Here is a 47,672-nt window from a genome sequence, read left to right as displayed (position 1 = left end):
CGGGGCCGTCACGCCCTCCAGTCCGGCCCGGGCCCTGACCCCGGCCAGGAACGCCTCGCGCATCCGGGTGTCCAGCAGCGGCCCGGGGGCGGCCTCGCCCAGGGCCGCGGTCAGGGCCTCCACCAGCCGGTCGCCCCCCTCCCCGGCGGGGACGAGGACCAGGCCGGGCTTGGTGCAGAACTGTCCGCGGCCCAGCGTCATCGACCCCGCCAGGCCGCTGCCGATCTGCTCGGCGCGTTCCCCGGCCGCCGCCTCGGTGACGACCACCGGGTTGAGGCTGCCCAGCTCGCCGTGGAAGGGAATCGGGGTGGGACGGGCCGCGGCGGCGTCGAACAGGGCGCGCCCGCCCCGTACCGAGCCGGTGAAACCGGCCGCGGCGACCAGCGGGTGCTTCACCAGTTCCACGCCCGCGTCGAAGCCGTGCACCACGGAGACGACGTCCTCGGGCAGTCCCGTCCGGGCGGCGGCGCGGCGCAGCACGGCGGCGCACAGCTCGGAGGTGGCCGGGTGGTCCGGGTGCGCCTTGACGACCACCGGGCAGCCCGCGGCGAGCGCGCTGGCGGTGTCGCCGCCGGGGACGGAGAAGGCGAGGGGGAAGTTGGAGGCGGCGTAGACGGCCACCACGCCCAGCGGGATCTTGTAGCGGCGCAGGTCGGGCCGGGGCGGGGTGAGCGAGGCGTCGGCGTGGTCGATGACGACGCCCAGGTAGGCGCCGTCGGCGACCTCGTCGGCGAAGGCCCGCAGTTGGTGGGCGGTGCGGTCCAGCTCGCCGTTCAGCCGGGCCGCGCCGAGGGCGGTCTCGGCGTCCGCCGTCGCGACGACCTGCTCGCGCGCGGCCTCCAGTTCCCCGGCGGCCGCGCGCAGCAGGGCGATGCGGACGTCGCGGTCGGCCAGCGCGCCACGGGTTCCGTGGGCGGCGCGCACGGCCGCGTCGACGTCGGCCGCCGCGGCCTCGACCGCGACCTGCTCGCGCTGCTTCCCGGTCCTGGGGTCGACGCTCCACACTGGTACTGCCACCGCGCACTCCTCCTGCCGTCTGGCTGACTGACCGCTGCCGGCCGACCGCCCGCCGAAGGCCGTGTCCGGCGTTCCGCGGACCGAAGGCTGTCCTCCCGGGAGGCCCGTTCGATATACTGAACGCCGTCCCGATGCGTGAATGACTGTCCGGGACTCTATGGCCGCTCAAGCGAAAGGGTCAAGGTCGATGCCGTCAGCGCGTGGGGGCGCCCCCGGTCGGAAGCCGGAGGCGGGCGGACAGGTCAAGTCGGCGGTGCGCACGGTGGAGTTGCTGGAGTTCTTCGCCGGACAGCCCGGCATGCACTCCCTGGCCGCCGTGCAGGAGGCCGTCGGCTACCCCAAGTCCAGCCTCTACATGCTGCTGCGCACGCTGGTGGACCTGGGCTGGATCGAGACCGACGCCACCGGCACCCGCTACGGCATCGGCGTGCGCGCCCTGCTGGTGGGCACCTCCTACATCGACGGCGACGAGGTCGTGGCCGCCGCCCGGCCCACCCTGGACCGGCTCTCCGACGACACCACCGAGACCATCCACCTCGCCCGGCTGGACGGCACCAACGTCGTCTACCTCGCCACCCGCCAGTCGCAGCACTACCTGCGCCCCTTCACCCGGGTGGGGCGGCGGCTGCCCGCGCACTCCACCTCGCTGGGCAAGGCGCTGCTGGCGACGTACGACGACGACCAGATCCGCGCGATGCTCCCGGAGACCCTGACTCCGCTGACCGAGCACACCATCACCGACCGCGAGAAGCTCATCGAGGAGCTGCACCAGGTCCGCGAGCAGGGCTACGCCGTGGACCGCGAGGAGAACACCCTGGGGCTGCGCTGCTTCGGCGTCGCCATCCCCTACCGCACCCCCGCGCGGGACGCCATCAGCTGCTCGGTGCCGGTGGCACGGCTGACCCCCGCCCACGAGCAGACGATCAAGGAGGCCCTGTTCCACGCGCGGGACCGGCTGACGCTGGCCACCCGGCAGTTGTAGGCCGGCGGCCGCAGGGGCTTTCCGCCTCCCCCGTGGCGGGGGAGGCGGTTCCCCGCCGGCAGGACGCCGGGGCCGCGCGCGGGGCGGTCGTCCGCGCCTACGGGAGCGGGTCCGGCACGTCCGGCCCCGACTGGGCCGCCGGCCGGGCGGGCGGGAGCGGCGGCACCTCGCAGCGGTCCGAGAACCCCTGCCCGACCAGGCCGAAGGCGCTGTTGATCCGCGACCGCAGGTTCTCCACGGCCACCATCGCGGTCAGCTCCACGAACGCCTTCTCGCCCAGCCGTCCGACCAGTTCCCGGGCCAGCCCGTCGGTGACCGACGGCTCGGTGGCGGTCATCGCCTCGGCGTACTCCATGACCTTCAGCTCCAGGTCGGTGAAGAGGTCGCGGTGCTCGCGCCAGACGGGCACGTACCGGACCTTCTCCATCGGCAGCCCGAGCTCCTGCGCCTCCCAGTGGCCGAAGTCCATGCACCACGAGCAGCCGATGCGGGCCGAGGAGACCATCACGGCGAGGTGCTTGAGGGCGGGGTCGAGTTCCTTCCAGCCGGCGACGCCCCGCTCGAAGCGGAAGTAGTCGGCCAGCACCTTCGGGTGGTGCCCGAGCGCCCTGCCGGGGTCGAGGACCTTGCCGAACCTGCGCCGCGAGTACCACTCGCCGAGGCGCAGGACGAGGGTGCGGGGCGGATCGAGGGAGATGCGGGCCATGGCGGTGCCCCCTTCGGGTCGTACGGGTTCCCTGCGGTTCCTTCACCGGTGGGACGGATCCGGGTCCGTGTTCCGTGACATCCCCGCCCGCGTCCCGCGCCGAAAGGGGTCAGCGCACCCCCAGGAACTGCTCGACCGGGTCGATGGCGAAGTAGACGACGAACAGCCCGGCCACCGCCCACAGCAGCCGGGGCACCTCGCGGGCCCTGCCCAGGACGGTCCGGAGGACGGCGTACGCGATGAAGCCCGCGCCGATCCCGTTGGTGATGGAGTACGTGAAGGGCATCACGGCGATCGTGAGGAAGGCCGGGACGGCGATGTCGAAGCGCGTCCAGTCGATGTACCGCACCTGGGCCATCAGCAGGAAGCCCACCGCGATCAGGGCGGGGGCGGCGGCCTGGGCGGGGACGATCGTGGCGAGCGGGGCGAGGAAGAGGGCGAGGGCGAACAGGGCACCGGTGACGAGGTTGGCCAGGCCCGTGCGGGCGCCCTCGCCGACCCCGGCCGCGGACTCGATGTAGCTGGTGTTGGAGGAGGCGGACGCCGCGCCGCCCGCGACCGCGGCGAGGCCGTCGACGAACAGCAGCCGTCCCAGGCGCGGCACCCGGCCCTCCTCGTCCAGCAGCCCGGCCTCGCTGCTGACGCCGACCGCCGTCCCCATGGTGTCGAAGAAGTCGGTGAGGAAGAGCGTGAAGACCAGCAGCACCACGGTGAGGACGCCGACCTGCTCGACCGCCCCGAACAGGCTGAACGCGCCGACCAGCCCGAAGTCGGGGAGCGCGACCAGGTCGTCGGGGACGGACGGCGCGGTCAGGCCCCACGCCCCGGGGGGCAGGCCGGCGATCCCGTCGATGACGACGGCGACCGCGGTCATCACCACGATGCCGATGAGGATGGCGCCGTTCACCCCGCGGACCAGCAGGGCCACGGTCAGCAGCACCCCCAGGCAGAAGACGAGCACCGGCCAGCCCGACAGGGTGCCGTCGTCGCCGAGCTGGACGGGGACCGAGCCGGTCTCGCCGGGGACGCGGGTGGCGAAGCCGGCGTCGACGAAGCCGACGAAGGCGATGAACAGGCCGATGCCGACGCTGATGGCCTGCTTCAACTGCTGCGGGACGGCGTGCATGATCGCCTCCCGCACACCGGTGACGACCAGCAGGCAGACCACGACGCCGGAGAGGACCACGAGCCCCATCGCGTCGGGCCAGCTCATGGTGGGGGCGATCTGGTAGGCGACCAGGGCGTTGATGCCCAGCCCGGCGGCGAGCGCCAGCGGCAGGTTGGCGGTGAGGCCCATCAGCACGGTCATCACGGCGGCCACCAGCGCGGTGACGGTGACGAGCTGGGCCTCCGGGAGCCGGTTGCCGAACCCGTCCTCGGCGCCGCCCAGGATGATCGGGTTCAGCACCAGGATGTAGGCCATGGTGAAGAACGTGGCGATGCCGCCCCGCACCTCCCGGCCGACGGTGGAGCCTCGCTCGCCGATCCGGAAGAAACGGTCGAGGGCGTGGGGGACGGGGGGTGCGGACATGGCGCTCCTCGGTGGTGCGAACGGTGCTGCCGGGGCGATTGTCCCCACCGTGCGGGCCGCCCGGCCCGAACCGCGGCAACGGGCCGCGCGGCGCGCGCGGAGTTCCCCCGTCTCCCGCGCCGGACGGGCGGCGGTCACCCGGTGGTCACCCGCGGCCCTTCCCGTCCCGCACCGTGAGCCGTCCCGCCCCGGCGTGCCGGTCCACCAGGTACGGGACGGCCAGCGGATGGTGGACGCGGGTGCGCAGCACGGGGGTCCAGCCCGCGTCGTCGCCCAGGACGCGGTCGGGGTTGGCGGCGTTGTGGGCGGCCAGCAGGTCCACGCGCCGGCCGTTGACCCAGTTGTCGTTCTCGGTCATGGAGGTGCCGGGGGTCCACTGGCGGATGGTGTCCGCCGGGGTGATGCCCCCGTGCAGGGTGAAGGCGTTGTGCTCGGCGACGAGCGCGGCCTCCTTGCCGATGCCCCAGGTGTAGCCGTACGCGGCGCCGGCGTTCTGCCTGACGTGGTTGTTGTAGGCGTCCACCCTGCCGAAGCGCACGCGCGGAGCGCGTTCCTTGACGTCCTCGAAGAGGTTGTGGTGGAAGGTGGTGCGCAGCTTGCCGCGGTCGTCGGCGGCGGCGCCGTCGCTGTTGCCGAGCAGGATGGTCTTGTCGTGCTCGGTGAAGACGTTCCAGCTCACGGTCACCAGGTCGGCGCCGCGCACGATGTCGAGCAGGCCGTCGTGCTGCTGGAAGAGCTGCCCGAAGTGGCGCGGCTGGGCGCTGTCGGGGCGGCGGCCGTCGGTGAAGGTGTTGCGGTCGAGCCAGACGTGGGTGGAGCCGTGGACGACGACGTTGTCGTACTCGGAGTTCCAGGCGCCGTTCTCCCCGTCGGTGGGGTCCCACTGCGGGAAGCAGTCGTAGGTGTCCTCGAAGGTGAGGTTGCGGACGATGACGTTGTCCGCGTGCCGGATCTGGAGGCTGACGCCGAGCAGGGTGGCGTCGTCGCCCACGCCGAGCAGGGTGGTGTTGGAGCCGACGGTGAGCTTGACGCGTTCGGCCTGCTCGGCGGCCGAGGCGGCGCGGGCGTCCTCCACCGGGCCGGAGGGCTGGGCGTCGCCCCAGGTGGCGGGGTCGTACGCCTGGAGGTACTTCTCCAGGGTGTAGCCGTCGCGCTGGTAGTCCTCGCAGGACAGGGGGTTGCCCCGGTCGTCGGCGTTGCCGTGGACGGTGCCCCTGACCTTGATGATCTTCGGCGTGTCGTCGCCGCCGTTCAGCGCCGCGGCCAGTTCGGCGCGGTCGGTGACGGTGAAGACGTGGTCGGCGTCGGCCGCCGCGCCGCCGGTGGTGCCGCCCTCGGCCGAGGCCCAGCCGTCCCCCTCGGGCAGGACGGCGCGGGTGGCGTCGCCGCCGGGGCGCGGGGCGGCCTGGGCGGGGACGGCGAGGGCGGCCAGGACGAGCGAGGCGCATCCCGCCAGCACGGCAACGCGTGCTTGGCACACTTTTCTCTGCACTGCGGCTCCTTCGGTGACATCGGTGGTCGGTGGGGCGGACGCGGGGCCGCCCCGCCGGGGTGGGCCGCCGCGGCGGTTGCTGCGGCGGGCCGCCGTGGCGGGGCGGGACCGGCCGTCAGCCCTTCTGCTCGCTCCACTCGGCCTGCGCCTCGTTGAGCCGCTTCGCCAGGTCGTCGGCGAACTCCTTGGCGGACATCTGTCCCAGCAGCAGCTTCTGGAAGTTGGGCTCGGTGTCGGCCTTGCTGATGCCGTTCCAGTCCGGCAGGTAGTAGGGCAGTTGGACGATCCGGGTGTCCGGGTCGTCCAGGGACTCCATGGCCGCCTTGGTGGGTCCGGCCTCGTTGATCCACGCGTCGTCCGCGGCGTCGGTGTGGGCCGGGATGGCGCCCGCCGACTCGTTCCAGAGGCTGTTCATCTCCGCCGACGCGGCGAACTCGATGAACTTCCAGGCCGCGGCCTTGTTCTCGCTCGACTTGAACAGCCCCAGCCCGTCGACCGGGTTGGAGACCATGGTCCGCGGGGCGCCCTCGGCGGAGGGCGGCAGCGGCAGCCCGTCGATCCTCTCCTCGCCGAACGCCTTCACGTGGTCGGTGTAGGAGCCCAGGTTGTGCTGGAGCATGCCCACCTCGCCCCCGTCGAAGGTGGCGACCATCTTGGTGAAGTCGTTGTTCAGGTCGGCCTTGGGGGTGACCTCGTCGTACAGGCCGGCGTACTTCTCCAGCGCCTCGACGTTCCTCGGGTCGTTGACGGTGGTTCTGCCGCCCTTCCAGAAGCTGTCGATGCCGGACTGGGCGTACATCATCTCCAGCGCCTGGGCGATGGAGCCCGCGCCGCCGCGGATGGTGAAGCCGAAGCGGTTCTTCTTCTTGTCGGTCAGCTCCTCGGCGGCCCGGTAGAAGTTCTCCCAGGAGGTGGGGGGTTCCAGGCCGGCCCGCTCGAACAGGTCCGTGCGGTACCACAGCACGCCCTGGTTGGCGGAGGTCGGGACGGTGAACAGCTCGCCGTCCTCGCCGCCGGCGGCCTCGACGCTGTCGGTCATGCCCTTGACCAGCTTGCCCTTCAGCGGGCTGTCCTCGATCCGGTCGGTGACCGGCTCCAGCGCCCCCTGGGCGACCATGTTGGCGAGGTAGGCGGTGCCGACCATGCCGACGTCGGGCAGGCTGTCGTCGCCGCCCTGGATGGCGGTGTCGTACTTGGACTGCACGTCGGCGATCGGTATGCCGACGTACTCGACGTCGATGTCGGGGTTCTCCTTCTCGAACTCGGCGATGATCTTCTTCCAGACCTCGGTGCGCACACCGCCGTTGTTGTCCCAGAAGACGATCTTCCCCTTGCCGTCGCCCTCGCCGCCCGCCCCGGTGCCGGAGTCCCCGCAGGCGGTGGCGGTGAGGGCGAGGCAGGTGCCGGCTCCCAGGGCCAGCAGGGAGCGGGCACGGGATCTGCGGCTGTTGTTTCTGCTCATCGTCGGCTCTTTTCTCGGTCGTTCGTTTCCGGGTGGGTGTTCGGGGTGTGCGCGGCTTGCGGGTTCTGCTCCCGAAGGGCGCTGTCGGCGGGTGCGGGCGCGGCGGGGGTCCCCGCCCGGTGTCAGGTGACGCGGAATCCGGTGAAGACGGCGGTCCCGGCCGGTCCGCTCCCCCGCGGGGCGGTGGCGAACAGGCCGAGCTGGGCGCCGACCCAGCGCCAGGGGGTGGCGGCGAAGGGCGGGCCGGAGGGGAGGAACGCGGTGTCCCGGCCGGTGCGCGCGGAGAAGCGGCAGCGGGCGCCGGGGAGGAGTTCGACGCGCAGCCGCACGCGGCCGTCCGGTGCGGGACGGGGCCGCGCGGCGTCCCGCTCGCGCTCGGCGGCGGGTTCGGCGAAGCGGTGCACCAGACGGATGCCGGAGGCGTCCCGCTCCAGGCCGATCCAGGAGAACGCGTCGCCGAGGACCGCCAGGCCGGCCCTGGCCCCGGCCTCCGCGCTGTCCAGCCGCAGCCCGACCTCGACCGTGCAGGGGTCGCCGGGCAGCCGCTGGACCAGCACGTTCGGCAGCCTGCGCAGGTCGTGGGCGTCGTCGGTGCGGCGGCAGACCAGCCACAGCCCGTCGCCGGAGTGGGCGACCGTCCAGCCCTGCCGGGGGTCCTGTGCCCCCGGGTTCCGGGGAGGGTTGGCGGTCCAGGACCACTGGAGGCCGAAGCGCCCGCCGGGGAAGTCGTCGCCGGTCGCGGGGGCGGCCGGCCGCTCCCCGGGCACGGGCCGGGGGTGGACGGCGACGGGCTCGCCGCCGTCGCCGATCACCGGCCAGCCGTCGTCGTCCCAGCGCATGGGCTGGAGGTGCACCACCCGTCCGTACGCGCCGCGGTGCTGGAAGTGCAGGAACCAGTCGCGGCCGTCGGCCGCCCGCACCCACGCGCCCTGGTGCGGGCCGTTGACGTCGGTGCGGCCCTGGGCGAGCACGATGCGCTCCTCGTAGGGGCCGAAGACGTCCCGCGACCGGAAGGCGCCCTGCCAGCCGGTCTCCACTCCCCCGGCCGGGGCGAAGATCCAGTACCAGCCGCCGTGCCGGTAGAGCTTGGGGCCCTCCAGGGTGAACCAGCCGGGCAGCGCGTCGCCGTCCACCACGGTCCGGCCCGCGTCGAGGAGTTCGCGGCCGTCCGGGCTCATCCGGTGGCCGGTCAGCCGGTTGTTGACGCCCGAGCGCGACCTGGCCCAGGCGTGCACCAGGTAGGCGCGGCCGTCGGAGTCCCACAGCGGGCAGGGGTCGATCAGTCCCCGGCCGGCCTTCAGCAGGTGCGGTCTGCTCCACGGGCCGCGGATGTCCTCGGCGTTGACCTGGTGGATGCCGTGGTCGGGGTCTCCCCAGAAGATCCAGAAGCGGCCCGCGTGGTGTCTGATGGACGGCGCCCACACCCCGCCGTCGTGGCGCGGCACGGTGAACGCCTGCTCGGGTTCCAGCCGTTGCAGGGCGTGCCCGACGATGCGCCAGCCGACGAGGTCCCGGGAGTGCAGGATCGGCAGGCCGGGGGCGCGTCCGAAGCTGGAGGCGGTCAGGTAGTAGTCGCCGCCGACGGCGATGGCGTCGGGGTCGGACCAGTCGGCGTTCAGCACCGGGTTGCGGTACGCCGTCCCGGTGTCGGCGGTGTCGGCGGGGGCCGCCGGGCGGGCCGTCACGCGGTCACCTCCCCGGTGAGCCGGGCGGCGATCCGGGCGGCGGCGGCGCGGTCCAGGCGTCCGTCGGCGACACCGGTGACCACGCGCCGGGTGACCGTCTCGCCGGGGGGCAGCGGCAGTCTGCGGTCCCAGGCCAGTGCGGAGCCCACGCCCGGGTACTCGGCGGCGCGCACGAACCAGGGGTCGCGGCGGGTGGCGTCGGTGGCCCCGGCGAAGACCAGCGTCCAGGCGTCCGTGGCCATCGCCAGCCAGGGCGCCGGTGAACCGTGCACCGCCTCCTCGCCCTCGGCGCCGGCGGTGAACACCTCCGGCGGGCGGGCGCCGATCGGCGGGCGCCAGAAGAAGCCGCCGTAGCCGGCGCCCGGGCGGCCGTTGGTGGCCGGGCTGCCGACGGACAGCTCCTCGTCGCCGGTGTTGGTGAGTTCGGTGGTGAAGTCCAGCGCCCAGCAGGTCCCGTCCACCGCCCGGACGGCGACCGTGCGGCGCTCGGTCAGCAGCCGTCTTCCGCCGCGCTGCCAGGCGATCTCCTCGGTGAAGCCGTCCCGGCCGCGCCGCGGCCACCCCAGGTGGCGCTGGTGCCCGTGGTTGTCCAGCTCGGTGGGGCCCCGGCCGCGGACGAAGGTGCGCCCGCCCCAGAAGTTGGTGCCGGAGACGTCGGGGACGGCCATGCTCACCCCGAGGTGGTGCACGTGGTCGGCGGGCCGCAGCTCGGTGACGACCGTGCCGCCCAGGGTGCGGACGGGGTGCAGGTACGGGCGCGGGGACTCCCGTCGGGCCAGGCGCGGCCGGTGCTCGTAGCGGGCCACGGGCCGGTCGCCGCAGTACAGCACGGTGGCGCCGGCGTCCGTGCCGGCGGTGTCCGTGGGGCCGGCCGCGGCGGCCGGGCCGGCGGGGCGGGGGCGCGGTTCGGTCACGGTCCGGCCTCCTCCGCGGGCACGGCGGGCGCGGCCCAGGGGGCGGGCGGCCCGCCGGAGCGGGACAGTTCGGAGTACAGGGCGAGCCTCTCGGCCCCCGCGGCGACCAGTTCCTCGATGCCGGGGACCACCCGCCGCACGGAGCCGCCGCCGTCGCCGCCGGGCTCGGTGCGCCAGGCGTCCGCGGGCAGCGGGTGGGGCTCGGGGGCGGTGCGGACGGCCTCCACCAGGCGCATGAAGGCACCGGTGCGCTCCGGCGGCACCAGCAGCTCCTCGCCCTCGGTGAGGTGGGCGAGGAGGTTGCGCAGCAGGTCGGTGCGGGCGTGCTCGGTGGTCTTAGGCGCCCGTCCGCGGCGTTCCAGCCGGACGCGGTCCTGCTTGTACCAGAAGGTGATGCGGCCCCGGTCGCCGTGGACGACGACGTACGGCTCGCCGGGCCGCTCGGCGCACAGCGTCACGGCCGCGGTGACCTGGCCCGTGTCCGCGCCGCGCACGGTGCGGATGCGGGCGCAGGAGGTGTCGTCGGACTCGATGTCGTTGGCGCGGTACAGCTCCACCTCGATGCCGGCGACGTCCTCGGCGCGGTCGCCGCCGTCGATGCGCAGCGCGGTGGCCACGGCGTGGGCGAGGGGGTTGGTGAGCACCCCGTCCACCACGTCCCGGCCGTCCAGCCTGCGCCGTCCGGCCCAGGGGGCGCGGCTCCAGTACGCCAGGTCCCGCGACCACGCCCCGGCCGCCCCGATGCCCCGCACCGCGCCGATCGCGCCGTCGGCGACCAGGTCGCGGACGGCGGTGACGGCGTGCGAGCCGAGGGACTGGAAACCGATCTGGCAGGCGACCCCCGCCGCCCGCAGGCCCTCGGTCATCCGCTCGAACTCGGCGTACGAGGGGGCGGGCGGTTTCTCCAGCAGGACGTGCACGCCCCGCTCGGCGGCGGCCAGCGCCAGGTCGGCGTGCGTGTGGATCGGGGTGCAGATCACAGCGACGCGGGCGCCGGTGCGCTCCAGCAGGGCGGCGAGGTCGGTGGACTGCTCGATGCCGCCGGCGCCGTCCAGCTCCTCCGTCCCCAGGGGTCTCAGCTCGCAGATCCCGGCCAGGCGGACCAGGCCCGTCCCGGCGAGGCGGCGGATGTTGTCCAGGTGCCAGCGGCCGTGGCCGCGGGCGCCGGCGAGGACGACGGGCAGGGCGGGCGCGGCGGTGGCGCGACCGGGGACCGGTGGGGTCATCAGCCCTTCACCGCCCCCGCGCTGAAGCCGGTGATCAACCACTTCTGGATGAAGGCGAAGATGATCACCACGGGCACGGCGGCGACCACGCCGCCCGCGGCGAGCGCGCCGAGGTCCACGCTGTCCGCGCCGATGAGGGTGTTGAGGCCGACCGGGATGGTCTGCTTGTCCTGGGAGGAGAGGAACATCAGGGCGAACAGGAAGTGGTTCCAGCTGTGCACGAAGGCGAAGGAGCCCACCGCGATCAGGCCGGGCCGCAGCATCGGCAGCACGATGGCCAGGAAGGCCCGCATCCGGGAGCAGCCGTCCACCCAGGCGGCCTCCTCCAGCGACTCGGGGACGTTCCTGATGAAGCCGCTGATGAGGATCATCGACAGCGGGAGCTGGAAGACCGTCTCCGCGATGATCACGCTCCACAGGGAGTTGATGAGCTGGAGGTTGCGGAAGGTCTCGAACAGCGGGACGAGCATCAGGGCGCCGGGGATGAACTGCGAGCACAGCAGCGCCAGCATGAAGGCGTTCCTCAGGCGGAACCGGAAGCGGGCCAGGGCGTACCCGCCGGCCAGCGCCACCACCATGGTCATCAGCATCGAGGCGATGCCGACCTGGGTGCTGTTGAGGAAGTACGTGCCGAAGCTCCGCTCGTTCCAGACCTTCTCGAAGTGCTCGGTGGTCGCGGGCCAGGGCACCAGCGAGTCCGAGCCGGCCGGGCGCAGCGCGAACAGCAGCATCCAGTAGAACGGGACGAGCGTGAACAGCAGGTAGAGCCCGAGGGGGAGGAGGATCTGCCAGCGCGGCGGCCCGTCGGCGGGCCGGCGGCGCCGCGGCCTCCGCTCGGCCGGGGGCGGGGTCCCGCCGTCGGCCGGGGCGGGTGCCCGGGTGCCCTTCTCTGCGAGTGCGGCGGTCACGTGTCGTCGCCTCCGAACTTGCTCAGGCGCAGGTAGAGGATCGAGCAGAAGAGCAGGATCACGAAGGCCACGGTGGTCAGCGCGGAGGCGTAGCCGAAGTCGTGGCCGTCGATGCCGGTGTTGGCGACGTAGAGCGGGAGCGTGGTGGTCACGCCCGCCGGGCCGCCGCCGGTGAGGGTGTAGAGCAGGTCGACGTTGTTGAACTCCCACACCGCGCGCAGCAGCGTGGAGAGGACGATCGCGTCCTTCAGGTGCGGCAGGGTGATGTGCCAGAACCGCCGGAGGCGGCTCGCCCCGTCCACGGAGGCCGCCTCGTACAGGTCCTTGGAGACGGACTGCAGGTCGGCGAGGATGAGGATGGCGAAGAAGGGGACGCCGCGCCACAGTTCGGCCAGGACGGCCGCCCAGAAGACGGTGCCGGTGTCGGAGAGCACCGAGGTGCCGTACTCGCCGATGCCGACGTCGGCCAGGTAGCGGCTCAGCCCGGTGGAGGGGTTGTACAGCAGGATCCAGATGGTGGTGGTGAGCACCCCGGAGACCGCCCAGGGCGAGAAGACCAGGGCGCGGGCGACGCCGCGGCCGATGAACGTCTGATTGACGATCAGCGCGAGCGCCAGGCCGAAGACGAGCTGGAGGCCGACCTCCGCGACGACCCACTTGGCGCTGAAGGCGAGGGTCTGCCAGAACAGCGGGTCCTCGAAGAGGATCTCCCGGAAGTTGTCCAGACCCGCGTAGCCGTTCCGCCAGGGCTTGGTGACGTTGTAGTGCCGGAGGCTGTAGTACAGGACGCTGAGCATCGGATAGGCGATGAAACCCAGCATCAGCAGCCCGGCCGGTGCGATCAGCACGTACGGCAGGCCGCGTCTGCCTGGTGCGCCCGGTCTCCCGGACGGGGCGCGTTTCTTCGGCACGGCGGTGAGGGCCATTGCCGGGGCTCCGTTCTGTCGTCGAATGACTGTCGAACGTCGTTCGAGATGTCGGTGGGGATCGTCGGGCGGTCGGCGGACGGGGGCGTCGGGCGGGGTCGTGACGGGTCGTCGGGTGGCGCGCGGGGCCGCGCGGTGGCGCGGAGTGGTACGAGGCGGTGCGGTGCGTGCGGTGCGAGGCAGTGCGGTGTGGTGCGTGCGGTGCGCGGGCGCGGGTCAGCCCGCGTAGGGTTCGGGCACCTCGCCGGGCCGGGCGAGGAAGGCGAAGTCGCAGCCGGTGTCGGCCTGGGTGATGTGCTCCTGGTAGAGCGCCCCGTAGCCGCGTCCGTAGCGCGGGGGCGGCGGCTGCCAGGCGGCGCGCCGCCTGGCCAGCTCGGCGTCGTCGACCTCCAGGCGCAGGGTGCGCGCGGGGACGTCGAGGGTGATCAGGTCCCCGGTCTCCACCAGGGCGAGCGGCCCGCCGACGTGCGACTCGGGGGCGATGTGCAGCACGCAGGCGCCGTAGCTGGTGCCGCTCATCCGGGCGTCGGAGATCCGGACCATGTCGCGCACGCCCTGCTTGAGCAGGTGGCCGGGGATGGGCAGCATCCCGTACTCCGGCATGCCCGGGCCGCCCAGCGGGCCGGAGCCGCGCAGCACCAGGACGCTGTCGGCGGTGATGCCCAGCGCGGGGTCGTCGATGGTGGCCTGCAGGGTGCGGTAGTCGTCGAAGACGACCGCGGGTCCGGTGTGCCTGAGCAGGTGCCGCTCGGCGGCGATGTGCTTGATGACGGCGCCGTCGGGGCAGAGGTTGCCGCGCAGGACGGCGATGCCGCCCTCCCCGGCCAGGGGGCGGGAGGTGTCGCGGATGACGTCGTCGTCGTGGACGAGCGCGCCGGCGAGCTGCTCGCGCAGCGTGTCGTGGGCGACGGTGGGGCGGTCCAGGTGGAGGAGGTCCCGCAGCCGGGAGAGGAAGCCGGGCATCCCGCCCGCGTAGTGGAAGTCCTCCATCAGGTACGCCCCGCCGGGCCGGATGTTGGCCAGGACGGGGACGGTGCGGGCGATCCGGTCGAAGTCGTCCAGGGTGAGGCGGACTCCCGAGCGCCCGGCCATGGCGATGAGGTGGATGACGGCGTTGGTGGAGCCGCCCAGCGCGCAGACGGCCGTCACCGCGTCCTCGTACGCCTCGCGGGTCAGGACGGTGGAGAGCCTGCGGCCGGACCACACCATCTCCACGATCCGGCGCCCGGCCGCGGCGGCCATCCGGGCGTGCCCGGAGTCGACGGCGGGGATGGAGGAGGCGCCGGGCATGGTGACGCCCAGGGCCTCGGCGGCGCCGGTCATGGTGGAGGCGGTTCCCATGGTCATGCAGTGGCCGGGCGAGCGGGCCAGCCCGCACTCCAGCTCGGCCATCTCGCCGTCGCCGATGAGCCCGGCGCGCCGGTCGTCCCAGTACCGCCACATGTCGGTGCCCGAGCCCAGGACCTCGCCGCGCCAGTGGCCGCGCAGCATGGGGCCGGCGGGGACGAAGACGGCGGGCAGGTCGGCGCTGGCCGCGCCCATCAGCAGGGCGGGGGTGGTCTTGTCGCAGCCGCCCATCAGCACCGCGCCGTCCACCGGGTAGGAGCGCAGCAGCTCCTCGGTCTCCATGGCCAGCAGGTTGCGGTAGAGCATGGGGGTCGGCTTCTGGAAGGTCTCCGAGAGGGTGGAGACCGGGAACTCCAGCGGGAAGCCGCCGGCCTGCCACACCCCGCGCTTGACGGCCTCGGCGCGCTCGCGCAGGTGCTGGTGGCAGGGGTTGATGTCGGACCAGGTGTTGAGGATCGCGACGACCGGCTTGCCCAGGTGCTCCTCGGGGAGGTAGCCGAGCTGGCGGGTGCGGGCGCGGTGGCTGAAGGAGCGCAGCCCGTCGGTGCCGTACCACCGGTGGCTGCGCAGCTCCTCGGGGGCGAGGCGGGACCCGCTTCCGTGACGCTCCGTCATGTCAGCTCCCACTCCTCGACGATCGCGGCGACCCTGGCGCGCAGCTCCCCGGGCAGCGGTGCGCTCGGCGGGCGGACGTCGCGGCGGCACAGGCCGAGGCGGGCCAGGGCCTCCTTGACGACGGAGACGTTGTGGGCGGACTGGTCCCCGGCGCGCAGGTCCTCGAAGGCGCGGATGCGCTCCCAGACCTTCATCGCGGCGCCGTAGTCGCCGGCGCGCAGGGCGTGGAGCATCTCGGTGGAGACCCGGGGGGCGACGTTGACCAGGCCGGAGGTGAACCCGGTGGCGCCGCAGGCGAAGTAGGCGGGCGCGTACAGCTCGGCGAGCCCGGCCACCCACACGAAGCGGTCCAGCCCCGCGTCGCGGGCGAAGGCGGCGAAGCGGGCGGCGTCGGGGACGGCGTACTTGACGCCGATGACGTTGGGGCACGCCTCGCCGAGCCGGGCCAGGGAGGCGCCCTCGATCAGGGGGCTGCGCAGGTACGGCACGACGCCCAGCTCGGGCACCGCCTCGGCGACGGCGCGGTGGTAGTCCACCCAGCCGGCCTGTGAGACGTAGGGGTTGACGGGCTGGTGGACCATCACCATCCGCGCCCCGGCGTCCCGGGCCTGCTCGGCGGCGGCGGCCGCGGTGGCCGGGTCGTGGCCGACGCCGACGATGACCTCGGCCGCCTCCCCGACGCCGCGGTCGGCGGCCTCGGCCACGGTCAGCTCGGTCTCCAGCCGCCGCTCCTCGGGGGTGAGGGAGTAGAACTCGCTGGTGTTGCCGTTGGGGGTGACGGCCCGGACCCCGGCGTCCAGCAGCCGGCGGACGAGGGCGCGGTAGGTGTCGGCGTCCAGGCGGCCCCGCTCGTCGAACGGCGTGACGGGAATGGCCACGACGCCGGCGAGGGCGGCCCGCTGGGGGGAGAAGTCGGTCATGCCCGGCCTTCCTGGTTCTCCTCGGCCGGGAATGCCCGGCGGACGAATCCCTCGATGTGGTCGTGCAGCAGCCGGGCCGCTCCCTCGGCATCGCCGTCCAGGGCGCGGGCGAGGATCTCCCGGTGCTCGGCGGCCTCGCGCTCCCAGGAGGGCACCGCCTCCCAGGCGACGGTGGAGACCAGTGCCGCCTGGTCGCGCAGGTCGTCGAGCATCCGCGCCAGCAGCGGGTTGCCGCAGGGCAGGTACAGCGCGCGGTGGAAGTCGCGGTTGGCCAGCGACCGGTCGGCGCGGTCGGCGGCGGCGTCGGCCCGTTCCAGCGCGGCCCGGGCACCGGCCAGGTCCGCCCCCGCGGTGACGGTGCGGCGCAGCGCCTCCGGCTCCAGCAGCAGCCGCACGTCGTAGACGGAGCGGGCCATGGCGGCGTCCACGGTGCGCACGGTGGCGCCCTTGTACTCGCTCATCACGACCAGCCCGCGGCCCGCGAGGGTCTTCAGCGCCTCGCGGACCGGGGTCTTGGACACGCCGAACCGCGCGGCCAGCTCGGTCTCCACCAGGGGCTGCCCCGGGGGGAGCCGGCCGGTGAGGATGGCGTGGGTCAGGTGCTCCATGACGTACTGCGTCCTGGAGGGGACGGGCACCGGTGCGACACCGGTCAGGGGGACTCTCATGCGGGCGGCTCTCACGTCGGCTCTGGCGTGCGGCGCACGGGAGGCGGCATACGGGACCTGACGTCTCGTATATGACGTATGGCGTATGGCGTACGACGGGCGGTGGGAAGAACGTAGGGCGGCCCCCGGGCCCCGTCAACGGTTCCGGCGGAACTTTCGGGGGCCTTTTTGAAAGCGCTTACTGTGCGCGACGACCGACGGGTCGCCGGTCACGCGGCGCTGTCCGGACGCTGCCGGGAGCGGCGGCCGGACAGCGGGCCCACGGGGCCGGCAGCGGTCCGGCGGGGCCCGGCCGAGCCCCGGCCCGGACCTCAGCCCAGCCGGGCCAGCGCGGCGCGGACCGCCGCCAGGTCCGCGTCGGAGGCCAGCCCGGCGTGGTAGAGGCGCAGTTCGGTTGCACCCGACTCCCGGGCGTGCGCGGCATTCTCGGCCAGTTCCTCCGGTTTTCCTCCCATTCCCGACACCACCGTGAGGTTGGCGGCGAGCACGGTGGAGGGCGTGCGGTGCGGCAGGAAGGGCGCGAGCACCGCGGTCCGCTCGGCGTCGTCCCCGGTGCACGGCAGCACCACCCCGTCGGCCTGCTCCAGTACGCCGGCCGGGTCCACACCGACGTTGGCGCCGCAGCGGTGGGGGGCGGGATCGGCGTGCAGCAGCACCCGGAAACCCTCCGCCCGCCGGCTCCGGGCCTCCTCCCGCACGGCCTCCACGACCGCGCTCCGGAAAGCGCTCGCTACCTGGTCGCGCCAGCCCGCCGCCGCCCTGGCCAGGTCGGCTCCCAGCAGCTTCTCGACCCCGGCCCACTCCTCCTCGCGCCCCCGGGCGGCGTCCGCGCGCTCCCCGGTCCACAGCGGCTCCAGAGCGGTGGTGACGGCGCGCCGCAGCCGCTCGGGATCGGCGCCCGAGGAGGCGTACCCCGCCTCGCAGGCCGGGCAGAAGCACAGCGACATCAGGTACTGGCCGGCGCCGCCGAGCCGCACCCCGCCGATCTTGTCGTGGGCGCTCAGGTGCCCCAGGCCGTACCAGCCGCAGGACTCCAGCTCCGTACCGCGGGCGCCGGGACGCACGGCGGCCTCGGCGGCCAGACGGACGGCGTAGCCGCGCACCTCCTCCTGGGCGATGCAGGGCGCCCAGGGGTAGCGGTCGCCGTAGGCGTTGCGGACGCAGGTGCGGGGGTGCTCGGCGCCCAGCCGGGCGTTGTGGGCGAGGATCACCCAGGAGTGCACCTCCAGGCCGGCCTCGGCGAGCGCGGCGGCGGCCTCGCCGAACGGGTCGTCGCCGCCGGTCCACCCCTGCGCGTACGGGCGCAGTTCCCGGCCCTCCCAACGGGCCGGGTCCAGCGGGTAGTAGACGGCGGAGTGCCGGGCGGTGACGATCCGGTGGCGCGGGTGGCGCGGGGTGAGCGCCCGGGTGGAGTGGTAGGCGGAGGCGAGGGTGACCTGGCGGACGCCCAGGTCGGCGAGCCGGCGGGCGGCGTCCGGGTCGCCGACGACGTCCCAGGGGTAGACGAAGGCGGAGGCGCGCATCGGTAGCTCCTTGCTCGGCGGAGGCTGGCGGACGGTGCGGCGGCTGCGGAGACGGCCGGGCGGGACGGACGGGGGTGGAGCGGGCGCCGGTACGGCGACGGGCAGGGCCGTCCGCCGCTCCGCAGCCGGGCATCCGTTCATGGTGATGCCTGACGTGCACCCTTGTGAACCCCACCGGGCGTTCCGCTTCTGCCGCCCGGCCAGGCCGGGAGCGGTTCGGCGGCCCCGACGGGAGGGGTGAAGCCTCAGGGCCGATCGCATGCGTGAACGGCGTTCGCCGCTCGGTGCGCCGGGGCCGCCGGCGTACGGCCGCGCGCCGGGGCCGTACGCGCCGAAGGTAATGGAACCGCAAAGCGCCGCTGTCCGTTATCCGGACCATGACTGCAATGACTCCCGGCTCGAACCTCCCCCTGACCGCGGCGCGCGTGGCGGTGGACGTCACCGCCCCGGTACGGCTCGACGTGTCGGGCCTGCTGCTCGGCGCCGACGGCAGGGTGCGCTCCGACGACGACTTCGTCTTCTACAACCAGCCGTCCGGGCCGGGGGTGACCCACAGTTCCTCCGGCGGCGCCGACACGATCACCGTGGACACCGCGGCGGTGCCCGCCGACGTCGAGAAGGTGGTGGTGACGGCCAGCCTCGACGCCCCGGGCGCGACCTTCGCCGGCACCGAGCCCACCGCGACCGTCCGGGACGCCGCGAGCGGCGCGGTGGTGGCCACCTTCACCCCGCCCCGGCTGGGGCCGGAGACCGCGCTCGTGATCGTCGAGATCTACCGCCGGGGCGGCGCGTGGAAGGTGCGGGCGGTCGGCCAGGGGTACGCCGACGGGCTGGCCGGCATCGCCACGGACTTCGGCGTGACGGTGGCGGAGGAGCCCGCCGCGCCCGCCGCGGCGCCTTCCGCCCCGCCCACCGCGACCCCGGCGCCCTCCGCTCCGCCCGCCCCGGCCCCGGCGGCCCCTGCCGCGGCGCCCGCCCCCGCCGGCGGGAAGATCAACCTGGACAAGGGCCGGGTGGACCTGCGCAAGCACCAGACCGTCTCCCTGGTCAAGGGCGGCAAGCCGCTGCTGGGTTCGGTGCGGATGGGTCTGGGCTGGGAGCCCGCCTTCCGCGGCAAGGACGTCGACCTCGACGCATCGGTCATCGCCTACGACCCCCAGCGCAAGAAGATCGACTACTGCTACTTCGGCAAGCTCTCCATCCTGAACGGGGCGGTCCAGCACTCCGGCGACAACCTCACCGGCGAGGGCTCGGGCGACGACGAGACCATCACCGTCCACCTGGGCGGTCTGCCGCCCCAGGTGACGGGCCTGGTCTTCACGGTCAACTCCTTCTCCGGGCAGCGCTTCACCGAGGTCGCCAAGGCGTACTGCCGCCTGCTGGACGCCACCACCGGCGAGGAGCTGGTCCGCTTCGACCTGACCGGCTCCGAGCCGCACACGGGCGTGCTGATGTGCAAACTGATCCGGCAGTTCTCGGGCGAGTGGGAGATGACGGCGCTGGGCGACTACGTCGACTCCCGCACGGTCCGCGGCATGGTCAAGCCGGGCGGGGCGGCCCTGTAGGCGCCGCGGGCGCGGCGGAGGGCCGGTGAGGGACCGGTGAAGGGCTGGTGAGGGGTCCGCGCGGGGGCGCCGACGGCGCGCCACGGCGGTTCCGCGGAGTGATATCCGTCGCACCGGTCGCAGGCGACCGCGCTCCCCACCCACCGGTCGGAAGGGCGTGTTCGCAGGTCAACGGCTATGTCGGTTATGTAGGGAGCAATTGAGGTTTGAACGACACGGGGGAAGGGAAAGCAGCGGGACCTGCCGTTGTCATACCCAGCCCCTACGCTGGTCCCATGTCCACCACTCCCGAGCAAGGATCCCCCCGCCCCCAGCGCCAGACCTCCGCCGAGGCGAACGAGGCGCTCCGCGCCTTCGTACGCGCCCACGGGGACCGTCCGTGGACGCTGACGGAACTGGCGGAGCTGGACCGGCTGCGGGCCCTGTGGCGGGAGGCCGCGCGGGACGGAATGATCACCGCCGCCTGAACGCCGCGCCCCCGGAGGGCGCATGACAAAGCGGCCCGCGGGAGTTCTCCCCCGCGGGCCGCTCCGCGTCGGAGCGCCGCCCGCCCCGCGCATCCCCCGCACGCGGGCGTGCGGCGGCGCCCCGATGCGGCACCTCGATGCGGAGGCCCGCTCAGTGGCGCCGCCAGGGACCGGTGATCGCCAGCAGGATGCCCGGCTCCTGGATGGAGGCGAACAGCGTCCTGCCGTCGCCCGAGAAGCAGACCCCGGCGAACTCGCCGTACTCCGGCTCCTCCCCGGTGCCGATGTTCACCTCGTTGCGCGCGATCGGATAGGTCCGCCCGCGATCGTCGGCGCCCATCAGGTGCTGGAGCCCGTCGCCGTCCTCGGCGATGATCACGCCGCCGTACGGCGAGACCGTGATGTTGTCCGGACCGTCCGCGCCGTCCCCGGCCAGCGGGTCCCGGTTCCGGCCGAAGCGCAGTCTGAGGGTGAGGGTGCGGCGGCGGGGGTCGTAGAACCACACCTGGCCGTCGTGGGGCCGTCCGGGGCTGTCCTCCTCGCGGGCGTAGGAGGCCACCACGTACGCGCCCCCGTCGGCCCACCACATGCCCTCCAGCTTGCGGGCGCGGGTGACCTCGCTCCCGGTGAACTGCCGCCGGACGGGCACCTCCCGCGCGTCGCGGTCGGGCACGTCCACCCAGTCCACGCCGTAGACCGTGCCGGGCTTCACCGCGCGGGAGAGGTCGTCGACGAACCGGCCGCCGGAGTCGAAGCAGCGGAACGCCTGGAGGGTGCCGGCGTCGTCGGCGAGCGAGCGCAGTCGCCCGCGCCCGTGCCGGAAGCCCCGCGGCGGCGTCCAGCGGAACAGCAGGCCGTTGGGCTCGGAGTCGTCCTCCGTCAGGTACAGGTGGCCGCGCCGCGGGTCCACCACGACGGCCTCGTGGTCGAAGCGGCCCAGCGCCTTGATCGGCCGGGGGTCGCGGTTGGCCCGGTGGTCGAGGGGATCGACCTCGAAGACGTAGCCGTGGTCCCGGGTCATGCCGTTCTCGCCGGCCCGGTCGGAGTTCTCCTCGCAGGTCAGCCAGGTGCCCCAGGGGGTCACCCCGCCCGCGCAGTTGGTGGAGGTGCCGGCGATGCCGACCCGTTCGGCGAGCTTCTCCCCCTCCCTGGAGACCTCCACGACCGTGCAGCCGCCCGCGGCGGCCGGATCGTAGACCAGGCCCTCGGCGAGCGGCACGGGGTGCTCCCAGTCGCTCCGGGGCCCTTTCAGCTCGTGGTTGTTGACCAGCAGCGTCGTGCCGCGCGGTCCGTCGAAGGCCGCGGTGCCGTCGTGCTTGGCGGGGGTGTACTCGCCGCTCTCCAGACGGGTGACGCCGCTGCGGGTCAGGACGCGGTAGGTGAAGCCCGCGGGCAGGGCGAGCACCCCGTCCGGGTCGGGCAGCAGCGGGCCGTGGCCCGGCGCACCGCCGCGCCCCTCCCCGCCGTGCTCCCCGTGCTCCGCGTACCGCCCGCGCTCCTCGGCGCCGGACGCGCCCCGGGCGGCCAGGAAGCCCGCGCTGCCCGTGAGGGCGATCCCGGCGCCGGCGACGACGGAACGTCTGGTGAGATCCCCGCGGCTGACTGGGCTGCTGGTCGGCATCGTCTCTCCCGTCGGCTCTGCACGATGCCGTACACGATCCCGCCCTCCGGCGAACACGAGTTGAACGCGGCCCGAACCGGGCCGCTCAGCCGCGCGACCTCGCCCTGTACGCCGCCTTGCGGGCGTCCTTCGCCGCCTTCCGGTCGGGGTGCACGCGGCTCATCGCCTCCAGCACCTCCCCGGTGGCCGGGTGGTCCACGCGCCACGCCTTGTCGAAGAAGCCGCTGTGCTGGTCGACCAGGCCGCGCACCAGGTCGCGCAGTTCCGCCGACCCGTCCCCGCCGCCCTCGGCCGCCAGTTGCGCGGCCAGGGTGTCCACGGTGAGCCAGAACACCATCTCCTCGGACGGCGCCGGGACGTCCGCGAAGCCGCGTTCGGAGAGCCAGACCCGGGCCAGTCCGCCCAGGTGGCCGTCGTCGAGGACCTCGCGCAGGGCCGGCTCGGCCTCCGCGCCGACCAGGGAGAGGGCCTGCTGGCAGGCCAGCCGGCGGCGCGGCGCCGCCTCGTCGTCGCCCCGGGCCGCGGCGAGGAGTTCGCGGGCGGCGTCCAGGGGGGTGCGCCGGGCGAGCCACAGCTCGACCTCCGACCGGGCGGCCTCCTCGCCGTGGCCGGGCAGCGCGGCCAGCAGGGCCCGGGCGTCCTCCCCGGCGAGGTCCCCCACGACGGGGGCGGTGACGCCCGCCTCCAGCATCCGTCGCCGCACGCCGTACAGGCCGAGCGGGGTGAGCCGCACCATGCCGTAGCGGGCCACGTCCTCCTCGGCGATCCCGCCCAGGTCGCCGGCGTCGTCCGGCTCGCCCGGGCCGTCCGGGCCGTCCGGGCCGTCGGAGGCTCCCGCGTCCACCTCCTCGATCAGGGCGGTGTCCACGGGCCGGTAGGCGATGGCCCCGGTCGGCTCCAGCAGCCGGAACTGCTCGTCCAGCTTCACCATCAGCACCGAGACGTCCTCCAGGACGGCGTCGGTGGGGTGGTTCATGTCCTCGGGGACGACCATCGAGGCGGCGAGCACCGGCAGCGGCACCATCGCCCCGGCCGTCACGGCGGGATCGGTGGCGGTCAGGACGTAGAGGTTGCCGAGGGCGCTGTCGAGGAAGCCGGCCTCCTCCTCGAGGTTCCAGGGGAGCCCGTCGGGGCCGAAGTCGTCGGGACCGGCCTCCTCCCCGAGGCCGGACGCGGCGGCGTCGGCGAGCACCGTCTCCAGTCCGCCCTGCCAGATCTCCAGCACGTCGGCGGGACCGCCCCGGGTGAGCAGGGCCAGTTCCGCTCCGGGGGTGACCGTGTCGCTCCCGTCACCGTCCCCGCCGCCGTCCTCGACGACCTCCAGCAGGCCGGTGTCGACGGCCAGGTCCCACGCCCGCGCGGCGTGCGCCGGGCCGTCCCCGTCGGCGCCGAGGCCGAGGTGGGCGGCGGCCTCCGCCAGCCGGTCGGCGGGCAGCCCGCCCCCGGCGGCCACCCGGGTCCGCTCCCCCGCCCAGCGCGCGAGCCTCGCGGCGCGGGACAGCAGCGGCGAGGCGAGGGCGTCCCGCGCCAGTTCGGCGTCGGCGGGCAGCCGTACGGGGGGCGCGGTGGGACGGGCGGCACCGGTCATCTGAGGGGGCTCCTCGGTGGGCGTGCGGGCACGACGCTGCCCCAGCGTAGACCGCTTCCGCCGCCGCCGTCCGGTTCACCGGATCTTCCAGTCCCGTACAGTCGCCCCTCCTTGACAAGTACCCGGCCGGGACGGCACGTTACGCGCGTAGAAATCGCACAGATCGCACAGTACGACCAGTACCACCAGTGCGACCGGTGCCGCCCGCAGGACCGGCACCGTCCCCCTCCCGCCTTCCCCCTCCCCCCTTCCCTCTCCCGCTTTTCCGTCTCCCTCCCGTCCCGGCGCCCCGGCGTCCCGGCTCTCCCGCACCGTCCCGGAGGAACCCCTTGAGCAGATCCCCGGCCCGCACCGCCGCACTCACCGTCGCCGCGCTGACCTCGACCCTGCTGGCCGTCCCCGCCTCCGCGGCGGACCGGGCGGCCGGGACCGGGGCGGACGCGGTCCGCGTCCACGACATCCAGGGCGGCACCCGCATCTCGCCCCTCGACGGCGAGCACGTCACGGAGGTGCCCGGCGTCGTCACCGGCGTCCGCACCCACGGCTCGCGGGGCTTCTGGATCCAGGACACCGCGCCCGACGGCGATCCGGCCACCAGCGAGGGCCTCTTCGTCTACACCGGCTCGGTCCCCACGGTGGCCGTCGGCGACCTGGTGCGGGTCTCGGGCACGGTCGGCGAGTACCGCCCGGGCGGGAACTCCTCCGGCAACCAGACGGTCACTCAGATATCCCGCCCCGCGGTGACGGTGGTCTCCTCCGGCAACGCCCTTCCCGACCCCGTCGTCCTGGACTCCGCCTCCGTCCCCGGGGCGTACGCCCCCGAGGGCGACCCGGCCGCGGCGGGGAGCATCGAGGGGCTCCCGCTGCGGCCCGGCACCTACGCGCTGGACCTGTACGAGTCGCTGGAGGGCATGGACGTCCAGGTCCGCGACGCCCGTGTGGTCGGCCCCAGCACCGAGCACGCCGAACTGTGGGTGACCGTCGAGCCCGGGGAGCGCCCGACGCGGCGCGGCGGCACGGTCTACGGCGGCTACGACCAGCAGAACCCCGGCCGCCTCAAGGTCGAGTCGCCGGTGCCGCCGGCCGAACGGCCCTTCCCCGCCGCGAACACCGGCGACGTGCTCGCGGGCGCGACGACCGGGCCGCTGGACTACGACCAGTACGGCGGCTACCACCTGGTCGCCCGCGAACTGGGAACGGTGGAGGACCGGGGCCTGGAGCGGGAGCGCACCCGCCGGCAGCACCGCGGCGAACTGGCCGTCGCCACCTACAACGTGGAGAACCTCCACCCGGGCAACGAGCAGGAGAAGTTCGACCGGCTGGCCCGGGGCGTGGTGGACAACCTCGCCTCCCCCGACATCCTCGCCCTGGAGGAGATCCAGGACGACAACGGGCCCCGGAACGACGAGGTGGTGACCGCCGGCGAGACGGTCGCCAGGTTCGTCGAGGCCGTCGTGGCCGCGGGCGGCCCGCGCTACGACTGGCGCTCCGTGGACCCGGTCGACGACGCCGACGGCGGCCAGCCCGGCGGCAACATCCGCAACGTCCTCCTCTTCAACCCCCGGCGGGTGTCCTTCGTGGACCGGCCCGGCGGCGACGCCACCACCGCGGTCGGCGTCCGGCGCGAGCGCGGCCGGGCGGCGCTGACCCACTCCCCCGGCCGCGTCGCGCCGGACGACACCGCCTGGGAGGACAGCCGCAAGCCGCTGGCCGGCGAGTTCCGCTTCCGCGGCAGGACGGTCGTCGTGATCGCCAACCACTTCGCCTCCAAGGGCGGCGACCAGTCCCTGCACGCGGCCGTCCAGCCGCCCGGCCGCCCCTCCGAGACCCGGCGCGTGGCGCAGGCGAAGGTGGTCAACCACTTCGTGCGGCAGGTGCTGGCGGTGGACGGGAGGGCCCGCGTCGTGGTCCTCGGCGACATCAACGACTTCGAGTTCTCCGCCACCGCCCGCGAGCTGACCGCGGGCGGAGCGCTGCGCAGCGCGGTGCTCTCGCTGCCGGCGTCCGAGCGCTACACCTACGTCTACGACGGCAACTCCCAGGTGCTGGACCAGACCCTGGTCTCCCCCGCGATCCGCCGCTTCGACTACGACATCGTGCACGTCAACGCGGAGTTCGCCGACCAGGCCAGCGACCACGACCCCCAGGTGATCCGCTTCCGCCCCTGACGCCCGCACACGCCCGCCGAGTCCGCACGCCGCGCCCCCGCGGGAGCGCGGCGTGCCGGCCGGGGCCCCGGGGAGGCGCGCCCGCGGAGTCCGGGTGGACCCGGCGCGCCGCCGTGGACCAGACTCCCGGCATGTCCGACTCCCCCTTCGGCCGCGTCGCCGCCGCCATGATCACCCCGTTCACCTCCGCGGGCGCCCTGGACCTTCCGGGCGCACAGCGGCTCGCCACCCACCTGGTGGACCGGGGCGGCTGTGACGCGCTGGTGCTGAACGGCATCGCCGGCGAGTCCCCGACCACCTCCGACGAGGAGAAGACCACGCTGGTACGGGCCGTGGCGGAGGCCGTCGGCGACCGGGCCCGGATCGTCGCGGGCGTCGGCTCCGCCGACACCCGGCACTCGGTGGAGCTGGCCCGGGCCGCCGAGCGGGCGGGCGCCCACGGCCTGCTGGTCGTCACGCCGTACTACTCCCGCCCCACCCAGGAGGCCATCGCCCGCCACCTGGCCGCGGTCGCCGACGCCACCGCCCTGCCGGTGATGCTCCACGACGTCCCCGCCCGCACCGGCGAGGGCACTGCGCTGACCGCCGGAACGCTGGCGCGGCTCGCGGAACACCCGCGCATCCGCGCGGTCGAGGACTGCGCCGGTGATCTGATGAAGACGGCGAAGGTGCTGGGCTCCACCGCTCTGGCCTGCTACTCCGGCCGCGACGAGCTGAACCTGCCGCTGCGCGCGATCGGCGCCCACGGCTGCGTCAGCACGGTCGCCAACGTGGCCGGTCCCGCCGTGCGCGGCGTGCTGGACGCCTTCGACGCCGGCGACCACGCCGAGGCCACCCGGCGCCACCTGGCCCTCGTCCCGCTCGTCGACGCGATGACGTCGAAGGTGCCCGGCACGGTCGCCGTCAAGGCGCTGTTCGCCGCGGCGGGGCTGCCGGGCGGCCCGGTGCGCCCGCCGCTGCTCCCGGCGGACGCGGCGCTGACGGCGCGGCTGGCCGACGCCCTCAGGCGGGTCCTGGGGTAGTCCGCGTCTCCCGCGGGTCCGGCGCCTGGGCCCGGGCCGGGTCCTGGCCGCCGCCTCCGTCCCCGCTCCTGCTCCCGCTCCCGGGGCCGCCCACCAGGTCCCGGACCAGGAGGGTGGCGCCCGCGACCGCGCCCGGCATCAGGAAGACCGCGGCCAGCGGCACCAGGAAGCACAGCACCAGCGGCACCCCGAAGCCGAGCGCGAGGGCCTTGCGCCCGCGCAGCAGCCGCAGCCGCTCCCGGACGGGGACGTCGCGGCGCTGCAGGGCGACCGAGGTCAGCTCCACGGTGAGGAAGAAGCCGGAGACGGCGAAGCCGAGCACCGGGACGACGGTCTGGCCGACGACGGGGACGAAGCCGAGCGCGAACAGCAGCACGGCGAAGCCGGCGGCCCGCAGCAGCACGTGGACGTTGTCCCGCAGCGCGATCCACACCTCGCGCCACAGCGGGCGGTCGGGGGCCTCGGGCGCCCCGCCCTCGGACTCCTCCACCTTCTCCGACAGCGACTCGTAGAAGGGGTCGCCGATCAGCAGGGTGGCGGCGGTGAAGGTGAGCACCGCCAGCAGCAGGCCCGAGGCGAACAGCAGCGCGGTGAGGGTGCCGCGCAGCAGCCCGGCCCAGGGCGAGCCCCAGTCGTCGGCGAACGGCGTGGCCCAGGCCACCAGGTCGTCGGACCAGAAGGCGAGGGCGGTCAGGGCCGCCGCGTACAGCACGAGGGTGATCAGCGCGGGCAGCAGCCCGAAGCCGAACCACCGCCCGTTGCGAAGGACCCACTTCTGGCCCCGGCCCAGGTACCGCATTCCGGTCACGAGATCACCCATGGCCGGAAAGGGTAGCGGGCCCGCCGCCCGGGACGGGTGGCGGGCCGGAGGGCCACGGCCCGGGCGGCCGGGGTCAGTTGTGGCTGTGGAGCGCCTCGTTGAGGCCGCCCCAGGTGCCGGAGCGCTGCAGGGCCTCGACGGTGCCGGTGGTGGAGTTGCGGCGGAAGAGGAGGTTGCTCGCGCCGGACAGCTCCAGGGCCTTGACGACCTGGCCGTCGGGCAGGGTGACCCGGGTGCCCGCCGTCAGGTACAGGCCCGCCTCCACGATGCAGTCGTCGCCGAGCGAGATGCCGAGGCCCGCCTCGGCACCCAGCAGGCAGCGCTTGCCGATGGAGATGGTCTGCTTGCCGCCGCCGGAGAGGGTGCCCATGATCGAGGCGCCGCCGCCGATGTCGGAGCCGTCGTCCACGACGACGCCCGCGCTGATCCGGCCCTCGACCATGGAGGTGCCCAGCGTCCCGGCGTTGAAGTTGACGAAGCCCTCGTGCATCACGGTGGTGCCGGAGGCCAGGTGGGCGCCCAGCCGCACGCGGTCGGCGTCGCCGATGCGCACGCCCTTGGGGATGACGTAGTCGGTCATCCGCGGGAACTTGTCGACGCTGGTGACCGTGAGCTGCTTGCCGGCGGCGCGGGCGGCGAGGCGGGTCTGCTCGATCCGGTCCACGGGGACGGGGCCGAGGTTGGTCCAGGCCACATTGGCCAGCAGGCCGAAGATGCCGTCGAGGTTCTGGCCGTGCGGCTTCACCAGGCGGTGGCTGAGCAGGTGCAGCCGCAGGTAGACGTCGTGGGCGTCCAGCGGCTTGTCCTCCAGCGAGGAGATCACCGTACGGACCGCGACGACCTCGACACCGCGGAGCGGGTCCGGACCCAGTGCCTGCGGCGCGGCGTCGCCCAGCAGCTCGGCGGCGCGCTCGGCGCTCAGCCGCTCGGTCCCGGCCGGGCCGGGCTCGTCGGTCAGCTCGGGCGCGGGGAACCAGGTGTCGAGGACGGCCCCTCCGTCGGCGGCGATGGTGGCCAGCCCGGCGGCGACGGCGCCGGTCCTGCGGGGGGAGGGTGCGGGTGCTTCGGTCATGGTCAAACGCTAACCGGACGCGCTCCGCGAACGCGAACCGGTCCGCCGGCCGGACGCCCGTGCGCGCCGGGGCCCGCCGCGTGCTCGCGGCCGGACGCGGGCGGCCCCGCGGGGCGGTCCCGCCGGGCGCCTCCCTCCGGCCCGGGGAGCCCCGGAGGCCCCGGGGAGCCCCGGAGTGCGGGGCGCGCGGTGCGCCCGGATCGTCCGGTCACCGCCGCGGGTGTGCCGCCGGCCGGCGCGGAGCGGGCGCGGGCCGAGCCGTCGGGGGACGCGCCCGGACCGCCCGGCGCGCCGATTGCCGCCCATATGTGAAGAGGACGTGACGGACCGGCGAAGAGCGGGGTCACAAGCCCGGATTGGTGACCTCCGGACGCTTGAAGCATGTGGCCGACCCTAGGATGATCTGGCATTCCAGCGCCCGTAGCGGACGTGGGTGGGCTCTGGCATCACCAGCGTCGTGCCCGGTATGTCGATCCAGGTCGATCGGAATCCGACGGATCGCCAGAGCCGGCCACTCCCGCATGTCGCGTTCCCGCCCGGGCCTGGCGTCCGCTCTTTCCTGCCTGAGGATCTGATGACTCAACACATACCAGAGGCGGTGTTCTGGTGCCTTGCCACAACCGTTCCCGCGGTTGTGCTGCTGGTGCGTCAGAGCCGGATCAGCGCCCGCCTGCGCCGTCGCCTGACGCGTTCCGAAGCCGCGCTGCGCGCCCGTGAGGAGGAGGTCCGGCATCTCGTCGAGGCCCGGCTCCCCGCACTGGTCGAGGCGCCCCACGGCGACGCGTCCGTGCCCGGCCCGCTCGACGCGGAGCTCGCCACGACGGCGTACGGGGCGAACCTGGAGAAGGTCATCGGGATGTTCACCGGCGCCGCCGAGGCCGCGCGGTCCCGCGCCGACCAGTCGGCGAAGGCCGCGCTGAAGGGCGCGGTGCGCGCCCTTCAGGCCCTGGCGAACGAGCAGCAGGTGTCGATCTCGGACATGCAGGACCGGCACGACAACCCCGACGTGCTCCGCGACCTGCTGGAGATCGACCACGCCAACGCCCAGTTCGGCCGGAGGGCGCAGGCCATCGCCGTGCTCTGCGGTTCGTGGCCGGGGCGGCAGCGCGTCGCCTCGCCGCTGGTCGACGTCGTCCGCGGAGCCACGTCGCGGATCCGGGACTACCGGCGCGTCAAGGTCCACTCCGAGGTCGACATGGACGTGGTGAGCCGGGCCGTCGAGCCGGTGGTCCTCGCGGTCGCCGAGCTGCTGGACAACGCGGCGCGGCACTCCCAGCCGAACACCGCCGTCGAGGTCGACATCCGGCCCGCGCACAACGGTGTCAGCATCGTCATCGACGACGCGGGCATCGGCATGGACGCACGCGAGGTCGAGGAGGCCACCCGGCGCCTGTCCGGCCGGGAGGACATCGACATCAACCGGCTCGGCGACCCGCCGCAGTTCGGCTTCGCCGTCATCGGCGTGCTCGCCGCCCGGTACGGCTTCAGCGTCTCCGTCGACACGCGGTCCCCCTACGGCGGTGTGCGGGCCGTCCTCTTCCTGCCCAACGCGCTCCTGGAACAGCAGCGTCCCGCCGAGCCGGCCACCGCCGTCCGGGAGACCGGGGCGCCGGACGTGCCGGACGTACCGGACGTGCCGGACGTGCCGGACGTGCCGACCGCGCTGGAGCCCGCCCCGGAGCCCGTCCCGGCCGCGTCGTCCGGCACCGGCCCCTCCGGGGACGCCGCGGACGGGCCGGCCTCCCCGGAGGCACCCGCCCTTCCCCGGCCGGCCGCCGAGCCCTCCTCCCCTCCGGCGTCACCCGCCCCGGCCTCCTCCCCGGCGGCGGTACGGGAGTCCACGGCGGGGGGCCTGCCCAAGCGCCGCCGGCGCGAGCCCCGGCCCCACCCGTCCGCCGACGGCACGGTCCCGGCCGGCTCCGGCCCCGCGCTGGTCCGCCCGGCCACCGAAACCGCCTCACGCATGAGCGCTTTCGCCCGCGGCACCCGCTCGGGCCGCGGCGCATCCCCGGACAGTGAAGGGAACCCCCAGGAATGAACGGCCACATGACCAACGAGCTGGGATGGATGCTCGACGAGGTCCTGAAGGTGCCGGAAGCCCGCCACGCCATCCTGCTCTCCGCGGACGGCATGCTCCGCGCCCACTCCCAGGGCATCCGGCGCGACGAGGCCGAGCGGCAGGCCGCGGCCCTGTCCGGCCTGCAGTCCATCAGCCGCAGCACCGCCGAGTTCTGCGGGAACGAGTCCTCGCCCTGGCAGCAGACGCTCGTGGAGTTCGTCGACGGATACGTCTTCCTGGTGGCCGCCGGCGCGGGCGCCTACCTGGCGGTCTCCGCCGGCCAGAACGTCGACATGGAGGCGGTCACCTACAGCATGCACAAGCTGGTCGACCGGCTGGGCAAGGAGCTGACCACTCCGCCCCGGCAGGACTCCGCGTCCGGTACCGCATGACTCCGCCCCGTCCCCGGCGTGAGCGAGGGCTGGTACGGCCGTACGTCATCACGGACGGCCGGGCCCATCCGACGCGCAACGTACTGGATCTCGTGACGCTGGTGACCGCGGTGAGCAGCCGCCCCCTGAGCGGTCTGAACCCGGAGAAGCGCCGCGTCATGGAACTGTGCCGGGGAGGGGCGCTGTCGGTCGCCGAGGTCGCGGGGCACCTCGGTCTGGCCACGAGCGTCACCAAGGTGCTGCTCAGCGACCTCATCGACAGCGGCCACATCACCGTCCGGCCCCCCATCCCCAAGGCACAACTGCCCGACGCCCAACTCCTGCAGGAGGTACTCGATGGGCTCCGCGCCCGTTTCTGATCGGGTCTATGTCGCGGACACGGTCACCACCGCGGTCAAGATCCTGATCGTGGGGCACTTCGCCGTCGGCAAGACCACGTTCGTCGGCTCGCTCTCCGAGATCCGGCCGCTGCGCACCGAGGAGATCATGACGCAGGCCGGCGAGATGATCGACGACCTGGCCGGGGTCCCCGACAAGACCACGACCACCGTCGCCATGGACTTCGGCCGCCTCACGCTCAGCGACTCGCTGGTGCTGTACCTGTTCGGCGCCCCCGGGCAGAAGCGCTTCATGCGGCTGTGGAAGGACATGATGCAGGGCGCCCTCGGCGCGCTGGTGCTGGCGGACACCCGGCGGCTCGACCAGTCCTTCGACATCATGAGCGTGCTGGAGGAGCACGGGATGCCGTACGCGGTCGCCGTCAACCAGTTCGACGGCGCGCCGGTCTTCCCCGAGGAGGAGGTCCGCGAGGCCCTCGACCTGCTCCCGGAGACCCCTCTGGTCACCTGTGACGCGCGCGACACCGAGTCCTCGTCCAAGGCGCTGATCGCCCTCGTCGAGTACCTCCAGACCCGCACCCTTCAGGAGCAGCGATGACCACATCCCGACCCGTGTCGGACGCCGTGCCGCCGCCGGGCTGTCCGGCGCACGCCGCCGTCGCCGGCGGCACGGACACACCCGGCCGTACCGGCCTCCGGGCCGCCGAGCGCATGTACGGCCCGGAGTTCGCCGCCGATCCCATGGCGACCTTCACGCGCCTGCGCGCCCACGGCTCCGTCGCGCCCGTGGAGATAGCTCCCGGCGTCGACGCCTGGGTGGTGCTCGGGTACGAGACCGCCCTGGAGGTGCTGCGCAGCCCGGAGCGGTTCTCCAAGGACCCGCGCCGGTGGAAGGCGCTGGCCGAGGGGAGGGTCCCGGCGAACAGCCCGGTCGTGCCGATGATGATGTACCGGCCGAACGCCCTGTGGACCGACGGCGAGGAGCACAGCCGCCTGCGCCGCGTCATCACCGACAGCCTCGGCCGCGTGGACCCCAACGCGCTGCGGAGCTACGTGGAGCGCAGCGCCGACACCCTCATCGACCGGTTCGGTCCCCGGGGGGAGGCCGATCTGCTCGGCGAGTACGGTGCCGTGCTGCCGCTGCTGGTCTTCGAGCAGCTCTTCGGCTGCCCGGCCGACATCGGCGACAAGATGGTCCGTGGCATGGCGGGGATCTTCGACGCCAACGCCGACTCCGAGAAGGCGAACGCCCTGCTCACCGAGGCCGTCGCCGAGCTGGTCGCGCTCAAGCGGAGGCAGCCGGGGCCGGACGTGACGTCCTGGATGATGGCCCACCCCAGCGGGCTGACCGACGAGGAGATGATCCACCAGTTGGTGCTGCTGCTGGGCGCGGGCACCGAGCCCGAGCAGAACCTGATCTGCAACGGCCTGCGGCTGCTGCTGTCCGACGACCGGTTCGCGGGCGATCTGGCGGGCGGCAGCATGCCCGTCGAGGACGCGCTCGACGAGGTGCTGTGGACCGACCCGCCCATGGCCAACTACGCCATCCACTACCCGATCCACGACGTGGAACTCGACGGGACCCTCCTGCGCGAGGGCGAGCCCATCCTGATCAGTTTCACCGCCGTGAACAACGACCCGACCCTGGTCAGCGACCGCCGGGTCGGCAACCGGGCCCACATCACGTGGGGCGTGGGTCCGCACACCTGCGCGGCGAAGGGCTCCGCACGGCTGATCGCCGCGGTCGCCGTGGAGAAGCTCCTCGACCGCATCCCCGACATCGAGCTGGCCGTCGGGGTGGAGGAGCTGGAGTGGCGGCAGGGGCCCTTCAACCGGGGCCTGGTCTCCCTGCCGGTGCGCTTCCCGCCGATCGCCCCCGCACAGCGGCCCTCCGAGGACCGCGGACGGGACGCGGAGCCGGTCCCGTCGTCGCCTCTGCCGTCCGCGCCGGCGCCCGTGCCCGGGGGGACCGGGTCCACGGACGGGGCGGACGGAGCAGACCGGTCCACGGGGCGCTGGTGGAGTTCCCTGGCGCGGTGGTGGCGCGGGCGGTAGCCGGGACGGCCGGCCGTGGCGTGCAGCGGCCCGGGCCCGCCGGCGTGTGCCGACGGGCCCGGGCCGTGTGCGTGACCGCTTCGATCGCCTCGAATTACCTCGGACGGCCTCCGGTCACCGGCGTCTCAGACGTTGAAGCCCAGGGCGCGGAGCTGCTCGCGGCCCTCGTCGGTGATCTTGTCCGGGCCCCACGGGGGCATCCAGACCCAGTTGATCCTCAGGTCGCTGACCAGGCCCTCGGTCGCCGACCTGGCCTGGTCCTCGATCACGTCGGTCAGGGGGCAGGCCGCGGACGTCAGGGTCATGTCCAGGGTGACGACGTTGGAGTCGTCGATGTGGATGCCGTAGACCAGCCCCAGGTTGACGACGTCGATGCCCAGCTCGGGGTCCACCACGTCGTACAGCGCCTCGCGGACCTCGTCCTCGCTCACCGGCTTCGTCGTGGTCGGGGTCTCGCTCATGCGGTCTTCTCCTCGACCTTCTCGTCGGTGGAGCCGCCGCCCAGCGCCTGGGCGGTGGCGTCCTTCCATGCCATCCAGCTCAGCAGGGCACACTTCACGCGTGCCGGGTACTTCGAGACCCCCGCGAACGCGACCGCGTCCTCCAGGATCTCCTCCATGGCGTCGTCCGGCTGGATCCGGCCCTTGGACTGCATCAGCTCCAGGAAGGTCTCCTGGATCCTGCGCGCCTCGTCCAGCTCCTTGCCGACCAGCAGCTCGTTCAGCACCGAGGCGCTGGCCTGGCTGATGGAACAGCCCTGCCCCTCGTAGCTGACGTCCGCGATGGTGGAGCCGTCCAGTTTCACCCGCAGCGTGACCTCGTCGCCGCACGTCGGGTTGACGTGGTGCACCTCGGCGTCACCGTCGCGGAGCCCCCGTCCGTGCGGGTGCTTGTAGTGGTCCAGGATCACGTCCTGGTACATGGAGTCAAGCTTCACGAGTCACCTTCAGCCGCTGCAGTCGTCCGTCACGGGTCGCGGAACGTCAACCGAAGAAGTTCCGCACGTGCTCCAGCCCCTCCACCAGGGCGTCGACCTCGGCGGGAGTGGAGTACAGATAGAACGACGCTCGCGTGGTCGCGGGAATTCCGTACCGCAGGCAGACCGGCCGCGCGCAGTGGTGGCCGACCCGGACCGCGATGCCCTGTTCGTCGAGCACCTGCCCCACGTCGTGGGGGTGGATGTCACCGAGCGTGAAGGAGATCGCGGCGCCGCGGTCCTCGGCCGTGGTCGGGCCGATGATCTTCAGTCCGGGGACCTCCTGCAGCCTGCCGACCGCGTACTCGGTGATCGCGTGCTCATGGGCCGCGATGCGGTCCATACCGATCGAGGTGAGGTAGTCCACGGCGGCGCCCAGCCCGACGGCCTGGGCGATCGGCGGGGTGCCCGCCTCGAACTTGTGCGGCGCGGGGGCGTAGGTGGAGGAGTGCATCGAGACGGTCTCGATCATCTCGCCGCCGCCGAGGAACGGCGGCAGGTCCTCCAGCAGCTCCTGCCGTCCCCACAGCACGCCGATGCCGGTCGGGCCGCACATCTTGTGGCCGGTGAAGGCCACGAAGTCGGCCTGGAGCGCCTGCACGTCCAGCGGCATATGCGGGGCGGCCTGCGAGGCGTCGACGACCACCAGGGCGCCGACCTCCTGGGCGCGGCGGACGATCGTCTCGACCGGGTTGAGCGTGCCCAGGATGTTGGAGACCAGCACGAACGAGACGACCTTGGTCCGCTCGGTGATGAGCTGGTCGATGTTCGACAGGTCCAGGCGCCCGTCGTCGGTCAGGCCGAACCACTTCAGCTTCGCGCCCGTGCGCTGCGCGAGGAGCTGCCACGGCACGATGTTGGAGTGGTGCTCCATCTCCGTGATGACGATCTCGGTGCGATCGTCCACGCGGTACGGCTCGTCGGCCCAGCCGAGCATGTTCGCCACGAGGTTGAGCGACTCCGAGGCGTTCTTGGTGAAGACCACCTCGTCGCGGCTCGGGGCGTTGATGAAGGCGGCGATCTTGTCGCGCGCCCCCTCGTACAGCGCCGTGGCCTCCTCGGCGAGCACGTGCACACCGCGGTGGACGTTGGCGTTGTGCCGCACGTAGTAGTCGCTCAGCGCGTCGAGCACCTGGTTCGGCTTCTGGGAGGTCGCCGCGTTGTCCAGGTACACGATCTTCTTCCCGTCGTGGACCGTGCGGTCCAGGAGGGGGAAGTCCTTGCGGATCGCCTCTGTGTCGAGAAGGCCCGGCAGCTGTGTCACGCCCTTGTTCCTCCGTTCGCCCCGCCGCTTCGGCGGCCGGGGATGTCCCCCGGCCGCAGGGCCGGGGGAATGCTGCGGTCACCCGCCCGGCGGGACCGGGCGGGGTGGTCGGTGGCCGTGGCCCCGCGCGCCTCGTTCACGCGGCCTGGCCGCCCTTCACGTAGGCCTCGTAGCCCTCTTCCTCCAGCTTGTCCGCCAGCTCCGGGCCGCCGGACTCGGCGATCCGGCCGCCCGCGAAGACGTGGACGTGATCGGGCTTGATGTAGCGCAGGATGCGCGTGTAGTGGGTGATCAGCAGGGTGCCGACCTCGCCGGTCTCGCGGACGCGGTTGACGCCCTCGGAGACGATGCGCAGGGCGTCCACGTCCAGGCCGGAGTCGGTCTCGTCGAGGATCGCGATCTTCGGCTTGAGCAGTTCGAGCTGGAGGATCTCGTGGCGCTTCTTCTCACCGCCGGAGAAGCCCTCGTTGACGTTCCGCTCGGCGAAGGCGGGGTCGATGGACAGCCGCTCCATGGCCTCCTTGACCTCCTTCACCCAGGTGCGCAGCTTGGGGGCCTCGCCGCGGATGGCGGTGGCGGCGGTGCGCAGGAAGTTGGAGACGGACACGCCCGGGACCTCGACCGGGTACTGCATGGCGAGGAAGACGCCGGCGCGGGCGCGCTCGTCGACCGTCATCTCCAGGACGTCCTCGCCGTCCAGGGTGACGGTGCCGCCGGTGACGGTGTACTTGGGGTGGCCCGCCAGCGAGTAGGCGAGGGTGGACTTGCCGGAGCCGTTGGGGCCCATGATCGCGTGCGTCTCGCCCTGCTTCACGGTCAGGTCGACGCCGCGCAGGATCTCCCGGGGGCCGTTCTCGGCCTCGACGGAGACGTGCAGGTCGTGGATCTCAAGCGTTGCCATGGGGCTTCAGGACTCCTGGGTGACGGAGACGAGCACAGCCGCGTCGGGGCCGTCTCCTTCGATCTTGACGGGGTATACGGGGACGGGACGCGTGGCGGGCGGACCGGAGGGCTTGCCGGTGCGCAGGTCGAAGCTGGAGCCGTGCAGCCAGCACTCGATCTGGCAGTCCTCCACCTCGCCCTCGGACAGGGAGACGTTGGCGTGCGAGCAGATGTCGTGGATCGCGAAGACCTCGCCCTCGGTGCGGACGAGGGAGACCGGCGTGCCGCCGACCTCCACCCGGCGGGGGGTGTCCTCCTCCAGCTCGCCGAGCGTGGCGACGCGGACGAAGCCCTCCGTGCCCGCTGTGCCTTCCGCGGTGCTCATGCGACGGACTCCTCCAGCTCCTCCTCGATCTTGGCGATCAGGCGGTCCTGGAGGTCGGGCAGGCCGATCTGCTGGACCAGTTCGGCGAAGAAGCCGCGCACCACCAGGCGGCGGGCGTCCTGCTCGGGGATGCCGCGCGCCATCAGGTAGAAGAGCTGCTCGTCGTCGAAGCGGCCGGTGGCCGAGGCGTGGCCGGCGCCCACGATCTCACCGGTCTCGATCTCCAGGTTGGGGACCGAGTCCACCCGCGCGCCGTCGGTGAGCACGAGGTTGCGGTTGAGCTCGTAGGTGTCGGTGCCGGTGGCCGAGGCGCGGATCACCACGTCGCCGATCCACACCGCGTGCGCGTCCTCGCCCTGGAGGGCGCCCTTGTAGACGACGTTGCTGCGGCAGTTCGGCGTCCCGTGGTCGACGAAGAGCCGGTGCTCCTGGTGCTGGCCGTTGTCGGTGAAGTACAGGCCGTACAGCTCGGCCTCGCCGCCCGGGCCCGCGTAGGTGACGCGGGGGTGGAGGCGCACCAGGTCGCCGCCGAAGGTGACCACCACGGACTTGAAGGTGGCGTCGCGGCCGACCAGCGCGTTGTGCTGGGCGCAGTGCACGGCCGTGTCGTCCCAGTCCTGGATGGAGACGACCGTCAGCTTGGCGCCGTCGCCGAGCACGTACTCGACGTTGGCGGCGCGCACGCCGTCGCCGGTGTGGTCGATGACGACGACGGCCTCGGCGAAGGCCCCCAGCTCGAAGACGGTGTGCCCGAAGGAGACGCCGCCCTGGCCGTGGACGCCGACCCGGATCGGCTCACCGAGCACGGTCTCCTTGGGCACGGTGACGACCGAGGCCTTCTCGAAGGAGCTGTAGGCCTGTGCCGCGACCCGGTCGACCGGCTTGCCCGCCCGGCCCAGCCGGGGGTCGTCGCGGCCGACGGTCTCGACCGTCACGCCCTCGGGCGCGGAGACCTCGACCTTGACGCCGCCGTCGGCGGTGGCGGTGCCGTCGTGCAGGCCCCGCAGCCGCTCCAGCGGAGTGAAGCGCCACTCCTCCTCACGGCCGTGCGGGACCGGGAAGTCCGCCACCTCGTAGGACGGCGGCGCGCTCATCCGGGTGGCGACGGTGGACTCGGCGGCCACCGCGATCGATCCGGAGGTGGTGGCCCCCGCCGGAATGTTCTGAGCCTCAGCCATGGCTGTCGTGTTGCTCGCTCTCTGTCGTCTGTGTCCGCTCGCCTCCGGGGGCCCTGTTCCGCCGCCGGCGCCGGTGGACCCGCGCTCCGTCGTACGCACCTGCGGTGCTCCGGTCGCTCGGTCCCGTCGCCCGCGGCGGCGGTGCCCCCTTCGGCTCGCTCACGGTCACGGGGTGGCCCCCGGGACGGGGGCTGCGGCGGGCCGGGTCAGCCGACCGCGCCCTCCATCTGCAGCTCGATCAGCCGGTTCAGCTCCAGCGCGTACTCCATCGGGAGCTCCTTGGCGATCGGCTCGACGAAGCCGCGCACGATCATGGCCATCGCCTCGTCCTCGGACAGGCCGCGGCTCATCAGGTAGAACAACTGGTCGTCGCTGACCTTGGAGACCGTCGCCTCGTGGCCCATGGTCACGTCGTCCTCGCGGACGTCGACGTACGGGTAGGTGTCCGAGCGGGAGACGGTGTCCACCAGCAGCGCGTCGCACAGCACGTTGGACTTGGAGCCCTCGGCGCCCTCGGCGATCTCGATCAGGCCGCGGTAGGAGGTGCGGCCGCCGCCCCGCGCCACCGACTTGGAGACGATGTTGGACGAGGTGTTGGGCGCCATGTGCACCATCTTGGCGCCGGCGTCCTGGTGCTGGCCCTCGCCCGCGAAGGCGATGGACAGGGTCTCGCCCTTGGCGTGCTCACCCATCAGGTACACCGCCGGGTACTTCATGGTCACCTTGGAGCCGATGTTGCCGTCGACCCACTCCATGGTCGCGCCCTCGTAGGCCACGGCGCGCTTGGTGACCAGGTTGTAGACGTTGTTCGACCAGTTCTGGATGGTCGTGTAGCGGCAGCGGGCGCCCTTCTTGACGATGATCTCCACGACCGCGGAGTGCAGCGAGTCCGACTGGTAGATCGGCGCGGTGCAGCCCTCGACGTAGTGGACGTAGGCGTCCTCGTCCACGATGATCAGCGTCCGCTCGAACTGGCCCATGTTCTCGGTGTTGATCCGGAAGTAGGCCTGGAGCGGGATGTCCACGTGCACGCCCTTGGGCACGTAGATGAACGAACCGCCGGACCACACCGCGGTGTTCAGCGCGGCGAACTTGTTGTCGCCGGCCGGGATGACGGTCCCGAAGTACTCCTGGAACAGCTCCGGGTGCTCCTTGAGCGCGGTGTCGGTGTCCAGGAAGATGACGCCCTGCTTCTCCAGGTCCTCGCGGATCTGGTGGTAGACCACCTCGGACTCGTACTGGGCGGCCACGCCGGCGACCAGGCGCTGCTTCTCCGCCTCGGGGATGCCCAGCTTGTCGTAGGTGTTCTTGATGTCCTCCGGCAGCTCGTCCCAGGACCGGGCCTGCTTCTCGGTGGACCGCACGAAGTACTTGATGTTGTCGAAGTCGATGCCGCTCAGGTCCGAGCCCCAGTTCGGCATGGGCTTCTTCTGAAAGAGCTTCAGGCCCTTCAGACGGAGCTTCAGCATCCACTCCGGCTCGGACTTCTTGGCCGAGATGTCGCGGACGACCTCCTCGGAGAGGCCGCGCTTGGCCGAGGCGCCGGCGGCGTCCGGGTCGGCCCAGCCGTACTCGTACTTGCCCAGGCCCTCCAGCTCAGGGTGGGCAGTCTCCGTGGGGAGAGTCATGCGGGGTTCCTCCCGGCTGTGCTTGCAGATGCTGTGGTGGTCTTGGGGGTGGCTCCGGGGACGGTCCCGGGGATGAACGTCGTGCACACGCCGTCGCCGTGGGCGATGGTGGCCAGACGCTGCACGTGGGTGCCGAGCAGGCGGGAGAAGACCTCGGTCTCCGCCTCGCACAGCTGCGGGAACTGTTCGGCGGCGTGGGCCACCGGGCAGTGGTGCTGACAGAGCTGCTCGCCGCTGGAGGCGGGTGCGCTGCGCGCAGTGGCAGCGTACCCGTCCCTGGACAGGGCCTCGGCCAGCACCCTGGCCCGGTCCTCGGGAGCGGCCCGCTCCAGTTCCGCCCGGTACCGCTCGGCCTGGGCGGCGACCCGGGCCCGGGCGAAGGCCGCCACCGCGGCCCTGCCCTTCTCGCCGCCGCCCGCGGCCTGCGCGATCCAGCGCAGGGCGTCGACGGCGAGCTGGTCGTAGGCCTGGTCGAACGCGCTCCGGCCGCGGTCGGTGAGCGTGAAGACCTTGGCGGGGCGGCCCCGGCCGCGCGAACCGTAGACCCGCTTCTCGCGGGGCTCCACGACGCCCTCGGCGACGAGGGCGTCGAGGTGGCGGCGGACCGCCGCCTGGGTCAGCTCCAGGCGCTGGGCCAGTTCGGCCGCGGTGGACGGGCCGTGGTCGAGTATGGAACGCGCGACCCGGTTGCGGGTGCCGTGCTGCTCCTCCGGCGCGGAGGGCGCGGGGACGCGGGCGTTGCCGGTGCCGTGCTGGGCCGCCATGACCGTTCGCGCCTCCTCACTCCATGCCGTCGCCGTTCCGCCGGGGCCGGGGAGCCGTCCCGCCGGGCGCACGTTTTTCACAACGCTATTGTTGCGTAATTCAAAGGAGCCGGGCAAGCCGCGCCCCGGACGGCCCGAATGGGATGCGTCACGTAAGGCATGCCTTACCCACGGTCCCGGCGCGACCTCCGTACGGCCCCTGGACCGCGGCGGCGTCCCGGGCTCCTAGACTCGCCCGTATGCGAGACACGGTGGCCGTCGAGGTCACAGGGCTGGTGAAGCGGTACGGGCGGCGGACCGCGGTGAACGGACTGGACCTCGCCGTCGGGCGCGGCACCGTGACCGCGGTGCTCGGCCCCAACGGGGCCGGGAAGACCACCACCATCGAGACCTGCGAGGGCTACCGCCGCCCCGACGCGGGCACCGTCCGCGTCCTGGGCCTCGACCCGGTCGCCGACGCGGCCGCCCTGCGCCCCCGGATCGGGGTGATGCTCCAGAGCGGCGGGGTCTACCCCACCGTCCGCGCCGCGGAGATGCTCCGCCACATGGCCGCGCTGCACGCCCATCCGCTGGACGTCGGCGCGCTGCTGGAGCGGCTGGGCCTGGACGGCTGCGGCCGCACCCCCTACCGGCGGCTGTCGGGCGGGCAGCAGCAGCGCCTCGCCCTGGCCATGGCCGTCGTGGGACGGCCGGAGCTGGTCTTCCTCGACGAACCGACCGCCGGCCTGGACCCACAGGCCCGCCGGGCCGCCTGGGACCTGGTGCGGGAGCTGCGCGCGGACGGTGTGACGGTGGTGCTGAGCACGCACTTCATGGACGAGGCCGAGGAACTGGCCGACGACGTCGCGATCATCGACGAGGGCCGGGTGATCGCCCGGGGCAGCCCCGAGGAGCTGTGCCGGGGCGGCGCCGAGAACACGCTGCGCTTCACCGGCCGCCCCGGGCTCGACCTGCGCTCGCTGCTCACGGCGCTGCCCACCGACACCGCCGTCGTCGAGCTGACCCCGGGCACGTACCGGCTGACCGGCACCGTCGATCCCCAGCTCCTGGCCACGGTGACGTCCTGGTGCGCGCAGAACGGGGTGATGCCGGAGCGGATCTCGGTCGGACGGCGCACCCTGGAGGACGTCTTCCTGGAACTGACGGGCAAGGAGCTGAGGTCGTGAACGCGAGGACGGCCGGGGGCGCGGAAACGGCCGGGCGGGGCACCTACGCCCCCCGGCCGGGTGCCGCACCGCTCCCGAGGATGATCGCCGCGCAGGCCGCGCTGGAGACGCGGCTGCTGCTGCGCCACGGCGAGCAGTTGCTGCTGACGGTCGTCATCCCGACGCTGCTGCTGGTGCTGTTCAGCTCCGTGGACATCGTGAACCTCGCGGACGCCGGCGGCGGCGAGCGCGTGGACTTCCTGGCGCCGGGCGTGCTGGCGCTGGCCGTGCTCTCCACCGCCTTCACCGGCCAGGCCATCTCCACCGGTTTCGAGCGGCGCTACGGCGTGCTCAAGCGGCTGGGCGCCTCGCCGCTGCCGCGGTGGGGGCTGATGACCGCCAAGACGTGCGCGGTGCTGGTCACCGAGGCGCTGCAGGTGGTGCTGCTGACCTCGGTCGCCCTCGCGCTGGGCTGGTCGCCGCGGGGCGGCCCGGCGGCCGTGGCGCTGCTGCTGATCGCCGGGACGGCCGCCTTCTCGGGGCTCGGACTGCTGATGGCCGGGACGCTCCGGGCCGAGGCGACGCTGGCCGCGGCCAACCTCGTCTTCGTCCTGCTGCTGGTCGGCGGCGGGGTGGTCGTACCGCTGGAGAGGTTCCCCGCCCCGGTGCGCGGGGTGCTGGAGTGGCTGCCGATCTCCGCGCTCTCCGACGGGCTGCGGGACGTGCTGCGCGACGGCGCCGGGATGCCGTGGGGGAACCTGGCCGTCCTCACGGTGTGGGCGGTGGCCGGCCTGGCCGCCGCGGCCCGCTTCTTCCGCTGGGAGTGACGGCGGGGACGGGACGGTCCCCCTCCCTCGCGTCCCCCTCGTGAAACGTCGCACAAGCGCACGCCTACGATGGGTCCGTGCCCAATCTGCTCACATTCGCGCGGAACCCCGTCGCGTACATCGCCGAGCGCTGGACCCCCGCCCAGCGCATCCTGGAGCGCGCCACCCTGGCCGCGCTCGTCATGAGCGTGGTCATCGTGGTCACCGGCGGGGTGGTGCGGCTGACCGGCTCGGGGCTGGGCTGCGAGACCTGGCCCAAGTGCAGCAGTGACAGCCTGGTCGCCACGCCCGAGATGGGCCTCCACGGCGCCATCGAGTTCGGCAACCGCCTGCTGACGTACGTGCTGTGCGCCGCCGTCGGCTGGGCGATCGTCGCGGCGCGCTCCGCCGAGCCGCGCCGCCGGGGGCTGTCGCGGCTGGCCTGGACGCAGTTCTGGGTGGTCGTGGCCAACGGCCTGATGGGCGGCGTGACCGTCCTGATGGAGCTGAACCCGTACACCGTCGCCGCGCACTTCCTGCTCGCCACCGTGCTGCTCACGGTCGCCACGGTGACCTGGCTGCGCTCGCGCGAGGGCGACGAGGGGCCGCGCCCGCTGGCGGGGCTGCGGATCAGGCAGCTCGCGGGGGTGCTGACGGCCGTGGCCGCGGCGCTGATCGTCGTCGGCACCATGGTGACCGGCGCGGGCCCCCACGCGGGCGACAGCAGCGACGTGCCGCGGATGGGCGTGGACTGGGAGCTGACCGCCCGGGCGCACGCCCTGCTCGCCTGGGCCGTGGTGGGGCTGACGGTGCTGCTGTGGCTGGCGCTGCGCGCCGTGGACGCCCCCCGGGGCCCGCTGGCCCGTGCCCGGGAGCTGCTGCTGGTGCTGCTGGCGCAGGGGGCGATCGGCTACGTCCAGTACTTCACCGAGCTGCCCGAGGTGCTGGTCGCGCTCCACCTGTTCGGCTCCTGCCTGGTGTGGATCGCCGTCCTGCGGATGCTGCTGTCGCTGCGCGAGCGCGGCCTGCCGCCCGCGGCCGCTCCCGCCGGGGACTCCGCTCCCGCCGTGGGGGCTCAGCCCGCGGGCAGCGCCCCGGCCGGGGCCGGCGCCTCGTCCAGCCGGTAGACGCGGCGGGCGTTCCCGCCGCCGACCAGCGCGGCGATCCGCCGCGCGTCCTGCCGGGTGCAGTCGCCCTCCTCCGTCCAGGCCGACAGCAGCCGGTCCATCGCCCGGGTGAACAGTCTCGCCCTCACCACGTACAGCTCCGGCAGCGCCCGGGCCCCGGTGGAGAACAGCAGCTTGCCGAACGGCGCCTCCTCCAGGGTCTCGGCCGGGCGCGGCCCGACGTCGGCGTAGACGTGGGGGAAGGCCGCGGCCAGCCGTGCCGCGGCGCGGTGGTGCGGGGGGCTCGGCAGCAGGACCACCGGTCTGCCGAGCCCGGCGGTGGCCCGCAGGAAGCCGGTGAGCGGCCCGGGGTCGGCGCAGCGCAGTTGCACCGGGCGGCCGGTGGCCAGCGCGCCCCACAGCAGGTGGCGGACGAGTACGGGTTCGGTGCGGCGCCCCCGGTCGCGCAGCCGGCGTCCGGCCGCGCGGCGCACCTCGCCCGGGCCGGGCGGCGAGCCCTCCAGGAAGCCGCCGTCGGAGACGAAGGCGACGGCGGTGCGGGCGGCCGCGTGCAGCGCCTCGGCGATGCCGGAGACGAACGCGGCGACCGTGCCGGAGGCGTCCGCGACCCGGGCGGCCAGTTGCTCCAGGGGAACGATCCGGTGGACGCCCTGGCCGGCGGAGCGGTCGGCGACGGCGGCCAGCTCGTCGGCGCCGGTGGGGCCGGCGGGGCCCGGTCCGTCCGGGCCGCCGGGGCTCGGGGGGTCGGCGGGCCCGTCGGTGGCCAGGAACGTCCCGATGCCGCTGCCGCGCAGCAGCGCCCGCCCCGCGGCGTACGCGCCCAGCTCGCGGCGGCGGGCCAGGTAGCGGACGGGTGCGCAGTGCGCCTCCAGGCCCAGCAGCGGCGGGCACCAGCGCCGCACCGCCAGGCCGAGCCGGGTGTCGAAGGACGTTCCCCCGGGCGGGCGGGCGCCGCCCCCGCCGCCGGTGGCGGCGGCCAGCCACGCCTCGAAGCCCGCCAGCCCCACCTCCCCGTGGAGGACTCCGCGGCCGTGGTGGTCGACGAGGGGCTCCATGCCCGGTTCAACGCCCGGGGGCCCGCCGGGTGTCGGCGCGGTGCCGGGGCGCCGCCTCAGCGGTTCTCCGGACCGCCGAGCTGGATGCCGGCCATGCGCTCCCACTCGTAGGGGCCGGTGCGGATGCGGGCGGCGAGGTCGCCGTCGAGGGTCTCGTGGACGGTGATCCCGGCCTTCTCGGCGGCCCGCTCGGCGATCTCCTTGGAGGGGGCCACCAGGTCGCCCCAGCCGCCGTCGGCGCCGACGAGGACGATCCGCACGCCGCGCCGGCCGAGGTGCGCGATCTGGCCGTCGGCGCTGCCGCCGCGCTCCTTGGCGAACGCGGTGATCTCCTTGGCGAGCCTGGCCGCCCACCGCTCGGCCCGGGCGCCGGACCTGGTCTCTTCCGCCTGCTGCGTGCTGTCCATGCACAAGATGCTACCGATGGGTAGATCGGCTGGCGACCGCCGTGCCGGGTGGCCTGCGCCACGCCGCCGTCACGCCACCGTCATACCGCCGTCATGCCACCGCCGCGGCGCGGGAGCGCCGCGGCGCCGTCACCGCAGGAACGGGTCCACCGCCACCGCCACGAACAGCAGCGACACATAGGTGATGGACCAGTGGAACAGCCGCATCTCCTTGAGCTTCGGCCCGGTGACCCCGGCCTTGGCGCGGGACTGGAGGGCGTGCGCCTCCTTCAGCCACCAGCCGCCCGCGGCGACCGCGACCAGCGGGTAGAACCAGCCGACGTACCCCAGCGGCCACAGGGCCAGCGAGACGGCGACCATCACCCAGCTGTAGATCACGATCTGCCGGGCCACGACCTTGTTGCTCGCGATGACCGGGAGCATCGGGACGCCGACGCGCGCGTAGTCCTCCCGCACCTTCATCGACAGCGGCCAGTAGTGCGGCGGCGTCCAGAAGAAGATCACCAGGAAGAGGACGACGGCGGCCCAGCTCACCTCGTTGGTCACCGAGGACCAGCCGATGAGGACGGGCATGCAGCCCGCGATGCCGCCCCAGACGATGTTCTGGGAGGTGCGCCGCTTGAGGAGCATCGTGTAGACGACGACGTAGAACAGGAGGGCACCCAGGGACAGGGCGGCCGAGAGCCAGTTGACCAGCAGGCCGAACCACGCCGTGGAGACCACGGCCAGGGTGATGCCGAAGGCCAGGGCCTCACCCGGTGAGACGATCCCGGTCACCAGCGGACGCCGCTCGGTGCGGTGCATCAGCGCGTCGATGTCCCGGTCGAGGTACATGTTCAGCGCGTTGGCACCGCCCGCCGACAGGTAGCCGCCGACGCAGGTGGCCAGCACCAGCCACAGGTCGGGGACGCCCTGCGCGGCGAGGAACATCACCGGAATGGTGGTGATCAGCAGCAGCTCGATGATCCGCGGCTTGGTCAGCGCCACGAAGCCCTTGATACGGGCCCCGAGCGGCCGGTGTGCTGGGCTCGGATCGAGCTCCCCCACGGCCCTTCGGGCGTGGGCGGTACCCCCACCCGCGGGACGGGATTCGACGGCCGTCACGGACACCCCTGATCACGATGCGACATGTGCGGCTCGCGCCGCATGGGACAAGCGAGGCCGGGCAGGCGCCCGGGACGACTCGCACGTACCACGCCACTGTAGACGCTGGCCATACGCCGCTCCGCCCCGGGGTGGCCCGTGTTGGCCCGCACCGCGCGGGAGGGGCGGCCCGGGAGCGGCACGGGGGCGGTGCGGCACCGCGGCGGGCCTTCCGCGCTCAGGTGCGCTCCGTGGTCGTCACCTGCTCGGAAAACGCCCAGCACCCGCCCGGTTCCGGGGGTTTCGGCCGCCGCTTCCCCGGCCGCCTCCCCCGGGGAACACGCAAAGGCCGATCGACCGAAATGGGGGGACAGTGGCGGGGGTACGCTCGACACCGCCCGGTGTGACCCAACCGACACCGGCCTTCGACATGTGGAGAGGAGCCCTGAGGCAGGGTGAGCACCAAGCCGACCACCACAGACCTCGAGTGGACCGAACTGGATCAGCGGGCTGTCGACACCGCCCGAGTCCTGGCCATGGACGCCGTGCAGAAAGTCGGCAACGGCCACCCCGGCACGGCCATGAGCCTGGCGCCCGCCGCCTACCTGCTCTTCCAGAAGCTGATGCGGCACGACCCGTCGGACCCGCAGTGGACGGGACGGGACCGGTTCGTCCTCTCCCCGGGCCACACCAGCCTGACCCTCTACATCCAGCTCTACCTGTCCGGTTACGGACTGGAGCTGGACGACCTCAAGGCCTTCCGCACCTGGGGCAGCAAGACCCCCGGCCACCCGGAGTACGGCCACACCGTCGGCGTCGAGACCACCACCGGGCCGCTCGGCCAGGGCATCGCCAACGCCGTGGGCATGGCGATGGCCGCCCGCTACGAGCGCGGCCTGTTCGATCCGGACGCCGCCCCGGGCACCTCCCCGTTCGACCACACCATCTGGGCGATCGTCTCCGACGGCGACCTGGAGGAGGGCGTCTCGGCCGAGGCGTCCTCGCTGGCCGGCCACCAGAAGCTGGGCAACCTCATCGCCCTGTACGACGACAACCACATCTCGATCGAGGGCGACACCGCGACCGCGATGAGCGAGGACGTCCTGGCGCGGTACGAGGCGTACGGCTGGCACGTCCAGCGCATCGAGCAGGCCCCCAACGGGGACTTCGACGTGCACGCCCTGTACGCGGCCCTGAAGGCGGCCCGGGAGGAGACCGAGCGCCCCTCGATCATCGCCGCCCGCACGATCATCGCCTGGCCCGCGCCGAACGCGCAGAACACCGAGGCCGCGCACGGTTCCGCGCTCGGCGCCGAGGAGGTCGCCGCCACCAAGCGGGTGCTGGGCTTCGACCCCGAGAAGCACTTCGAGGTGGCCGACGAGGTCCTGGCGCACGCCCGCAAGGTCACCGACCGGGGCCGCGAGGCGCGCGCCGAGTGGGACAAGCGGTTCGCCGAGTGGCGCGAGGCCAACCCCGGGCGCGCCGCCGAGTTCGACCGGATCGCCGCGGGGAAGCTGCCCGAGGGCTGGGAGGAGGCGCTGCCCACCTTCCCGTCGGGCAAGGACGTGGCGACCCGCAAGGCGTCCGGTGCCGTGCTCAAGGCGCTGGGCGGGGTGATCCCCGAGCTGTGGGGCGGCTCCGCGGACCTGGCCGGCTCGAACAACACCACCATCGACGCCTCCTCGTCCTTCCTGCCGGCGGACAACCCGCTGCCGGAGGCGAACCCGTACGGCCGCACGATCCACTTCGGCATCCGCGAGCACGCCATGGGCTCGACCATGAACGGCATCGCGCTGCACGGCAACACCCGGATCTACGGCGGCACCTTCCTGGTGTTCTCCGACTACATGCGCCCGGCGGTGCGGCTGGCGGCGCTGATGAAG

At 73.6% G+C, this 47,672-nt stretch carries 43 protein-coding genes (1 of these 43 cut by a window edge); 14 read left to right on the top strand and 29 right to left on the bottom strand.

Translation table 11 applies throughout. The annotated features are described in order from the left end of the window. Positions 1 to 1,017 (bottom strand): aldehyde dehydrogenase family protein (locus VE546_RS22515; RefSeq protein ID WP_324925214.1); only part of this gene is annotated, 1,017 nt, incomplete at its 3' end. 187 nt (positions 1,018 to 1,204) lie between these two features. Here VE546_RS22515 and VE546_RS22510 point away from each other — a divergent pair. Beyond that, positions 1,205 to 1,999, top strand: a complete 795-nt coding sequence (locus VE546_RS22510) for an IclR family transcriptional regulator (RefSeq protein WP_324925212.1) — start codon at positions 1,205 to 1,207, stop codon at positions 1,997 to 1,999. 97 nt (positions 2,000 to 2,096) lie between these two features. On the opposite strand, the gene VE546_RS22505 is transcribed toward VE546_RS22510, so the two are convergent. The 13 genes from VE546_RS22505 to VE546_RS22445 form a co-directional block, all read right to left on the bottom strand. Beyond that, complete coding sequence (locus tag VE546_RS22505) at positions 2,097 to 2,705, bottom strand: carboxymuconolactone decarboxylase family protein (protein WP_324925210.1); 609 nt, start codon at positions 2,703 to 2,705, stop codon at positions 2,097 to 2,099. A gap of 109 nt (positions 2,706 to 2,814) precedes the next feature. After that, complete coding sequence (locus VE546_RS22500; protein ID WP_324925208.1) at positions 2,815 to 4,236, bottom strand: NCS2 family permease; 1,422 nt, start codon at positions 4,234 to 4,236, stop codon at positions 2,815 to 2,817. Positions 4,237 to 4,381: 145 nt separating this feature from the next. Next, positions 4,382 to 5,728, bottom strand: a complete 1,347-nt coding sequence (locus tag VE546_RS22495) for a pectate lyase (protein ID WP_324925206.1) — start codon at positions 5,726 to 5,728, stop codon at positions 4,382 to 4,384. A gap of 115 nt (positions 5,729 to 5,843) precedes the next feature. After that, positions 5,844 to 7,190, bottom strand: coding sequence for a sugar ABC transporter substrate-binding protein (locus tag VE546_RS22490; protein WP_324925204.1), 1,347 nt, complete (start codon positions 7,188 to 7,190; stop codon positions 5,844 to 5,846). Between the two features lie 122 nt (positions 7,191 to 7,312). Continuing rightward, complete coding sequence (locus tag VE546_RS22485) at positions 7,313 to 8,875, bottom strand: glycoside hydrolase 43 family protein (protein ID WP_324925202.1); 1,563 nt, start codon at positions 8,873 to 8,875, stop codon at positions 7,313 to 7,315. Beyond that, positions 8,872 to 9,705, bottom strand: a complete 834-nt coding sequence (locus tag VE546_RS22480) for a PmoA family protein (RefSeq protein ID WP_324925226.1) — start codon at positions 9,703 to 9,705, stop codon at positions 8,872 to 8,874. The genes VE546_RS22485 and VE546_RS22480 overlap by 4 nt, the downstream gene beginning before the upstream one ends. A gap of 80 nt (positions 9,706 to 9,785) precedes the next feature. Further along, a complete protein-coding gene (locus VE546_RS22475; protein ID WP_324925201.1) occupies positions 9,786 to 11,015 on the bottom strand; it encodes a Gfo/Idh/MocA family oxidoreductase in 1,230 nt (409 codons plus the stop codon). After that, positions 11,015 to 11,923, bottom strand: coding sequence for a carbohydrate ABC transporter permease (locus VE546_RS22470; RefSeq protein WP_324925199.1), 909 nt, complete (start codon positions 11,921 to 11,923; stop codon positions 11,015 to 11,017). Before VE546_RS22470 ends, VE546_RS22475 begins: the two co-directional genes overlap by 1 nt. Continuing rightward, positions 11,920 to 12,849: a sugar ABC transporter permease gene (locus VE546_RS22465; RefSeq protein WP_324925197.1), complete on the bottom strand. Its 930-nt coding sequence runs from the start codon at positions 12,847 to 12,849 to the stop codon at positions 11,920 to 11,922. Before VE546_RS22465 ends, VE546_RS22470 begins: the two co-directional genes overlap by 4 nt. Before the next feature lie 216 nt (positions 12,850 to 13,065). Then, positions 13,066 to 14,811, bottom strand: coding sequence for an L-arabinonate dehydratase (gene araD / locus VE546_RS22460; RefSeq protein ID WP_324925195.1), 1,746 nt, complete (start codon positions 14,809 to 14,811; stop codon positions 13,066 to 13,068). After that, positions 14,808 to 15,731 carry a dihydrodipicolinate synthase family protein gene (locus VE546_RS22455; RefSeq protein WP_324925193.1) on the bottom strand — a complete coding sequence of 308 codons (924 nt, stop codon included), beginning with the start codon at positions 15,729 to 15,731 and terminating at the stop codon, positions 14,808 to 14,810. The genes araD and VE546_RS22455 overlap by 4 nt, the downstream gene beginning before the upstream one ends. Then, complete coding sequence (locus tag VE546_RS22450; RefSeq protein WP_324925192.1) at positions 15,728 to 16,399, bottom strand: GntR family transcriptional regulator; 672 nt, start codon at positions 16,397 to 16,399, stop codon at positions 15,728 to 15,730. The genes VE546_RS22455 and VE546_RS22450 overlap by 4 nt, the downstream gene beginning before the upstream one ends. Positions 16,400 to 16,710: 311 nt before the next feature. After that, positions 16,711 to 17,922, bottom strand: a complete 1,212-nt coding sequence (locus VE546_RS22445) for a hypothetical protein (RefSeq protein ID WP_324925190.1) — start codon at positions 17,920 to 17,922, stop codon at positions 16,711 to 16,713. A 386-nt stretch (positions 17,923 to 18,308) separates the two neighbouring features. Here VE546_RS22445 and VE546_RS22440 point away from each other — a divergent pair, with 386 nt between their 5' ends. Together VE546_RS22440 and VE546_RS22435 are read left to right on the top strand one after the other, a co-directional pair. Next, a complete protein-coding gene (locus VE546_RS22440; protein ID WP_324925188.1) occupies positions 18,309 to 19,487 on the top strand; it encodes a TerD family protein in 1,179 nt (392 codons plus the stop codon). Between the two features lie 275 nt (positions 19,488 to 19,762). After that, positions 19,763 to 19,954, top strand: a complete 192-nt coding sequence (locus VE546_RS22435; RefSeq protein WP_324925186.1) for a hypothetical protein — start codon at positions 19,763 to 19,765, stop codon at positions 19,952 to 19,954. A gap of 151 nt (positions 19,955 to 20,105) precedes the next feature. Here VE546_RS22435 and VE546_RS22430 read toward each other — a convergent pair whose 3' ends face one another. Both VE546_RS22430 and VE546_RS22425 read right to left on the bottom strand, forming a co-directional pair. Continuing rightward, positions 20,106 to 21,575, bottom strand: a complete 1,470-nt coding sequence (locus VE546_RS22430) for an alkaline phosphatase PhoX (RefSeq protein WP_324925184.1) — start codon at positions 21,573 to 21,575, stop codon at positions 20,106 to 20,108. An 85-nt stretch (positions 21,576 to 21,660) separates the two neighbouring features. Continuing rightward, positions 21,661 to 23,163, bottom strand: a complete 1,503-nt coding sequence (locus VE546_RS22425) for a hypothetical protein (RefSeq protein ID WP_324925182.1) — start codon at positions 23,161 to 23,163, stop codon at positions 21,661 to 21,663. A gap of 329 nt (positions 23,164 to 23,492) precedes the next feature. Here VE546_RS22425 and VE546_RS22420 point away from each other — a divergent pair, with 329 nt between their 5' ends. Both VE546_RS22420 and dapA read left to right on the top strand, forming a co-directional pair. Further along, positions 23,493 to 25,331 carry an endonuclease/exonuclease/phosphatase family protein gene (locus tag VE546_RS22420; protein ID WP_324925180.1) on the top strand — a complete coding sequence of 613 codons (1,839 nt, stop codon included), beginning with the start codon at positions 23,493 to 23,495 and terminating at the stop codon, positions 25,329 to 25,331. A 131-nt stretch (positions 25,332 to 25,462) separates the two neighbouring features. Continuing rightward, the gene (dapA, locus tag VE546_RS22415) at positions 25,463 to 26,353 is read left to right on the top strand and encodes a 4-hydroxy-tetrahydrodipicolinate synthase (RefSeq protein ID WP_324925178.1); all 891 of its coding nucleotides are present in this window, start codon (positions 25,463 to 25,465) and stop codon (positions 26,351 to 26,353) included. On the opposite strand, the gene VE546_RS22410 is transcribed toward dapA, so the two are convergent. Continuing rightward, positions 26,334 to 27,173, bottom strand: a complete 840-nt coding sequence (locus VE546_RS22410; protein WP_324925177.1) for an EI24 domain-containing protein — start codon at positions 27,171 to 27,173, stop codon at positions 26,334 to 26,336. The genes dapA and VE546_RS22410 overlap by 20 nt on opposite strands. A 73-nt stretch (positions 27,174 to 27,246) precedes the next feature. Continuing rightward, complete coding sequence (gene dapD / locus VE546_RS22405; protein WP_324925175.1) at positions 27,247 to 28,245, bottom strand: 2,3,4,5-tetrahydropyridine-2,6-dicarboxylate N-succinyltransferase; 999 nt, start codon at positions 28,243 to 28,245, stop codon at positions 27,247 to 27,249. A 574-nt stretch (positions 28,246 to 28,819) separates the two neighbouring features. Here dapD and VE546_RS22400 point away from each other — a divergent pair. The 5 genes from VE546_RS22400 to VE546_RS22380 are packed head-to-tail and all read left to right on the top strand — an operon-like array spanning position 28,820 to position 33,089. After that, on the top strand, positions 28,820 to 30,283 hold the full coding sequence (locus tag VE546_RS22400; protein ID WP_324925172.1) for an ATP-binding protein: 1,464 nt from the start codon (positions 28,820 to 28,822) through the stop codon (positions 30,281 to 30,283). After that, positions 30,280 to 30,696, top strand: a complete 417-nt coding sequence (locus VE546_RS22395) for a roadblock/LC7 domain-containing protein (RefSeq protein WP_324925170.1) — start codon at positions 30,280 to 30,282, stop codon at positions 30,694 to 30,696. The genes VE546_RS22400 and VE546_RS22395 overlap by 4 nt, the downstream gene beginning before the upstream one ends. Continuing rightward, positions 30,693 to 31,055: a DUF742 domain-containing protein gene (locus tag VE546_RS22390; protein ID WP_324925168.1), complete on the top strand. Its 363-nt coding sequence runs from the start codon at positions 30,693 to 30,695 to the stop codon at positions 31,053 to 31,055. The genes VE546_RS22395 and VE546_RS22390 overlap by 4 nt, the downstream gene beginning before the upstream one ends. Further along, positions 31,033 to 31,632 carry a GTP-binding protein gene (locus VE546_RS22385; RefSeq protein WP_324925166.1) on the top strand — a complete coding sequence of 200 codons (600 nt, stop codon included), beginning with the start codon at positions 31,033 to 31,035 and terminating at the stop codon, positions 31,630 to 31,632. The genes VE546_RS22390 and VE546_RS22385 overlap by 23 nt, the downstream gene beginning before the upstream one ends. Continuing rightward, a complete protein-coding gene (locus VE546_RS22380; protein ID WP_324925164.1) occupies positions 31,629 to 33,089 on the top strand; it encodes a cytochrome P450 in 1,461 nt (486 codons plus the stop codon). The genes VE546_RS22385 and VE546_RS22380 overlap by 4 nt, the downstream gene beginning before the upstream one ends. 125 nt (positions 33,090 to 33,214) lie before the next feature. Here the strand turns inward: VE546_RS22380 and VE546_RS22375 are convergent, their stop codons facing one another. The 8 genes from VE546_RS22375 to VE546_RS22340 all read right to left on the bottom strand — a co-directional run bounded on the left by VE546_RS22375 (position 33,215) and on the right by VE546_RS22340 (position 40,166). Further along, complete coding sequence (locus tag VE546_RS22375; RefSeq protein WP_324925162.1) at positions 33,215 to 33,550, bottom strand: metal-sulfur cluster assembly factor; 336 nt, start codon at positions 33,548 to 33,550, stop codon at positions 33,215 to 33,217. Further along, positions 33,547 to 34,026, bottom strand: a complete 480-nt coding sequence (sufU, locus tag VE546_RS22370) for a Fe-S cluster assembly sulfur transfer protein SufU (RefSeq protein ID WP_324925160.1) — start codon at positions 34,024 to 34,026, stop codon at positions 33,547 to 33,549. Before sufU ends, VE546_RS22375 begins: the two co-directional genes overlap by 4 nt. Positions 34,027 to 34,072: 46 nt before the next feature. Then, complete coding sequence (locus tag VE546_RS22365) at positions 34,073 to 35,329, bottom strand: cysteine desulfurase (protein WP_324925158.1); 1,257 nt, start codon at positions 35,327 to 35,329, stop codon at positions 34,073 to 34,075. A gap of 136 nt (positions 35,330 to 35,465) precedes the next feature. Beyond that, positions 35,466 to 36,230, bottom strand: a complete 765-nt coding sequence (gene sufC, locus VE546_RS22360) for a Fe-S cluster assembly ATPase SufC (protein WP_324925156.1) — start codon at positions 36,228 to 36,230, stop codon at positions 35,466 to 35,468. Positions 36,231 to 36,236: 6 nt separating this feature from the next. Then, on the bottom strand, positions 36,237 to 36,596 hold the full coding sequence (locus VE546_RS22355) for a non-heme iron oxygenase ferredoxin subunit (RefSeq protein WP_324925154.1): 360 nt from the start codon (positions 36,594 to 36,596) through the stop codon (positions 36,237 to 36,239). Further along, a complete protein-coding gene (gene sufD, locus VE546_RS22350) occupies positions 36,593 to 37,774 on the bottom strand; it encodes a Fe-S cluster assembly protein SufD (protein WP_324925152.1) in 1,182 nt (393 codons plus the stop codon). Before sufD ends, VE546_RS22355 begins: the two co-directional genes overlap by 4 nt. Before the next feature lie 206 nt (positions 37,775 to 37,980). Further along, positions 37,981 to 39,402 (bottom strand): Fe-S cluster assembly protein SufB, encoded by a 1,422-nt coding sequence (gene sufB, locus VE546_RS22345; protein ID WP_324925150.1) that lies wholly within the window; start codon positions 39,400 to 39,402, stop codon positions 37,981 to 37,983. Continuing rightward, entirely contained in the window at positions 39,399 to 40,166 is a 768-nt protein-coding gene (locus VE546_RS22340) for a helix-turn-helix transcriptional regulator (RefSeq protein ID WP_324925148.1), read from the bottom strand. Before VE546_RS22340 ends, sufB begins: the two co-directional genes overlap by 4 nt. Before the next feature lie 239 nt (positions 40,167 to 40,405). Here VE546_RS22340 and VE546_RS22335 point away from each other — a divergent pair, with 239 nt between their 5' ends. From VE546_RS22335 to VE546_RS22325, 3 genes are all read left to right on the top strand, one after another. Then, complete coding sequence (locus VE546_RS22335; RefSeq protein WP_324925146.1) at positions 40,406 to 41,332, top strand: ABC transporter ATP-binding protein; 927 nt, start codon at positions 40,406 to 40,408, stop codon at positions 41,330 to 41,332. An 80-nt stretch (positions 41,333 to 41,412) separates the two neighbouring features. Next, positions 41,413 to 42,138 carry an ABC transporter permease gene (locus VE546_RS22330; RefSeq protein ID WP_324925224.1) on the top strand — a complete coding sequence of 242 codons (726 nt, stop codon included), beginning with the start codon at positions 41,413 to 41,415 and terminating at the stop codon, positions 42,136 to 42,138. 77 nt (positions 42,139 to 42,215) lie between these two features. Beyond that, entirely contained in the window at positions 42,216 to 43,244 is a 1,029-nt protein-coding gene (locus tag VE546_RS22325) for a COX15/CtaA family protein (protein WP_324925144.1), read from the top strand. Here the strand turns inward: VE546_RS22325 and VE546_RS22320 are convergent. The 3 genes from VE546_RS22320 to VE546_RS22310 all read right to left on the bottom strand — a co-directional run bounded on the left by VE546_RS22320 (position 43,193) and on the right by VE546_RS22310 (position 45,810). Then, positions 43,193 to 44,299, bottom strand: a complete 1,107-nt coding sequence (locus VE546_RS22320; RefSeq protein WP_324925142.1) for an amidohydrolase — start codon at positions 44,297 to 44,299, stop codon at positions 43,193 to 43,195. The two genes, VE546_RS22325 and VE546_RS22320, sit on opposite strands and share 52 nt — an antisense overlap. A 56-nt stretch (positions 44,300 to 44,355) precedes the next feature. Further along, positions 44,356 to 44,706, bottom strand: a complete 351-nt coding sequence (locus VE546_RS22315; protein WP_324925140.1) for a hypothetical protein — start codon at positions 44,704 to 44,706, stop codon at positions 44,356 to 44,358. Positions 44,707 to 44,835: 129 nt separating this feature from the next. Beyond that, entirely contained in the window at positions 44,836 to 45,810 is a 975-nt protein-coding gene (locus tag VE546_RS22310) for a heme o synthase (protein WP_414720549.1), read from the bottom strand. Positions 45,811 to 46,244: 434 nt separating this feature from the next. Here VE546_RS22310 and tkt point away from each other — a divergent pair, with 434 nt between their 5' ends. Next, positions 46,245 to 47,672, top strand: the 5' portion of a protein-coding gene (tkt, locus tag VE546_RS22305; protein WP_324925136.1) for a transketolase. Its footprint extends 651 nt past the window's final position; the window shows 1,428 of its 2,079 coding nt (coding positions 1-1,428); its start codon is at positions 46,245 to 46,247; its stop codon lies beyond the right edge, outside the window.

Origin of the sequence: Streptomyces sp., assembly GCF_035644915.1 — a bacterium.
Taxonomy (GTDB): domain Bacteria; phylum Actinomycetota; class Actinomycetes; order Streptomycetales; family Streptomycetaceae; genus Streptomyces.
Note: the sequence above shows the minus strand (reverse complement) of the source record. Positions and strands in the feature narration are given on the sequence as shown.

Excerpts from the sequence above, each read along its gene's own strand:
- dapD (WP_324925175.1), bottom strand. The coding sequence starts at position 28,245 with ATGACCGAAGCACCCGCACCCTCCCCCCGCAGGACCGGCGCCGTCGCC.
- VE546_RS22500 (WP_324925208.1), bottom strand. The coding sequence starts at position 4,236 with ATGTCCGCACCCCCCGTCCCCCACGCCCTCGACCGTTTCTTCCGGATC.
- VE546_RS22355 (WP_324925154.1), bottom strand. The coding sequence starts at position 36,596 with ATGAGCACCGCGGAAGGCACAGCGGGCACGGAGGGCTTCGTCCGCGTC.
- VE546_RS22330 (WP_324925224.1), top strand. The coding sequence starts at position 41,413 with ATGATCGCCGCGCAGGCCGCGCTGGAGACGCGGCTGCTGCTGCGCCAC.
- VE546_RS22335 (WP_324925146.1), top strand. The coding sequence starts at position 40,406 with ATGCGAGACACGGTGGCCGTCGAGGTCACAGGGCTGGTGAAGCGGTAC.
- VE546_RS22340 (WP_324925148.1), bottom strand. The coding sequence starts at position 40,166 with ATGGCGGCCCAGCACGGCACCGGCAACGCCCGCGTCCCCGCGCCCTCC.
- VE546_RS22380 (WP_324925164.1), top strand. The coding sequence starts at position 31,629 with ATGACCACATCCCGACCCGTGTCGGACGCCGTGCCGCCGCCGGGCTGT.
- VE546_RS22430 (WP_324925184.1), bottom strand. The coding sequence starts at position 21,575 with ATGCCGACCAGCAGCCCAGTCAGCCGCGGGGATCTCACCAGACGTTCC.
- VE546_RS22450 (WP_324925192.1), bottom strand. The coding sequence starts at position 16,399 with ATGAGAGTCCCCCTGACCGGTGTCGCACCGGTGCCCGTCCCCTCCAGG.
- VE546_RS22465 (WP_324925197.1), bottom strand. The coding sequence starts at position 12,849 with ATGGCCCTCACCGCCGTGCCGAAGAAACGCGCCCCGTCCGGGAGACCG.
- VE546_RS22455 (WP_324925193.1), bottom strand. The coding sequence starts at position 15,731 with ATGACCGACTTCTCCCCCCAGCGGGCCGCCCTCGCCGGCGTCGTGGCC.
- VE546_RS22445 (WP_324925190.1), bottom strand. The coding sequence starts at position 17,922 with ATGCGCGCCTCCGCCTTCGTCTACCCCTGGGACGTCGTCGGCGACCCG.
- VE546_RS22315 (WP_324925140.1), bottom strand. The coding sequence starts at position 44,706 with ATGGACAGCACGCAGCAGGCGGAAGAGACCAGGTCCGGCGCCCGGGCC.
- VE546_RS22320 (WP_324925142.1), bottom strand. The coding sequence starts at position 44,299 with ATGGAGCCCCTCGTCGACCACCACGGCCGCGGAGTCCTCCACGGGGAG.
- VE546_RS22475 (WP_324925201.1), bottom strand. The coding sequence starts at position 11,015 with ATGACCCCACCGGTCCCCGGTCGCGCCACCGCCGCGCCCGCCCTGCCC.
- dapA (WP_324925178.1), top strand. The coding sequence starts at position 25,463 with ATGTCCGACTCCCCCTTCGGCCGCGTCGCCGCCGCCATGATCACCCCG.
- VE546_RS22390 (WP_324925168.1), top strand. The coding sequence starts at position 30,693 with ATGACTCCGCCCCGTCCCCGGCGTGAGCGAGGGCTGGTACGGCCGTAC.
- VE546_RS22425 (WP_324925182.1), bottom strand. The coding sequence starts at position 23,163 with ATGACCGGTGCCGCCCGTCCCACCGCGCCCCCCGTACGGCTGCCCGCC.
- VE546_RS22400 (WP_324925172.1), top strand. The coding sequence starts at position 28,820 with ATGACTCAACACATACCAGAGGCGGTGTTCTGGTGCCTTGCCACAACC.
- araD (WP_324925195.1), bottom strand. The coding sequence starts at position 14,811 with ATGACGGAGCGTCACGGAAGCGGGTCCCGCCTCGCCCCCGAGGAGCTG.
- sufD (WP_324925152.1), bottom strand. The coding sequence starts at position 37,774 with ATGGCTGAGGCTCAGAACATTCCGGCGGGGGCCACCACCTCCGGATCG.
- sufC (WP_324925156.1), bottom strand. The coding sequence starts at position 36,230 with ATGGCAACGCTTGAGATCCACGACCTGCACGTCTCCGTCGAGGCCGAG.
- sufB (WP_324925150.1), bottom strand. The coding sequence starts at position 39,402 with ATGACTCTCCCCACGGAGACTGCCCACCCTGAGCTGGAGGGCCTGGGC.
- VE546_RS22510 (WP_324925212.1), top strand. The coding sequence starts at position 1,205 with ATGCCGTCAGCGCGTGGGGGCGCCCCCGGTCGGAAGCCGGAGGCGGGC.
- VE546_RS22375 (WP_324925162.1), bottom strand. The coding sequence starts at position 33,550 with ATGAGCGAGACCCCGACCACGACGAAGCCGGTGAGCGAGGACGAGGTC.
- VE546_RS22395 (WP_324925170.1), top strand. The coding sequence starts at position 30,280 with ATGAACGGCCACATGACCAACGAGCTGGGATGGATGCTCGACGAGGTC.
- VE546_RS22410 (WP_324925177.1), bottom strand. The coding sequence starts at position 27,173 with ATGGGTGATCTCGTGACCGGAATGCGGTACCTGGGCCGGGGCCAGAAG.
- VE546_RS22505 (WP_324925210.1), bottom strand. The coding sequence starts at position 2,705 with ATGGCCCGCATCTCCCTCGATCCGCCCCGCACCCTCGTCCTGCGCCTC.
- VE546_RS22490 (WP_324925204.1), bottom strand. The coding sequence starts at position 7,190 with ATGAGCAGAAACAACAGCCGCAGATCCCGTGCCCGCTCCCTGCTGGCC.
- VE546_RS22385 (WP_324925166.1), top strand. The coding sequence starts at position 31,033 with ATGGGCTCCGCGCCCGTTTCTGATCGGGTCTATGTCGCGGACACGGTC.
- VE546_RS22435 (WP_324925186.1), top strand. The coding sequence starts at position 19,763 with ATGTCCACCACTCCCGAGCAAGGATCCCCCCGCCCCCAGCGCCAGACC.
- VE546_RS22440 (WP_324925188.1), top strand. The coding sequence starts at position 18,309 with ATGACTCCCGGCTCGAACCTCCCCCTGACCGCGGCGCGCGTGGCGGTG.